Here is a 55376-nt window from a genome sequence, read left to right as displayed (position 1 = left end):
GGTTGCTCTCGCGCAGGATCTGCTTGATCTCGTAGAAGCGGGTGGTCGGACTGCCGGCCTTGACGCGAATCCACTCGGGCTTCTTCAGCACCTCGCCCTGCACCACCTTGACGGGAATGCGCGACAGCTTGGCGGCGGCCTTCTGCTTGGCGAGCGGGTTGTAGGATTCCTGGCTCTGGGCCTCGCGAACGACTTCAGGGGTGCTCATGGTTCAGGGGGCCAGGAAGGTGACGAGCTTCTGGCCCAGTACCTGCGCAGCTTCTTCCCAAGTGGTTTGGACCCCGATTGTAGAAAGATCGACCGTTTTCAGCCCGGCATAACCGCAAGGGTTGATGCGGTCAAAGGGTTCCAGGTCCATCGCGACATTGAACGACACACCGTGGTATGTGCAATGCCGGCTGACCTTGATGCCCAGCGCCGCGATCTTGCCGAGGCCGCGGAAGGGGTCGCCCGGTGCGGTCGGCCCCGTCAGCGCCGCATGCGAGAAGGGATCGTCCAGCCGCACATAGATGCCCGGCGACCCGGCCACGCGATGGCCCGTCACCGCGAAATGCGCCAGCGTGCGGATCACCGCCTCTTCGATGCGGTAGACGTATTCCTTGACGTAGTAGCCGGCGCGCCTGAGGTCGATGAGCGGATAGGCCACGACCTGGCCGGGCCCGTGAAAAGTGACCTGCCCGCCGCGATCGGTCTGCACCACCGGAATGTCGCCCGGATTCAGCACATGATCGGCCTTGCCGGCGATGCCCTGCGTATAGACCGGCGCGTGCTCGCAGATCCACAAGGCGTCCGGCGCATCTCCCGCACGCTCCTGCGTGAATTGCCGCATGGCCGCCCAGGTGGGCTCGTAGTCGACTCGGCCCAGCCGCTCGATGGCGATCGAAGCAGGCTGCAAATGCGATTGCTGGGCTCGACTCATTTCCAGGAACACTGAGGAACCGGCGTGACCGGGCGGCCGGTGTTGCCTTCGGCAACGGATTGGAGGAGTGCACGGAGCGCGTGGATCCCGGGGGCGAACAACATCTCTAGAGAACCACCTTGACCATCGGATGCGAGGACAGCGCCCGATACAGATCGTCAAGCTGCTCCCGGCTGGTCGCCGTCACGGTCACGGTCACGCCGAGGTACTTGCCGGTCTTGCTGTCACGCAGTTCGATCGTCGCGGCGTCGAAGTCGGGGTCGAACTGCCTGGCGATCGCGGTGACCGCGTGCACGAAGCCGTCGGCGTTCTCGCCCATCACCTTGATCGGAAACTGCGAGGGATATTCGATCAGCGACTCCTGTCGCGTCTCGATCTTGTCATTGGTGGGAATGGTCATGAGGAAACTCCGTTGCGCCGCTTGGCCTGCTGGTAGGCCGCATACAAGGCGTGGTAGATGGGGCCGGGTGCGCCAGTTCCAATGGGCTTGCCATCCAGCAATGTCACCGGCAGCACCTCCTTGCTCGCGGAAGACAGAAGCAGTTCGCCAGCGTCGAACACCTCCTCATGCGTGATGCGGCGCAGCTCGAAGGGAATGCCACTGTCCCGGCAGAGGCGCTCCAGCAGTCCGTAGCGGATGCCCTTGAGCACCATCTCGTCGGGCACCGGCCCGGAGACGCGGCCATCCTTCACCACCCAGACATTGCTGGACGACGCTTCGCTCAAAGCCTCGCCGCGAAACATGATGGTCTCCGCTGCGCCGGCGTCGATGCTGATCTGCCGTGCCAGCACTGCGCCCAGCAGGCTGGTGCTCTTGATGTGCGCCTTCTGCCAGCGGAAGTCCTTCGCCGTCACGCACGCAACGCCCTTCACGCGGACGCTGTCGGGCACCGGCTTCATCGTGTTGACCATCGCGAAGACGGTGGGCCGGATGCCGCGCGTCATCGCATGGTCGCGAGGAGCAACACCGCGCGTGACTTGGAAGTACACGGCCAACGACGGGCCGTCCGCGGTGTCGACCAGTCGTTGCGCAATGGCGTGCCACTCTGTCTCCGTGTGCGGATCCTTGATCTGCAATTCGGCGAGCGACCGGCTCAGACGGGCGATGTGTTCGTCGAAGCAGAACAGGCGACCCTCGTAGGCCGGCACCACGTCGTAGACGCCATCGCCGAAAATGAAGCCGCGGTCCAGCACGCTGACTTTCGCGTCACGCAGTGGCGTGAACGCTCCATTGAGGTAGCAAAGCGTGTCGGGCAACGCGGAGGTGAATGGGTCCATCAATGAATTATGGGCGGACGTACTTTCACAGGGTCTCGTACAGGCATCTCAGTAGTGTTGCAACACCGTTGACCTGCATCGGAGTTTCGAAAAGTCAGGAAGGGCTGGGTTCTTACCTATAATCAATGGCTTTTTGAAAATTCTGGTTCGACATCCGGGCGCATGACATGACAAAAACAGCCCACGATGTCGGGTTTGAAGATAGTGAAGAAGAAGTATTCAGGCCGTTGACCGCCGAGGAGGCGCAGCGGCTTCGGGAAAAGAGCCCATCGATCTCGCCTTGGCGGGTGATCGCGGGCCAGTTGGTGGCAGGCTTGTTGGTGGCGTTGGCTGCCTGGGGCCTGAGTGGGAGGCAAAATCTGGGTTGGTCGGCCGGCTACGGCGCGCTTTCAGTGGTAGTTCCTGCTGCTGTCTTCGCACGTGGGTTGACGGGTCGCCTGTCCTCTCTGAATCCGGCCACGGCGATGCTCGGATTCTTTGTGTGGGAAATGGTCAAGATGGCTTTGACGCTGGCAATGTTGCTGGCGGCGCCGAGGCTGATAACGGCGCTGAGCTGGCCAGCAATGCTGGTCGGTTTGGCGGTGGCAATGCAAGCGTACTGGATGGCGTTGATGTTCGCCCCCAGACGCAAGAAACGAGAGAACGAGTAACAGAATGGCTGCTGAAAACGCTGCGGAACATGGTCAGACCGCTGGTGAATACATCATTCACCATCTGACGCACCTGCAAAACGTCAAGCCCAAGTCGGTCGTCGACTTTTCGGTTTTCAGTTTCGACTCCATCTTCTTCTCGGTGGTGCTCGGTGCGCTGGGTTGTTTCCTGTTGTGGCGTGCCGCGCGCAAGGCCACTTCGGGCGTGCCGGGCCGGTTCCAGGCCGCGGTCGAGTTCCTCGTCGAGATGGTCGACCAGCAGGCCAAGGGCATCGTCCACAACAAGGAAAGCCGCAAGATGGTCGCGCCGCTGGCGCTGGTCCTCTTTGTCTGGATCTTCTTGCTCAACGCGATGGACTTGCTGCCCGTCGATCTGCTGCCCTTCCTCTTCGGCAAGTTCTATCCCGGCGACCCGCACCATGCCTACCTGCGTGTCGTGCCCACGGCCGACCTCTCGGTGACCATGGGCCTGTCGGTCGGCGTGCTGCTGGTCTGCCTCTACTACAACGTCAAGATCAAGGGCCTGGGCGGCTGGGTGCATGAGTTGTTCACGGCTCCCTTCGGCAACCACTGGGCGCTGTACCCCTTCAACTTCGCGATGCAGATGATCGAGTTCGTCGCCAAGACTGTCTCGCACGGCATGCGGCTGTTCGGCAACATGTATGCCGGCGAACTGATCTTCCTGCTGATCGCCCTCATGGGTGGCGCCTTCACGCTGTCGGCCACCGGCATCGGCCTGGCCATCGGTCACATCATCGCGGGCACCGTCTGGTCGATCTTCCACATCCTGATCATCACGTTGCAAGCCTTCGTGTTCATGATGCTGGCGCTGGTCTACATCGGCCAGGCCCACGATCACCACTGATCCGTCTTTTCAGTTTCCGTTTTCCTTTTTCTCGTCAACCAAGTCCCCTTAGGAGTCATCATGGAAGTTATCAGCTTTGTTGCCCTGGCCGCCGGCCTCATCATCGGTCTCGGCGCATTCGGCGCTTGCGTCGGCATCGGCATCATGGGCAGCAAGTACCTCGAATCGGCTGCACGCCAGCCCGAGCTGATGGGTGAACTGCAAACCAAGATGTTCCTGCTGGTCGGCCTGATCGACGCATCGTTCATCATCGGTACCGGTGTGGCGCTGTGGTTCGCAACGGCCAACCCGTTCCTGGCGCAAATCGCCACCCTGGCCAAGTAAGTTTTTCTCCTCGGATCGAGTTGTCATTCCGCATGGAATGGCCGCCAGTTCCATTGCATAGAGAGGTGAAAAGTGAGCATTACCGGTACCTTAATCGTCCAGTTGATCGTGTTCCTGATCCTGGTCGCCTTCACGATGAAGTTCGTGTGGCCACCGATCGCGAAGGCGCTCGACGAGCGCGCCGCCAAGATCGCCGACGGTCTGGCCGCGGCAGACAAGGCCAAGAGCGAACTGGCTGCGGCCGACAAGAAAGTCGAATCCGCACTGGGCCAGGCCCGCAACGAATCCGCGCAGCGCCTGGCTGATGCGGAGCGTCGCGCGCAAGCCATCGTGGAAGAGGCCAAGGGCCGCGCCACGGAAGAGGGCAACAAGATCGTCGCCGCTGCACGTGCCGAGGCCGAGCAGCAAGCCGTCAAGGCCCGTGAAGCACTGCGCGAGCAGGTTGCCGCACTGGCCGTCAAGGGCGCCGAGCAGATCCTGCGCAAGGAAGTGAACCCCGCGGTTCACGCCGACTTGCTGGCCCGCCTGCAGACCGAACTCTGAAGCAGAAGGCGCATCGAGGAACAACATGGCAGAAATCGCCACCATTGCACGCCCCTACGCCGAGGCCTTGTTCAAGGCGGCAGCGTCTGACCATCAAGGTACGGGCGCCTGGCTGGAGCAAGTCGCCGCCATCGCGGCCGAGCCGCAGTTGCAGCAATTCGCCGACAACCCGAAGGCCACGCCCGAGCAAGTCCTCGGCGTGATCGCCAGCGTTGCCGGTGGTCCGCTGTCGGCACAGGCCAACAACTTCCTCGGCGCGTTGCTCGAGAACGGCCGCTTCGCTGCGCTGCCTGAAATCGCGCGCCAATACCGTGTCCTGGCCAATGCCCGCAACGGCTCGTCCGATGCCGTGGTGTACAGCGCCTTCCCGATCGACGACGGTGCGCTCGCGCAGTTGTCGGCGGCGCTCGAAAAGCGCTTCGGGCGCAAGCTGCAGGTCTCGGTCAAGCTCGACCCGTCGTTGATCGGCGGCGTGCGCGTGGCAGTGGGTGACGAGGTGCTCGACACCTCGGTCAAGGCCCGTCTAGAACAAATGAAAGTTGCGCTGGCGGCGTAAGCCTTCGGCCCCTCACACAGAAAGAAGGAACGAGTCATGCAACTCAATCCCGCAGAAATTTCCGAACTCATCAAGAGCCGCATCGAAGGTCTTGGTGTTTCCGCCAACATCCGCAACGAAGGTACCGTCGTCTCGGTGACCGACGGCATCGTGCGCGTGCACGGCCTGTCGGACGCCATGCAAGGCGAAATGCTGGAATTCCCGCCGAGCGCGGACGGCACGCCTTCGTTCGGACTGGCGCTGAACCTCGAGCGCGACTCTGTCGGCGCCGTGATCTTGGGTGAATACGAGCACATCTCCGAAGGCGACACGGTCAAGTGCACCGGCCGCATCCTGGAAGTGCCGGTCGGCCCTGAGCTGATTGGCCGCGTGGTGAATGCACTGGGCCAGCCGATCGACGGCAAGGGTCCTGTCAACGCCAAGATGACCGACGTGATCGAAAAGGTCGCACCTGGCGTGATCGCACGGAAGTCGGTGGACCAGCCGATGCAGACCGGCCTGAAGTCGATCGACTCGATGGTGCCGATCGGCCGTGGCCAGCGCGAGCTGATCATCGGTGACCGCCAGACCGGCAAGACGGCCGTGGCGATCGACGCGATCATCAACCAGAAGGGTCAGAACATGACCTGCGTCTACGTTGCGATCGGCCAGAAGGCTTCGTCGATCAAGAACGTGGTGCGCGCGCTGGAACAAGCCGGCGCGATGGAATACACCATCGTCGTGGCTGCTTCGGCATCCGAATCCGCTGCCATGCAGTACGTGTCGGCCTACTCGGGCTGCACGATGGGTGAATACTTCCGCGACCGCGGCCAGGACGCGCTGATCGTCTATGACGACCTGTCCAAGCAAGCCGTTGCGTACCGTCAGGTGTCGCTGCTGCTGCGCCGCCCGCCAGGTCGCGAAGCCTACCCCGGCGACGTGTTCTATCTCCACAGCCGTCTGCTCGAGCGCGCAGCCCGCGTGAACGCCGATTACGTCGAAGCCTTCACCAAGGGTGAAGTCAAGGGCAAGACCGGTTCGCTGACCGCACTGCCGATCATCGAAACGCAAGCCGGCGACGTGTCCGCTTTCGTGCCGACCAACGTGATCTCGATCACCGACGGCCAGATCTTCCTGGAAACCAACCTGTTCAACGCCGGTATCCGCCCCGCCATCAACGCCGGTATCTCGGTGTCGCGCGTGGGTTCGTCGGCGCAGACCAAGGTCATCAAGGGCCTGTCCGGCGGTATCCGTACCGACCTGGCGCAGTACCGTGAACTGGCTGCGTTCGCGCAGTTCGCTTCCGACCTGGACGAAGCGACCCGCAAGCAGCTCGACCGCGGCGCCCGCGTGACGGAACTGCTGAAGCAAACGCAATACAGCCCGCTGCCGATCTCGCTGATGGGCGCCACGCTGTTCGCGGTGAACAAGGGCTTCATGGACGACCTGGACATCAAGAAGGTGCTGCCGTTCGAACACGGTCTGCATCAGTTCCTGAAGTCCAGCCATGCCGCGCTGCTCGACAAGGTCGAGAAGACGAAGGCCTTGGACAAGGATGCCGAAGCCGAGCTGACGACTGCCATCACGTCGTTCAAGAAGTCGTTCGCCTGATCGACCGCACTGAACTGACAAGGAGCTCTCATGGCAGCTGGTAAGGAAATCCGCGGCAAGATCAAATCGGTGGAGAACACCAAGAAGATCACCAAGGCCATGGAGATGGTCTCGGTTTCCAAGATGCGCAAGGCGCAGGAACGCATGCGCGCGGCTCGCCCGTACAGCCAGAAGATCCGCAACATCGCGGCCAACCTCGGCAAGGCGAACCCGGAGTACACGCACGCGTTCATGAAGACGAACGAGGCGAAGGCCGTCGGGTTCATCGTGGTGACCAGCGACAAGGGCTTGTGCGGTGGTTTGAACACCAACTTGCTGCGGCTGGTCACGGCCAAGTTGCGCGAGGCGCAGGCTGCCGGCAAGACCGTCGATTCGGTCGCGATCGGCAACAAGGGCCTCGGCTTCCTGAACCGCATCGGCGGGCGCGTGGTGGCGCATGTCACGCATCTCGGCGATACGCCGCATCTGGAAAAGCTCATCGGCCCGGTCAAGACCCTGCTCGACGCTTATGCGGAAGGCAAGATCTCGGCGGTGTACCTGTGCTACACGCGCTTCATCAACACCATCAAGCAAGAGCCGATGGTCGAGCAACTTCTGCCGCTGGCGGCCGAATCGCTTCAAGTCGAAGCCGGCACGCCCTCGTGGGATTACATCTACGAGCCGGACGCGCAGAGCGTGATCGATGAACTGCTGGTTCGCTACGTCGAATCGCTGGTGTACCAGGCGGTCGCTGAAAACATGGCCTCCGAGCACTCCGCTCGCATGGTGGCGATGAAGGCGGCAACCGACAACGCCGGCAACGTGATCAACGAACTGAAGCTCGTCTACAACAAGACGCGCCAGGCCGGCATCACGAAGGAACTGTCCGAGATCGTGTCGGGCGCGGCTGCTGCGGCAGGGGTCTAGCACGGAGTCTTGAGTCTTGCGCAATGGGACGGGCCGCATTGCCGCCGCGATGACAGCAGTTCTGCTGGAGTCGCGTTTTCACAGGCCCGCAGTACAACAGGGATTGAAAAATGAAAAAGGTTCTCGCGTTGGTCGCAGTGGCGGCGGCGCTCACGGCTTGTTCGAAGAAGGAAGAAGCGCCTGCAGCGCCCCCAGCACCGGCACCCGCCGCGGCCCCGGCTGAAGCACCCGCGGCAGCGCCAGCGCCTGCTGCAGCGGCTCCGGCCGAAGCACCGGCGGCGGCACCTGCAGCAGGTGCGGCTCCTGCGGCTGCACCGGCCGAGGCTCCTGCCGCTGCGCCAGCTCCGGCTGCGGAACCGGCCAAGGCTGCCGAGGCGGAAAAGCCGGCAGAGAAGAAGTGAAGCGCTGAGCTTCGAATCGCGGGAATGCTGGCCACGGCCGGCGTTCTTGCAAAAGCGTCTGACAACAGGGTCCGGGCGCTTCTGCAAGAAGTTATTTACGCAGTTTTTTGTTGAAGTAAGTGCCCGGTGGGCCCTGAACACGGTTTGGCGAAAGCCAGTGCAAGTTTGAGATCTTGAAGGAATCGAAAAATGGCTGAAGTGCAAGGCAAGATTGTTCAATGTATCGGCGCCGTGGTCGACGTGGAGTTTCCGCGCGACCAGATGCCGAAGGTGTACGACGCCCTGAAGTTCGAAGGCAGCGCGCTGACGCTCGAAGTGCAGCAGCAGCTTGGCGACGGCGTGGTGCGTACCATTGCGTTGGGCTCGTCCGACGGCCTGCGCCGCGGTTTGATCGTGACCAACACCAAGGCGGCGATCACGGTGCCGGTGGGCAAGGGCACGCTGGGTCGCATCATGGACGTGCTCGGCGCGCCCATCGACGAACGTGGCCCGGTCGACCAGACGCTGACCGCGTCGATCCACCGCAAGGCTCCGGCGTATGACGAACTCTCGCCCTCGCAAGACCTGCTGGAAACCGGCATCAAGGTGATCGACCTGGTGTGCCCGTTCGCCAAGGGCGGCAAGGTGGGCCTGTTCGGTGGCGCCGGCGTGGGCAAGACCGTGAACATGATGGAACTCATCAACAACATCGCCAAGGCTCACTCGGGTCTGTCGGTGTTCGCTGGTGTGGGTGAACGTACCCGCGAAGGCAACGACTTCTATCACGAGATGGCCGACTCCGGCGTCGTGAACCTGGAGAACCTCGCCGAGTCGAAGGTGGCCATGGTCTACGGCCAGATGAACGAACCCCCGGGCAACCGTCTGCGCGTGGCGCTGACCGGACTGACCATCGCCGAGTCGTTCCGCGACGAAGGCCGTGACGTTCTGTTCTTCGTGGACAACATCTACCGCTACACGCTGGCCGGTACCGAAGTGTCGGCGCTGCTGGGTCGTATGCCTTCCGCCGTGGGCTACCAGCCGACGCTGGCCGAGGAAATGGGCCGCCTGCAAGAGCGGATCACGTCGACGAAGGTCGGCTCGATCACTTCGATCCAGGCCGTGTACGTCCCTGCGGATGACTTGACCGACCCATCGCCTGCCACGACCTTCGCTCACTTGGATTCCACCGTGGTGCTGTCGCGTGACATCGCTTCGCTGGGTATCTACCCCGCCGTGGACCCGCTGGACTCGACCTCGCGTCAGCTGGACCCGAACGTGGTCGGTGAAGAGCACTACAACGTGGCCCGCGCCGTGCAAGGCACGCTGCAGCGCTACAAGGAACTGCGCGACATCATCGCGATTCTGGGCATGGACGAGCTGGCGCCGGAAGACAAGCTGGCGGTGGCCCGCGCACGGAAGATCCAGCGCTTCCTGTCGCAGCCCTTCCACGTCGCTGAAGTGTTCACCGGCTCGCCTGGCAAGTACGTGCCGCTGGCCGAAACCATCCGCGGCTTCAAGATGATCGTGAACGGCGAAGCCGACCACCTGCCGGAACAAGCGTTCTACATGGTGGGTGGCATCGACGAAGCCTTCGAAAAGGCGAAGAAGGTCGCGTAAAGCGGCGCATTCGACCGCCTGGCTTCGTTGCCGTGCTCGCCGTACTGATGTACGGCTGTGCGCGGCGCCTCACCAGACGGCCGACTGCTTGCTTTCCGCACCCTTCTTCAGGATTGCAAAGGACAAGACATGGCAAACACCATTCATGTAGACGTGGTCAGCGCGGAAGAGTCGATCTTCTCGGGCGAAGCCAAGTTCGTCGCGCTGCCCGGTGAAGCCGGCGAGCTCGGCATCTTTCCGCGCCACACCCCGCTGATCACGCGCATCCGGCCCGGCGCCGTGCGCATCGAGACCGCTGAAGGCGGCGAAGAGTTCGTCTTCGTGGCTGGCGGCATCCTGGAAGTGCAGCCGAACGCCGTCACCGTGCTGTCCGACACCGCGATCCGCGGCAAGGACTTGGACGAAGAGAAGGCCGCCAAGGCCAAGGCTGTCGCCGAGGAAGCGTTGAAGAACGCGAAGAGCGATATCGACATCGCGATGGCGCAGTCGGAGCTGGCCGTGATGGCCGCGCAGATCGCTGCGTTGCGCAAGTACCGCCAAGCCAAGTAAGCGCGACTGCCGTGCTTGTTGATGAAGCCGCCTTCGGGCGGCTTTTTCGCGTCTGCAGTGCACTCTTGCCCCGACCTTCTTCCACTTTGAACTGAAATTAGCCAAAGATAGGCCTTGCCCGGCTGAAGCCAAGCTCCTAGCATCCGCCTTCGCCCGGCACGCAGATGCCGCGCAAGAACAACGACGGAGACAAGGTACGGATGCGCTGGAGTGGGGTCACTGCCGATGAAATGCAGCTGCTGGAGACGGCCTTCTGGTCGGCCGGCGGCTCGCGGCATGTCATGGCGGAACGGCTCGGCTTTTCCAAGAGCAAGGCCAACACGCTGATTGCCGGGCTGATCGATCAGGGCATGCTGGCCGAGTACGGAATGCAGCCTTCATCGGGCGGCCGTCGCGCTGAAAACCTCCAACTCAACGCGGGGCTCGGTGCGCTCATCGGCGTGGACATCGGTGCCACCAGCCTGGACGTCGCTATCCTTCGTCCCGATCTCACATTGCTGGCGCAGCATGGCGAAGCGGCCGATGTGAGGCAAGGTCCTGGTGTGGTGCTGGCCCGCGTCCGCACGCTGATGCGCGAGTTGCTGACGCAATCCGGGCTCTCCGCCAAGGACGTGCTGGGCGTCGGCATCGGCGTGCCGGGGCCGGTGAATTTCGCGATCGGGCAACTCGTCAGCCCGCCCCTCATGCCAGCCTGGGACAGCTTCTCGATCCGCGACTACCTGCGCGAGGAATACGCCGCGCCGGTGTTCGTCGACAACGACGTGAACCTGATGGCGCTCGGCGAACTGTGGCGGCTGCGTCGCTCGCTGAGCAACTTCCTGGTGATCAAGGTGGGTACCGGCATTGGTTGCGGCATCGTCTGCCATGGCGAGGTGTACCGCGGCGCTGCCGGTTCGGCCGGGGACGTGGGGCACATCTGCGTGGACCAGGAAGGGCCGCGTTGCCACTGCGGCAATGTGGGTTGCGTGGAAGCGATGGCTGCCGGGCCGGCCATCACGCGCATGGCCGTCGACGCGGCCAACGCGGGCGAGAGCGCGGCGCTGGCCGCCTGTCTGCGCGAGAAAGGCCGCATCGAGGCCACGGACGTCGGCGAGGCGAGCCGCGCAGGGGACGCCGCCGCGAACGGGATCATTCAGCGAGCCGGTAACCTGATCGGGCAGATGCTGGCCTCGGTCGTCAACTTCTTCAATCCATCACACGTGTTCATCGGCGGCGGCATCACCGGCATCGGGCCGCTGTTCTTGGCGGCCGTGCGGCAGAGCGTGTACCAGCGCTCGCTGGCGTTGTCGACGCGGCACCTCGAGATCCAGTACACGCCGTTGGGGATGCAGGGCGGGGTGATCGGGGCCGGGGTGCTGGCGTTGCACGAGACCTTGAAGGTTCGGGGAGTCGCGCCATGAATACCGTCGCCTCGGCAGTCACCGCCAAGCGCAGCGTCGCTGTCGAGTTCACCGACATCGTCAAGGCCTTCGGCCCGGTGCAAGTGCTGCATGGCGTGAGCTTCGCGCTGGCGCCGGGACGCGTGTACGGCCTGCTCGGCGAGAACGGCGCGGGCAAGTCCACGATGATGAAGATCCTCGCGGGTTACGAACAACCGACCGGCGGCAGCGTCAGCATCAACGGCTCGCCGCAGCACTTCGCGAACTCGCGCGATGCCGAAGCGCTGGGCATCGTGCTGATCCACCAGGAATTCAACCTGGCGGAAGACCTGAGCGTGGCGCAGAACATCTTCCTCGGCCACGAGAAGAAGAAGGGGTTCTGGCTAGACGATGCGGCGATGGAACGGGAGTCCTCGGCGGCGCTGGCGGAGGTCGGGCTGAAGATCGACCCGCGGACCAAGGTGCGTCGGCTCATCGTGGCGGAGAAGCAGCTGGTCGAGATCGCGAAGGCGATCGCCCGGCACGCGCGGCTGTTGATCATGGACGAGCCGACCGCGACGCTCACGCCGGGCGAGACCGAGCGGCTGTTCAAGCTCATCGCGCAGTTGCGCGCGGACGGCGTGACCATCGTCTACATCTCGCACAAGCTCGACGAAGTGGAGCGCGTGACGGACGAGGTGATCGTGATGCGCGACGGCCGCTTCGTGGCGCGGGCGCCGACGGCGGACCTCACACGGCAGCAGATGGCGAACCTGATGGTGGGGCGCGAGCTGGCCGATCTCTTCCCGCCACGCGACCTGGTGGCACACGACGATGCACCGGCGATGCAGGTGCGCGATTTCAGCGTGCCCGGGTGGGCGCGAGAGGCCAGCTTCGACGTGCGGCCGGGCGAGATCCTGGGCTTCGCCGGATTGGTGGGTGCGGGGCGCACGGAACTGTTCGAAGGGCTGATGGGCCTGCGCCCGTCGAGCGGCGACGTACAGATCCTCGGCAAGCCGGTGCGCCTGCGCAATCCGCGCGATGCGGCACGGCACGGCTTCACCTACCTCAGCGAAGACCGCAAGGGCAAGGGCCTGCATGTGGACTTCGGGCTGTGCCAGAACCTCACGTTGATGGCGCTGGAGCAATACACGCGACCCTGGCTGCGGCCGGACGCGGAACGCGCGGCGCTGGGCGCGGCGGTGAAGGACTATGGCATCCGCACCGGCACGCTGGAGGCGAAGGCGTCGTCGCTGTCGGGCGGCAACCAGCAGAAGCTCGCGCTGGCCAAGGTGCTGCAACCCAAGCCCAAGGTCGTGGTGCTGGACGAGCCGACGCGCGGCGTCGACGTCGGCGCCAAGCGCGACATCTATTTCCTGATCCAGCGACTGGCCCGCGAAGGGCTCGCCGTGATCGTCGTCTCGTCGGAGTTGATGGAACTGATCGGCCTGTGCCACCGCGTCGCGGTGATGCGGGCGGGCCGGATCGTCGCCACGCTGGACGCGGACCATCTGACAGAAGAGGAGCTGATCGCTCATGCCACCGGAACACGCTAAGCCCGCCCCCATTGCCTGCGCACTTCGCGCAGCCACTTGCGCGCGGTGAGGGCTCTCAACGATATGGCAACCCAACAAGAATCCGAAGGCGCCGCGCATCGCGCCGAAGCCAAGCCACGCTGGACCGAGCACCTGCGCGGCATTGGGCCAGTTGCCGGGCTGGTGCTGCTGTGCATCGCCGGCACGCTGCTCAACAGCGACTTCGCCACCGCCGACAACGTGATGAACGTGCTCACGCGCACGGCCTTCATCGGCATCATCGCGGTGGGCATGTGCTTCGTGATCATCTCGGGCGGCATCGACTTGTCGGTGGGCTCGATGGCGGCGCTGATCGCGGGCAGCGTGATCATGTTCATCAACTGGGCCGGGCCGGCGACGGGCTCGCCGCTGATGGCGGTGGTGCTGGGCGCGGGGCTGGCGGTGGTGCTGGGGGCCGTCTTCGGGCTGACACACGGACTGCTGATCACCAAAGGGCGCATCGAGCCCTTCATCGTGACGCTGGGCACGCTGGGGATCTTCCGGGCGTACCTCACCTACTTTGCGAACGGCGGCGCGCTGACGCTGGACAACGAGCCGGCCGACCTCTACGCGCCGGTCTATTACGCGAGCCTCGCGGGGATTCCGATTCCGGTGTGGGTGTTCGTGATCGTCGCGGTGGTGGGGGCGCTGATCCTCAACCGCACGGCCTATGGGCGCTACGTGCAGGCGATCGGGTCGAACGAGCAGGTTGCGCGCTATGCGGCGGTCGATGTCGACCGCGTGAAGATCCTGACCTATGTGCTGCTCGGCGTGTGCGTGGGTGTGGCAACGCTGTTGTACGTGCCGCGCCTGGGTTCCGCCTCGCCGACCACGGGCCTGCTGTGGGAGCTGGAAGCGATCGCGGCGGTGATCGTCGGCGGCACGGCGCTCAAGGGCGGCGCGGGCAGCATCACCGGCACGGTGGTCGGCGCGATCCTGCTCTCGGTTATCAGCAACATCCTGAACCTCACCAGCATCATCAGCGTGTACCTCAATGCGGCGGTGCAGGGCTTCGTGATCATCATCGTCGCGTTCCTCCAGCGCGGACGACGCTAGAGAAACATGCCCCCGGCTTTTCACTTCCGCTCCGCTGCGTGCAATTCCCCTCCCGAGGGGCTGAGGGCCGCGGCGCCAAGCCCGCCTACGCAGGCTTGGACGGCCAGAAGAGCAGCCGCCTCTGGCGACCGCCCGTCGGTGCGGCCCGCCTTGGCGCGGCCCGGCGGCGGCCGCATTCCTTCCCGTAGTCAGTTCCATCACCCTAGGAGACATCCCGCAATGACAACCATCACCCGTCGCATCGCACTCACGGCCGTCGCGGCCGCCGCGTTCGCCAGCTTGCCGGCGCTGGCCGCAGAGAAGGTCAACCTCGGCGTGTCGATCCCGGCCGCCACGCACAGCTTCATGGGCGGCATCAACTACTGGGCGAACCAGGCCAAGAAGGACCTGGAGAAGGCGCATCCGGACCTGAAGATCACGATCAAGACGGCCGCCAACGCGGGTGAGCAGGCGAACCAGTTGCAGGACCTGTCGACCGTGACCAAGATCAATGCACTGGTCGTGTTCCCCTTTGAATCCGCCGCGCTGACCAAGCCGGTGGCGCAGGTGAAGGCCAAGGGCGCGTATGTGACCGTGGTCGACCGCGGCCTGACCGACACCAGCGCGCAGGACGCCTACGTGGCCGGCGACAACACGGCCTTCGGCAAGATTCCGGCCGAGTACATCGTCAAGCAACTGGGCGGCAAGGGCAACGTGGTGGCGCTGCGCGGCATCGCGACGACGCTGGACAACGAGCGCATGGACGCCTTCAACGCGGTACTCAAGGGCAGCCCCGACGTGAAGCTGCTCGACGCCAAGTACGCCAACTGGAACCGCGACGACGCCTTCAAGGTGACGCAGGACTACCTGACGCGCTTCAAGAGCATCGACGCGATCTGGGCCGCCGACGACGACATGGCCGTGGGCGTGCTGAAGGCCATCGAGCAGGCCAAGCGCGACGACATCAAGATCATCTTCGGCGGCGCCGGTGCCAAGGGCATGGTCAAGACCATCATGGACGGCAAGGACAAGCGCATCACGGCCGACGTGAGCTACTCGCCCAAGTTCATCTACGACGCGATCAAGCTGACGGCCGAAGCGCGGCTGAAGGGCGAGAAGCTGCCGGCGACGACGATCATTCCGTCGGTGCTGATCACGAAGGACAACGCGAAGGACTTCTACCACCCGGACTCGCCGTTCTGAGGATTCGCTCCCTTCTCGGTATTGCTCCCTCTCCTTTTGGGAGAGGGCTGGGGTGAGGGCTCCGGGCCTCTGATCGAGGCTGGGCGGCTGGATGCGCCCATGCCCTCACCCTGACCCTCTCCCAGGGGGAGAGGGAAGAAGACCAACCCTCGAACGGGCTATTCATGAGCATTTCCATTCCCCAGCGCAAGCTGCGCTACGCCATGGTCGGAGGAGGGCGCGATGCCTTCATCGGCGCTGTTCACCGCCATGCGATCGCGCTGGACGGGCAGGCCGAGTTCGTGGCCGGCGCGCTGTCCTCCACGCCGGACAAGGCGCGCGCCTCGGGCCGCGACCTCCTGCTGGCCGACGACCGCAACCACGGCGACTGGCGATCATTGCTCGCCGACGAGTTGAAGCGCGCGGCCGACCAGCGCATCGACTTCGTGGCGATCGTCACGCCCAACCATGTGCACTACCCGGTGGCGCAGGCCTTCGTCGACGCCGGCTTCCACGTCGTGTGCGACAAGCCGCTCGTGCACACCATTGCGCAGGCCGATGCGCTCGTCGCCGCGGTGCAGCGACAGCGCACCATCTTCGGCGTCACCTACAACTACACCGGCTATCCGATGGTGCGCCAGGCCCGCGCCATGGTGCGCGCCGGCGAGATCGGCGAGGTGCGCAAGGTCGTCGTCGAATACAACCAGGGCTGGCTCGCGTCGCATCTGGAAGGCAGCGGCAACAAGCAGGCCGACTGGCGCACCGACCCGGCGCGCAGCGGCGCGGCGGGCGCCATCGGCGACATCGGCTCGCATGCCGAGAACCTGGTCGCGACGGTGACCGGGCTGGAGATCGAAAGCCTTTGCGCCGACCTCACCCGCTTCGTGCCGGGCCGTGCGCTCGACGACGACGGCAGCCTGCTGCTGCGCTTCCAGGGTGGCGCGCGCGGCGTGCTGATCGCCTCGCAGATCAACGCGGGGCTGGAGAACGACCTGCGCCTGCGCGTGTCGGGCACGCTCGGCACGCTCGAATGGCGGCAGGAGCAGCCGAGCCAGCTCGTGCATCTGCCACACGACGGGCCGAAGCGCATCTTCACGCGCGGCGCGCCCTGGCTGCACCCGTCGGCGCAGCGTGCGAGCCGCATTCCGGCAGGGCATCCGGAAGGCTTCATCGAAGCCTTTGCCAACGTGTACGGCGGCGTCATGGCCGACATTCGCGCGAAGCTGGATGGCAGCCAGGCCGACCCGCTGGTTGCCGACTATCCGCACGTCGAGGACGGTGCGCGCGGCGTGCGTTTCATCGAGCGCACGGTGGCCTCCGCGGCGAGCGAGGCCAAGTGGACGTCCTGGGCTGGCTGAACCAGGGCCATTGATGCTCGGGCAGGGCCGCGCGCGGTGCGGTCTTGTCAGGCGTATGTCGATTGCGCTATTTCGGTGCGCAGCGGAGCGCGGTACAAGCCGATGATGTCCCTGCCGTTCGCTCGCCGATCCATGAGGAAGCCGCTGGCTTCCGCCGCGCTGTGCCTGCTCTGCGGCCACGCGCTGGCCGCATCGCCCACCGACTATCCGCCGCGCAAGCCCGGCCTGTGGGAGATGACGCTGCAGACCGGGGCGTCGGGCGGCGCGAAGGCGCCTGCGGGCCACGTGACACAGCAATGCATCGACGCCGCGAGCGACAAGGCGATGCGCGAGATGGGCATGGGCATCGGCGACAAGATGTGCAGCAAGCAGGAAATGCGTGCCGAAGGCGCTACCTTCGTGGTCGATTCGGTCTGCCGCATCGACCTCGGCAGCGGCACCACCAGCACCGCGACCACCCACGGCGTGATCACGGGCGACTTCGGCTCGGCCTACAAGATGGTCATGCGCTCCACCTACGACCCGCCGATGATGGGCCGGACCCAGGGCGAGACCGTGATGGAAGCCAAATGGATCGGCCCCTGCAAGGCCGGCCAGAAGCCCGGCGACATGGTCATGCCGGGCGGGCAGACGATGAATGTGCTGGAGATGATGAAGAACCGGCCGAAGAAGTAGCAGCTCTTTTCCAGGCATGCGGGACTGAAGGCGTGAAGATTTCGTAGCGAGGGCACCGAGGTCGGGTCTGCAGCGCGGAACTGCACTCTCGTGCGGTGACAACGCAGTTGCGGCGAGGCTGACAATTGCGCGAAGCGCTTGTCATGCCGGAGCAACACGGCGGGCCCGGAACCGGTGGCCGCAGTAGAAAGATTGATGCCGTCAACTCATCAGGCTGACGTGCGCAGCAGCCACCCGCCACCCTTCAGGCATGCGCACCCAGGTCTGGCTCTGCCGCCCGATCCGATCGCTGCCGGCCCGCTTGAACTCGACGTTGGTCACGGCGAAGTGCTGGTCGAAGGTGGTGATCGACGTGGCGGTGATCTCGCGCTCGAGGTTCACGGCCGGCCGGGCCTTGCGGAATTCGCGGATCGCGTCGTAGCCGTAGAGGTTCTCGCCCGCGCCGTAGCGCAAGGTGTGGGGAGAGTCCCAGAACAGCAGGTCGAGCACGGCAACGTCGTTGCTCACCAGCGCCTGCTGGTATTGCGCGAAGACGGCTTCGACCTCGGCGAGGACGGCGGGAAGGTTGATGGCGGTCATGAAAGAAATAGGGTGCAAGTTGCATGCCGAACCGGCTTCGCACAGCGTGGAGCGAACGACGGTAGCGCTAACGTGTCGCTAGAATCTCGACCATGAGCAGTTCCGGCACCCCCACTCGACGTCCGCGGCGCGGCAGTGGCGCCGTCACCCTGCATGACGTGGCCAAGCTGGCCGGCGTGGCGCCGATCACCGCATCGCGGGCGCTGAGCAATCCCTCGCAGGTGTCCGCGGACGTGCTGCGCAAGGTGAGCGAGGCGGTGAGCCGCACCGGCTATGTGCGCAATGTGCTGGCGGGCGGCCTGGCCTCGGCGCGCAGCCGGCTGGTGGCGGCGGTGGTGCCGACCATCTCCGGGCCGGTGTTCCAGCAGACGGTGCAGGCCCTCACCGATGCGCTGGCGGCGCAGGGCTACCAACTCATGCTGGGCCAGAGCGGGTATGTCGATTCGCGCGAGGACGCGCTGCTCGACGCCATCGTCGGGCGCCGGCCGGACGGGATCGTGCTGACCGGCATCATGCATTCGGCCGAAGGGCGCAAGCGGCTGATGGCCGCGGGCATCCCGGTGGTGGAAACCTGGGACCTCACGCCCACGCCGCTCGACATGCTGGTGGGCTTCTCCCATGCCCAGGTGGGGCACGCAGTGGCCGACTTCCTGCGCGCCAAGGGGCGCAAGTCCCTCGCGATGGTGGCCGGTGACGACGAGCGCTCGATCCGGCGGCTGGTCGCCTTCCAGGAAACGGCGCAGGCCGCGGGCTTGGGCGAGGTGCCGGTGATCCGCGTGCCGGCGCCGACCACGCTCAAGAGCGGGCGCCGCGGGCTGGCCGAACTGCTGGCGCACAGCCACTCCGTCGATGCGGTGTTCTGCAGTTCCGACCTGCTCGCGCTCGGCGTGATGACCGAAGCGCAGGCACGCGGCATCGCGGTGCCCGGCCGCTTGGCCGTGGTCGGCTTCGGTGACCTGGAGTTCTCGGCCGATCTGCATCCCGCGCTGACCACCGTGCGCATCGACGGCACCGCGATCGGGCGCCAGGCCGCGCAGTTCATCGTCGACCGCGCCGAGGGGCGCGAAGTCGAGCAGCGCGTGGTCGACGTCGGTTTTTCCATCGTGGAGCGCGAAAGCGCCTGAACCCCTGAAAAATCGCGGGACGAGCCCTTGACGGCGGTTACGGTAGCGCTATCATTCGAACCTCCCATAGTTTGATAGCGCTACCGATTGTCCCGGGATGCGCATTTCAGGAGACATCGCCATGAAGAAGCTCATCACCGCGCTCGCCGTCGGCGTCGCGGCCACCACCACAGCCTTCGCCCAGGCCTGGCCCAGCAAGCCGGTGACCATCGTCGTGCCTTTCCCGGCCGGCGGTTCGACCGACATGGTGGCCCGTGCCATCGCGACCAAGTTGGGCGCAAAGTTCGGCCAATCATTCGTGGTCGACAACAAGGCTGGCGCCACCGGCACCATCGGCGCGACGCAAGTGAAGCGTGCGGCGCCGGACGGCTACACCTTTCTCGTGACCTCGCTCGGACCGCTGGTGATCGCGCCCCACCTGATCAAGGGCATGCAGTACGACGCGCTCAAGGACTTCGACCCGATCACCGTCGCCGTCCAGGCGCCCAACGTGCTCGTGGTGCCGGCCAACTCGGCGATGAACAGCGTGGCCGACGTGATCGCCAACGAGAAGAAGAACCCCGGCAAGATGACCTTCGCCTCGTCGGGCAACGGATCGAGCGACCACCTCACTGCGGCGCTGTTCTGGCAGCAGACCGGCACGACCGGCCTGCATGTGCCGTACAAGGGCGGCGCGCCGGCCATCACCGACCTGCTGGGCGGGCAGGTGGACGCGTCCTTCCCGAACGTGAATGCGGTCATCCAGAACATCAAGGCCGGCAAGCTCAAGGCGCTGGCCGTCACGGGCGACAAGCGCTCGCCGGTACTGCCCGACGTGCCAACGCTGGCCGAGGCGGGCGTGAAGGGTGTCGACGTCTATTCGTGGCAGGCGCTGGTCGCGCCGAAGGGACTGCCAGCCGACATCAAGACGAAGGTGCATGAGGCCACCGTCGCCGCGCTGAATGATCCGGCGGTGAAGAAGCAGTTCACCGAGATCGGCCTGGAGGTGGTGGGCAACACGCCGGCGCAGTTCGCTACCTTCCAGCAGGCGGAGTTCGCGCGCTGGAAGAAGGTGATCGAGACAGGGAACATCACCGCCGATTGAAGGTGTGAATCCTTCTACTGCGACCACCGATCCCAGGCCTGCGGTGTTGGCTTCGGCATGACAAGCGCTTCGCTCAGTTGTCAGCCTCGCCGCAACTTCGTTGTCACCGTACTGGGGTGCGGTTCCGCTCCTCAACCCAATCTCAGCGCCCTCGCTACGAAATCTTCACGCCTTCAATGCCCTCGCCAGGCGGGCCTTGCGGCTTCGTTGCTCCGGCGGTGCCCACGAATCTGATTGCACTTGTTTCACGCACCCATTACTGTCACACCCCCATTCATCATCATGACTACACCCACTTCCTCCTCCACCCCCGTCATCACCGAACTGCGCGTGATCCCCGTCGCGGGCCGCGACAGCATGCTGCTCAACCTGAGCGGCGCGCATGGCCCCTTCTTCACGCGCAACCTGCTGATCCTCACCGACAGCTCCGGCAACACCGGCGTCGGTGAAGTGCCGGGCGGCGAGAAGATCCGGCAGACGCTGGAGGATGCGCGCGAACTCATCGTGGGCCAGCCGCTCGGCTCGCAGCAGCGGCTGGTGCAGGAGGTGCAGCAGAAGTTCGCCGACCGCGACAGCGGCGGGCGCGGCTTGCAGACCTTCGACCTGCGCATCGCGATCCATGCGGTGACGGCCATCGAATCGGCGCTGCTCGACCTGCTGGGCAAGCACCTCAACGTGCCTGTCGCGGCCCTGCTCGGCGAAGGCCAGCAGCGCGAGGCGGTCGAGATGCTGGGCTACCTGTTCTACGTCGGCGACAAGGCGAAGACCGACTTGCCCTACGCCAGCGACCCCGGTGCTGACAACGATTGGTTCCGCGTACGCCATGAAAAGGCCATGACGCCCGAGGCCGTGGTGAAGCTGGCCGAGGCAGCCCATGCGCGCTACGGCTTCAACGACTTCAAGCTCAAGGGCGGCGCGCTGCGTGCCGAGGAAGAGATCGAGGCCATCGTCGCGCTGCACGAGCGCTTCCCGCAAGCCCGCGTCACGCTGGACCCGAACGGCGGCTGGCTGCTGAAGGACGCGATCCGCCTGATGCGCGACATGCGCGGCGTGGTCGCCTATGCGGAAGACCCGTGTGGCGCCGAGGACGGCTTCTCCGGCCGCGAGGTGATGGCCGAATTCCGCCGCGCCACCGGCCTGCCCACCGCCACCAACATGATCGCCACCGACTGGCGCCAACTGAGCCATGCGCTGGCGCTGCAATCGGTCGACATCCCGCTGGCCGACCCGCACTTCTGGACCATGGCCGGCTCCGTGCGCGTGGCGCAGACCTGTCGCGACTGGGGCCTGACCTGGGGCTCGCATTCGAACAACCATTTCGATGTGTCGCTGGCCATGTTCACCCACGTCGGGGCCGCGGCGCCGGGCCGCGTGACCGCGATCGACACGCACTGGATCTGGCAGGACGGCCAGCGCCTGACGAAAGACCCGCTGAAGATCGAAGGCGGCCTGGTGCAGGTGCCGAAGAAGCCGGGCCTGGGCGTTGAGCTCGACATGGTCGAGGTCGAGAAGGCGCACCAGTTGTACAAGCAGCACGGCCTCGGCGCGCGCGATGATGCGACGGCCATGCAGTACCTCGTGCCGGGCTGGAAGTTCGATCCGAAGCGCCCCGCACTCGACCGCTGACCCTACAACCCACAACACGAAGGACAAGGCCCGTCATGAGAGAAAACCGCCTGCGCACCCTCTGGAAATCCGGTGGTGCCGCCATCAACGGATGGCTGGCCATCCCCAACAGCTTCTCGGCCGAGACCATGGCCCACCAGGGCTGGGACTCGCTGACCATCGACCTGCAGCACGGCGTGGTCGACTACCAGGCCATGATCCCGATGCTGCAGGCGATCTCGACCACCAACACGGTGCCGGTGGTGCGCGTGCCCTGGCTGGACCCGAGCTCTCTCATGAAGACGCTGGACGCCGGCGCGATGGCGGTCATCTGCCCGATGATCAGCACGCGCGAAGAGGCGCAGAAGCTGGTTGCGTACACGCACTACGCGCCGCGCGGCACAAGAAGCTTCGGGCCGATCCGCGCGCTGCTCTACGGCGGTGCCGACTATGCGACGCATGCCAACGACACGATCGTGACCTTCGCGATGATCGAGACGGCGCAGGCGCTGGACAACCTCGACGCGATCATGTCGGTCGAAGGGCTGGACGCGGTCTACATCGGGCCGTCCGACCTGTCGCTGGCGCTCGGCTGCCGCCCGGTGTTCGACGACGTCGACCCGAAGGCGCAAGAAGCCATCGACCACATCCTCGAACGCGCCAAGGCCCACGGCCTGGTCGCCGGCATTCACAACGGCAACCCCGAGGGCGCGATGGCCCGCATCGCCAAGGGCTTCCAGTTCGTCACCGTCAGCTCCGACGCGCGGCTCATGGCGGCGGGCTCGCAGGCCGTGCTGTCGAAGATGCGCGCCGAGCCGGTCGTCGCCACGTCCTCCGGCTCCTCCACCTACTGAAATTTTGCTCGCCCCCAGGCTGCGCGCACTTCGTGTCACTTCGCCAACCCCCGTGCGGGGGCTACACCGGCGGCCCGGAGAAGCCGGTTCCGCGGTGTTCCTGGCATTGAGGCGCGCCGGTCTTGTGAACACCGCGCGGGGCGTCGAGCTGTCATCCAACCAAACCCAACCAGGAGATTTGAAATCATGAAGATCGGATTCATCGGCCTCGGCATCATGGGCGCGCCCATGGCCATGCACCTCGTCAACGCCGGCCACCAGCTCTACTACGTCAAGCGCAGCAAGGCGAATGCCGAGATCGCGGCGAGCAACGCGATCGCCTGCGCGTCGGCGAAGGAAGTTGCGCAACAGGCCGAGGTGATCATCACGATGGTCCCCGATACCCCCGACGTGCAAGGCGTGCTGTTCGGCGAGGGCGGCGTGGCGGAAGGCCTGTCGAAGGGCAAGACGGTGATCGACATGAGCAGCATCTCGCCGATCGAGACCAAGGCCTTCGCCAAGAAGATCGCCGACCTCGGCTGCGACTACCTCGACGCGCCGGTGTCGGGCGGCGAAGTGGGCGCCAAGGCCGCCAGCCTGACCATCATGGTCGGCGGCACCGAGGAAGCCTTTGCCAAGGCCAAGCCGCTGTTCGAGCTGATGGGCAAGAACATCACGCACGTCGGTGGTGTCGGCGACGGGCAGACCACCAAGGTCGCGAACCAGATCATCGTGGCGCTGAACATCGCCGCCGTCGGCGAGGCGCTGCTGTTCGCGAGCAAGGCCGGCGCCGATCCGGCCAAGGTGCGGCAGGCGCTGATGGGCGGCTTTGCTTCGTCGCGCATCCTGGAGGTGCATGGCGAACGCATGATCAAGCGGACCTTCAACCCGGGCTTCCGCATCGGCCTGCACCAGAAGGACCTGGGCCTGGCCCTGGCCGGCGCCAAGGCCATCGGTGTGTCGTTGCCGCAGACCGCATCGGCCGCGCAACTGATGGGCACCTGCGCCGCCAACGGCTGGGATCAGCTGGACCATTCGGCGCTGGTGAAGGCGCTGGAATTGATGGCCAACCACGAAGTCGCGCAGGGCTGAAGAAGGCGCGAATCTTTCGACTGCGGACGCCGATCTCGGGCCTGCGATGCTGGCTCTGGCACCACAAACGGTGCGCGCAATGGTCAGCCTTGCCGCAACTTCGTTGTCACCGTGCCGGAGTACGGTTCCGCTCCGCGAACCGACTCCCGGCGGGCGCCCTCGGTACGAAATCTGCACGCCCTCTCACGTACGCGCCGGCCGCGCTACCTCTGTGCCAACAACCAACAACAAGGCGGAGACAACAGACATGCAAGACGAACTTCCAGCGTCCCCCGAGGCACGCCGCGGCTTTCTGAAGACGGTCGCCGGCGCAGGCCTGGCGGCATTGAGCGGCATGGCCGGCGCGCAGTCCTTCGACTTCAAGCCGGCGCAGCGCTACCCCGATCCGGCGGTGCTGATCCTCGACCCGAGCTTTGCCAAGTACCGCATCTACAGCAGCACCGTCGAGCAGGTCGGCACCGGCATGCGCTGGGCCGAGGGGCCGGTGTACTTTCCCGAAGGCGGCTACCTGCTGTGCAGCGACATTCCGAACAACCGGCTCATGAAGTTCGACGAAAAGTCCGGCAAGTTCACGGTGCACAAGGAGAACGTCAACTATGCCAACGGCAACACGCGCGACCGGCAGGGCCGCCTCGTCACCTGCGAGCATTCGGTGACGCGCCGCGTGGTGCGCACCGAGAAGAATGGCCAGCTGACGGTGCTGGCCGACAAGTTCGAGGGCAAGCGCCTCAACGCGCCCAACGACGTCGTCGTGAAGTCCGACGACTCGATCTGGTTCACCGACCCGATCTTCGGCATCAATGGCGAATGGGAGGGCGCGCGCGCCACGCCCGAGCAGGCCACGACCAACGTCTACCGCATCGCCGCCGACGGGCAGATCGCCGCGGTGATCACCGACCTGGTCAACCCGAACGGCCTGGCCTTCTCGCCCGACGAAAAGAAGCTCTACGTGGTCGAGTGGAAGGGCACGCCCAACCGCAGCATCTGGAGCTACGACGTGGCCGCCGACGGCAGCCTGTCGGGCAAGACCAAGCTCATCGACGCCGACGGGCCGGGTTCGCTGGATGGCTTCCGTGTCGATCGCGACGGCAACCTGTGGTGCGGCTGGGGCTTCAGCGGCGCCTTTGCGCCCACCGCCACCGACGTGCCCGGCGGCATGAAGGCACACCTGCCGCTGGCCAAGTCGGAAGACATGGACGGCGTGAAGGTGTTCAACGCACAGGGCAAGCCGATCGGCTTCATTCGCCTGCCGGAGCGTTGCGCCAACCTGGAGTTCGGTGGGCCGAAGCGCAACCGGCTCTACATGGCGAGCAGCCATTCGCTGTACGCGCTGTACGTGGAGGCACACGGCGCGGTCTAGGATCTGTTGAGGCTCTGTGTGCGAGTACCTGGAGCGCATCCATTTCTTGGGGATACCCCAGCGCCGGGAATCCATTGGCGCTGTGTCGCGACTTCCCTCTCTGCCCCCATCAGGTCGAACTGACCCGCCAGCTTGACGCCGCCGCTGTCCACGGACATCACCAAGTCCAGGGGACCGATGCTCAGCGTGTCACGTCCCGCCGCCCGACGCGTCCAACGCGGTCCAGGTCCCGCTGCCGACGATGCCGTCCACCGGCTTCAGGCCGTGCTGCTTCTGGAACGCGGCAACGGCGACCTCGGTGCCGGCGCCGAAGTCGTTGTCGACGGCGACCATGAAGCCCAAGGCCTGAAGCCGCCGCTGCAGCTCGCCGACCGCGTCGCCCTTGGAGCCCCGGCGCAGCACCGGCCGGCCCCCGGTCGGCGGCGCGACGCCGCTGAGCACCAGGCCTTCCAGCCGCGCGATCGCCGTCTTCGCCCTCGAAGTCAGTGCGCGGCGGTCGTCCAGACCGTTGGTCCCGCCGTTGATGCGCCTTGTCACGCGCACGATGTCGTCGGCATCGCAGGCCGCGTTGATGCCATTCTTCTTCCAGAACTCACAGGCGATCGTCAGCGACAGCACCGGTTCGGCGGCGAGTTCCGGATGGTCCTCGAGCTTGATGTCGAGCTTCTTTCCCATGTCGGCGTAGTTGGCGCGGCCGGTCAGCTGCAGCAGGCCGCGGCCCTTGTAGCGCACGCCGTCGCCGGGGTGGACGTTGCCAAGGTCGCGGCGGCCCTCGTAAGCCTGGCCGCTGGCGAATTCCTCGGTGGTTCGGAAGCCGGCCGACTCGTGGCAGGTCTGGGCCAGGAAGTGGGCGATGCGCAGCCGGTTGTCGATCGCATAGGCTTGCAAGGTCTTGGCCAGCACCTCGCCGACGGCGGTGATGATGGCGTTCTGCCGCTGGCCATTGGCACCGCTGAATGTCGGCGCGATTTCGCGCATGGTTTGCGCATCAACTTCGATCATGGGCGTGGTCTCCTGTGGATTGGCGGGGCGCGGAACCGGCATGACAGTGTCGCGCTGTGTGAGCCATCGTTCATCCTCAAGTCTGTGGACTTTCGTACCGTCGTCGCTCACGGCAGCTCGAAGCTGTCCTCGAAGGGCTTGATGCCGGCCGCGGAGAACAACGCCGGCCCGAGTTCGGAACTCGCTTCCGCCGTGCAACTCAGGTTCGCCACTCGTTTGCCGGAGCGCTCGACGACGACGCCGGCCTTGCTGCCCCAGCCCTGGCCGACGGCGCTGTACACGACGTAGCGATAGGGGCGCTTCTCGAAGGCGATGAATGCGCCGCCACCGCCGGAGAACATCAGGGTGCCGCCGCGCGTCAGCGCGCGCCAGTCCGCAGTCTTCGGCGGATAAGCCATCTCGACCTTCGCGGGCCGGCCGAATCGGTACTGCAGCGTTCCAGTCGCCTCTGTCAGCGGGTCCGAGGCGCAGACAGCAACCTGCTTGGCACCAACGGGGCACGAGAAAACGGCCCGCTGCGGCTGCGGGCACATCGTGGACTCGGCATGTGCAGGCGGGTGCACCGACGCCGTGCCGAGGGCTGCGGCACACCAGGCTGCAAGGCGCAGCGCCCTTCCGGATATTTCCATGCCCGGCAGTGTCGGCCAACGGCGGGGCTTGCGCAATCGGCCGCGCGCATGCTGACGTCACTCACTGACGTCACTCACGCTGAGAGCTTCCGCGGGAGGATGGATTCAAGAGCAAATCGTGGTGCTCGTCGTGGCCGTCGACGAGGGTTGGCTTCGACGGATTGAAAACGGGCTTGGCACATGGAATCACCAACTTGAACCAGAAGCCAGACGTTGACCGGCGTTGGGGCAGGTACCCAAGGGGCATGCACATTGCGAGCTTGATGCCGTGCCGCCCAAATCCGTCGCATCGCGTTACATTTCACAGTCGTTGACGTTTAATGGTGAAGGAGTCGGTGTGAAGAAGTGGTTCGTGTCGGTGCTGCTGGCGAGCGCCGCGGCCGGTCCCAGCGCCGCGACGACCTGGTTCACTGTGGTGGGCGACCCGAGCGACCCGAAGGTCGACACGGTGGAAGTCGACCCGGTGGCCATCACGACTGCGGGTGGCGTCAAGAACATGTACATGCGCGTCAACCGGTCGAAGCAGCGCTTCAATTGGGACAAGCTGCCGTATCGCTCCTACGAGGCTCGCATCGCCTTCGACTGCAATGCGAAGAAGGGCGACTACATGGTCGCCACCTTCTATCCGGAGCCGCGCTGGACCGGCCTGCCGGTGATCACGACCGACTACACGAGCGCGCCCAAGCCGCTGGAACTGCGCGACATGGAGCCGAACCCGACCGAGCGCATCATCCGCGCCGCATGCCGGCCGGCGGGCAAGTGAAGGACCGATAGAGTCAGCCCTCTTCAAGTTCAACACCGCGCGCCCGACCCGCGCGCTCGTCCCCGGATGACTTCACGACCTCCCGCGAGCAATGCAGGCTACGGCGCCGAGGCGGCCACGCTGGCCGTCCGCTACGAAAGCATCGCGTTCGAAGACGTGCACCGCGACGTGCTGCACCTTTTTCCCGCGCGCGCCGCCGATGTGCTGGACGTGGGGGCGGGCACCGGGCGGGATGCCGCTGCGCTGGCGCGGCGTGGACATCGCGTGGTGGCCATCGAGCCGACAGCGGAACTGCGCGCGGAGGGCTTGCGCCTGCATGGCGCATGGCCGATCGAATGGGTGGACGATGCCCTGCCGTCGCTTGCACGGCTGCGGCAAGCCGATCGTCGCTTTGCCCTGATCCTGGTGACGGCCGTGTGGATGCACCTCGACGAGCCCGAACGGCGCGCCGGCATGGCCGCCTTGTCCGGACTGCTTGCCGACGGCGGGCAACTCGTGATGTCGCTGCGCCATGGCCCGGTGCCCCAGGGGCGCCGCATGTTCGACGTGTCGGCCGCGGAAACCGTCGGGTTGGCGGGGCAGCTCGGCCTGCAGTGCAACCACCGCGGTGAACGAACGGACACGCAAGGCAGGCCCGACGTGCGCTGGAGCGTGGTGGGCTTCATCCGGCCCCCAGGCGCTTCGTAGGCCGCAGCCCACACGGCTTCGGGTCGCGGTTGGCGCGCACGGTTCGCCGCGCCCGCCTACGATGGCGGGCCATGCCCGAGCCATCGCCCCACAGTCCAGCCTCTCGCCCCGGCGACCTGGTGATTGCGCGGCCCGAAGGTCTTTATTGCCCGCCCGGCGATTTCTACATCGACCCCTGGCGCCCGGTGGCTCGCGCCGTCATCACGCATGCGCACTCGGACCATGCCCGCGTCGGCCACGGCCACTACCTCGCGCAGACCGACAGCGAAGGCATCCTGCGCACGCGCCTCGGCGTCGACATCAACCTGCAGACGCTGCGCTATGGCGAGGCGATCGAGCATCACGGCGTGCGCGTGTCGCTGCATCCGGCCGGCCATGTGCTCGGCTCGGCGCAGGTGCGCCTGGAACATGGTGGGCGCGTGTGGGTGGCCTCGGGCGACTACAAGACCGAGCCCGACGGCACCTGCCCGCCCTTCGAACCTGTGCCTTGCGACACCTTCATCACCGAGTCGACCTTCGGCCTGCCGATCTACCGCTGGCCCACGCAACCGGTGCTGTTCGCTGAGATCAATGACTGGTGGCGGCGCAATGTGGAGGAGGGCCGCGCGTCGGTGCTGTTCTGCTATGCGTTCGGCAAGGCCCAGCGCATCCTGCATGGCGTCGATGCGTCGATCGGGCCGATCGTCGTGCATGGCGCGGTGGAGCCGCTGAATGCGGTGTACCGCGAGGCGGGCGTGGCGTTGCCGCCGACCGTGCGCGTGACCGATCCGGGCGTCGATGCGCAAATGCTCAAGCGCTCGCTGGTGCTGGCACCGCCGTCGGCGCAGGGCACGCCGTGGATGCGGCGCTTCGGCAGCTACGCCGATGCGTTTGCCAGCGGCTGGATGCAACTGCGCGGCACGCGGCGCCGGCGCGGGGTGGACCGTGGCTTCGTGATGAGCGACCACGCGGATTGGCCCGGCCTGCAGCAGGCCATTGCCGGAACGGGTGCAGAACGCGTGCTGGTGACGCATGGCAGCGTGGCGGTGATGGTGCGCTGGCTGGCGGAAAACGGACTGGACGCGCAGGGCTTCAAGACCGAGTACGGCGACGACGATGTGTCGGATCGGGCCGAGGTGGTGAGCGACCCGTCTGCGGTCTCTGCTGTCGCTGCTGTCGCTGCGGGCGCTGCAGACGACGCGGACGGTGCCGACGACTCGGGCCATTCAGACACCGCGGACAACGCAGGCGATCCCGCCGCCGCCTGATCGCGACATGCAAGCTTTTGCTGCCCTCTACCGCGAACTCGATGCCACCACGTCGAGCCTTGGCAAGCAGTCCGCACTGCAACGCTACCTTCGCGAGGCTCCGCCGCAAGACGCCGCCTGGGCCGTCTACTTCCTCGCGGGCGGCAAGCCGCGTCAACTGGTGCCGGTCAAACTGCTGCGCCTGCTCGCGCAAGAGGCGGCCGGCCTGCCCGAATGGCTCTTCGATGAAAGCTACGAAGCGGTGGGCGACCTCGCCGAAACCATTGCGCTGCTGCTGCCGCCACCGACCGGGCAGCATGAGCTCGGCCTGGCCGCGTGGGTCGAAGAGCACCTGCTGCCGCTGCGCAAGACCGCACCCGAACACCTCGCCGACGCACTGCGCGCGCAATGGCGACAACTCGCGCCCGACGAGCGGTTGGTGTACTTCAAGCTCATCACCGGCGCCTTCCGCGTCGGCGTGTCGAAGCTGCAGGTGACGCAGGCGCTCGCGGCTGTCGGCGGCGTCGATGCCAAGCGCGTGGCGCAGCGCCTGATGGGCTACACGCACATCGGGGGGCAGCCGACGGCAACGGACTATGCCGCGCTGATCGCACCCGAGAGCGATGGCGAGCAGAACCAGAAGACCAGCGGCCAGCCCTATCCCTTCTTCCTCGCGCATCCGTTCAACGTCGGGGTCGAACAGTTCGATGCGCTGCTCGGCCCGCCGACGGATTGGATCGTGGAGTGGAAGTGGGACGGCATCCGTGCGCAACTCGTCAAGCGCGCCGGCGCTGTGTGGCTGTGGTCGCGTGGCGAGGAACTGGTCACTGACCGCTTCCCCGAACTCGCGACGATGGGCGAGGCGCTGCCCGATGGCACCGTGCTCGACGGCGAGATCGTGGTCTGGCGCAAGGATGAGACCTCGCCTGAAGGCCAAGGCAAGGTGCAACCCTTCGCCGAACTCCAGCGCCGCATCGGCCGCAAGACGCTGGGGCCGAAGCTGCTGCGCGAGATCCCGGTGGTGCTGCTCGCCTACGACTTGCTCGAATGGCAAGGCCGCGATCTGCGCACGCTGCCGCAGGACGAACGCCGCGCGCTGCTCGACGAACTGATCGCCGAAGTGCGGCATCCGCAACTCATCGCGAGCCCGATGCTGGCCGGTGCGCGCTGGGCCGACCTCGCACGCCAACGCGAAGCCGCCCGCGCCATGGGCGTCGAAGGGATGATGCTGAAGCAGCGCCGCGCGCCCTATGGCGTCGGACGCACCAAGGATGTCGGCACCTGGTGGAAGTGGAAGATCGATCCGCTCAGCGTCGACGCGGTGTTGATCTATGCGCAGCGCGGCCATGGGCGGCGCGCGAGCCTCTACAGCGACTACACCTTTGCGGTGTGGGACGGGCCGCCGGGGCAGGCGGATCGCAAGCTGGTGCCTTTTGCGAAGGCCTATTCGGGCCTGACCGATGCGGAGATGGCACGCGTCGATGCGGTGATCCGCAAGACCACGATCGAGAGCTTCGGGCCGGTGCGCAGCGTGCGGCCGACGCTGGTGTTCGAGCTGGGCTTCGAAGGGATTGCGCGCAGCACGCGGCACAAGAGCGGGATCGCGGTGCGCTTTCCGCGGATGCTGCGGTGGCGGGAGGACAAGGCGGTCGAGGAGGCGGATACGCTGGAGACCCTGGCGGCGTTGCTGCCGGGGGGTGATGGGGACAGCCCTCGTCCCGGCCTTCTTCCGGCAGGTGAGGGAGCGGGGGACGGCCCTCGTCCCAACCTGTTCCCGGAGGGAGAAGGGGCGAAGACATGAAGACGGGGGATCTTGTTGCATGGTTCGCTTCGCGCGGCTGGAAGCCCTTCGCCTTCCAGCGCGAGGTGTGGCAGGCCATCGCCGAGGGGCGCTCGGGGCTGCTGCATGCAACGACCGGCGCGGGCAAGACCTATGCGGTGTGGCTTGGTGCGGTGAAGGCTTTCGGCGGCGTGCCCAAGGCCGCCGCGAAGCCCACGGCAAAGAAGCTCGCGCCGCCGCTCACCGTGCTCTGGATCACCCCGATGCGCGCACTCGCCGCCGACACGCTGCGTGCCTTGCAGCAACCGCTCGAAGTGCTGCAACCCGACTGGAGTTCCGGCGCGCGCAGCGGCGATACATCGTCCGGCGAGCGCAGCGCGCAGAACGCGCGCCTGCCGACGGTGCTGGTCACCACGCCCGAGAGCCTGTCGGTGATGCTCTCGCGTGCCGACGCGAAGGAGGTGCTCGATTCGGTCAAGCTCGTCGTCGTCGACGAGTGGCACGAACTCCTCGGCAACAAGCGCGGCGTGCAGGTGCAACTGGCCTTGGCGCGCTTGCGACGATGGAACCCGGCGCTCTGCGTTTGGGGCATGTCCGCCACGCTCGGCAATCTGCCCGAGGCGATGCACACATTGCTCGGCAACCACGACGGCGTGATGGTGCAGGGCCAGGTGCCGAAGCAACTCGTCATCGACTCGCTATTGCCAGGACGCGCCGAACGCTTCCCATGGGGCGGCCACCTGGGCCTGACGATGCTGCCGCAGGTCATCGACGAGATCGCCCACAGCAGCACCACGCTGGTCTTCACCAACACGCGCTCGCAGTCGGAGATCTGGTACCAGGCGATGCTGGAAGCGAAGCCCGAGTGGGCCGGCGTGATCGCGCTGCACCACGGCTCGCTCGACCGCGGCGTGCGCGAGTGGGTCGAGGCCGGGCTGAAGAAGGGCGAGTTGCGCGCCGTGGTCTGCACGTCGAGCCTGGACCTCGGCGTGGACTTCCTGCCGGTGGAGCGCGTCCTGCAGATCGGCTCGCCCAAGGGCGTCGCGCGCCTGCTGCAGCGCGCAGGCCGCTCGGGCCACGCGCCGGGCCGGCCCTCGCGCATCACCCTGGTGCCGACGCACAGCATCGAGATCGTCGAGGGCGCCGCCGCGCGCGATGCCATCGCGGCAGGCCACATCGAGGCACGCAGCACGCCCATGCAGCCGCTCGACGTGCTGGTGCAGCACCTCGTCACCGTGGCGCTCGGCGGTGGCTTCCGGCCCGACGATCTCCATGACGAAGTGCGCGAGACGGCGGCGTACAGGCACCTCACGCGCGAGAGCTGGGACTGGTGCCTGTCCTTCGTCGCGCAAGGCGGCCCGTCGCTCGCCGCCTACCCCGATTACCACCGCGCGGTGCCCGATGCGGAAGGCGTGTGGCGCGTGCCCGATGCGCGGTTGGCGCGACGGCACCGCATGAACATCGGCACCATCGTCAGCGACGCGAGCATGGCCGTGCAGTACGTCGGCGGCGCGAAGTTGGGCAGCGTGGAGGAGAGCTTCGTCGCGCGCATGAAGCCCGGCGACTGCTTCCTGTTCGGCGGGCGCATGCTGGAACTGGTGCGCATCCGCGAGATGACGGCATGGGTGCGGCGCGCGAGTGGCAACCGGGCCGCGGTGCCGCGCTGGAACGGCGGGCGCTTTCCGCTGACGACCACGCTGGCCGACGCGGTGGTGCAGCAACTCGCGCTGGCAGGCGAGGGCCGTTATGACTCGCCCGAGCTGCAATGCGTGCGCCCGCTGCTCGAACTGCAGCAGCAATGGTCCGCGCTCCCAACGCCCGAGACGCTGCTCGCCGAGACGCTGGCGACGCGCGAAGGTTGGCACCTGTTCCTCTACCCTTTCGCCGGCCGGCAGGTGCACCTGGGCCTGGCCAACCTCATCGCCTGGCGCGTCGCGCAACATGCGCCGCGCACCTTCTCGATTGCGGTCAACGACTACGGCTTCGAACTGCTCTGCGCCACGGATGTCGACTGGCCTGCGTTGCTGCCGCAGGTGCTTGCGCCGACCGAAGAAGCGACCCTGCTGCACGAAGTGCTGGAGAGCCTCAATGCCAGCGAACTCGCACGACGGCGCTTTCGCGAGATCGCGCGCGTGTCAGGCCTGATCTTCCAGGGCTACCCCGGCGAGAAGCGCAGCAACAAGCAACTGCAGGCCTCGTCCTCGCTGTTCTGGGAGGTGTTCCGCAAGTACGACCCGGAGAACCGCCTGCTGCTGCAGGCCGAGCAGGAACTGCTGGCGCAGGAACTGGAGATCACCCGCCTGCGCACCAGCCTCGCGCGCATCGCCACGCAGCAACTCGTGCTGAAGGCGCTGGCACGGCCCACGCCCTTCGCGTTCCCGTTGATGGTCGAACTGTTCCGCGAAAAGCTCAGCAACGAGAGCGTTGCCGACCGCATCGCACGCATGGTCGAGCAATTGGAGAAGGCCGCGGGTGGGGCGGTGCCGACGGGGGATGTGGAACGGGTGAAGAAGACATTGGCGTTCGGGCAGGAGAACGCCGCGGGGCGGGGTGGCGAGCGGACGGGGAGGGTGCGTCGGGAGCGCAAGGTTTCGCGGCCCTTGCCGCCTTTGTGAGGAAGAACCGGCCAGCCGCCCGCACGGGCCCGCCACTGCGCGGCGCCCTGCTTCGACACCGCCGCATCGAGGGTGAGGCAGCTGTGCGAAAAGCGCAGCTCGATGGAAAACCCGTCGTCGAGCGAGGCGATACACGGTATTGCGAAGACGCCACCGGACGCGCTTGCCAGCACGTGAGAAAGCCGTCGCGAGACGCGCACCTTGCCGGGCATTTACGTCTGCGCGACGAGTGAAGAAACTACAACCATCGAATGAATCTGCGCCCGGGCGCGGTCAAACGCATTCTTTCGTTGCCGTTGCCCTCATCAACGCGCAAGGCGTATAAACAGTTCATGGAAGACATCCTCGATTTCCACCAAGAAGTCACCAAATTCTTTGACGCATTCGTTGTTGCGTTCAGCACCTTCGACGGCCGCCAGGTGGCGCGGCTCTATCGCGCGCCGTACCTTGCCGTGCAGCGGGATGGCAGCGCCGTCGCCTTCAACACGCAAGCGGAGGTCGAGTCGTACTTCCAGATGATGGTCGAGGACTACAGCGGCAAGGGCTGCCATTCGGGCCGCTTCGCCGACCTGGAAATCACGCCGTTGGGCAGCCAGGCCGTGGTGGCCAGCGTCACCTGGTACATCGGCGGCGCGAAAGGCGAAACGCTCGCCACCTGGCGCCAGTCGTACAACCTGGTGCGGCTGGATGGCTTGCTGTACGTGGTCGCTTCCGTCGATCACGCGAGGTAGCCAGGACGCCGCATGCCGGCTGGAAGCACTGCGGCCGCGGAACTGATCCACCGAAAACCTGACACGCCGATTCGCCCTTGCACCAGGGCGACGCGCGACAACGGCTGACGCGAGCAATCACTGCCGGCTGCAACCATCGGCGCTTGAACACTCTTTCAAGCCCTTTGGAGAAGACCCCCATGAACAAGAAGATCCTGCTCGCGCTCGCCACTTCCCTGACCGTCCTCGGCGCTGGCGCGCAAGTGGGCAAGGCCGCATCCGAGGCCACCGACTCGGCCCAGCACAAGATCGACCAGAAGCGCGCGGACACCGAAGCGAAGAAGAGCGGCCCGGTCGGCAAGGCCGTCAACAACGTGAAGTCCGGCTACCACCAGAACCGCTCGAAGAACTCCGCCGACAAGGCGAAGAACTCGTTGAAGAACGCGCTGTAGCCGCAGACGGCCCATGAGTTTGGGCCTCATGCGACTTTGCAATCGATCGCGGAACAAGGCGGAGGGCCGCAGACAGTGCTTTGGCACGGCAAGGCGATCCAACGCGCCAACGCGGTTCTGCGCTTGATCGCAAAGTCGTATCACCGCCCCTGATTCGCCTTCACCCAGCGCACGATGTCCGCCGCGCCCATCGCCCCGGCTTGCCGCGCGACCTCGCGCCCACCCCGAAAGAGGGCCAGCGTGGGGATGCTGCGGATGTTGAATCGCGCACCCAGGTTCGGCACCGCCTCGGTGTCGACCTTGGCCACGCGCACATGCGGCTCCAGTTGCGCCGCGGCCTGTTCGTAGGCCGGCGCCATCTGCCGGCAGGGCCCGCACCACGGCGCCCAGAAGTCGACCAGCACCGGGATCTCGTTGCGTGCGATGTGGCGGTCGAAGGCCGCTTCATCGAGCGCGGCCGAATGCGCCGTGAACAGCGGCTTGTGGCAGTTGCCGCAATCCGGCGCGCTGCCCAGTTGCGCCTCACGCACGCGGTTGGTGGTATGGCAGTGCGGACACACGATGTGGAGCGGTGGGGATTCGGTCATGGGCCGGAACTGGGGGCGGGCTGGCCCATTGCAAGGTTTCAAGGTTTGCAGGGCCTGCAGCGCTTGCAAGCCTCAAGCCTCAAGCCTCAAGCCTCAAGCCTCAAGCCTCAAGCCGCGCCGCGCGGAATCGCGTACGTGCCGACCACATGCGCGACCGGATCCTCCAGCCCCTCGGAATACAGGCTCACCTCGCCCACCGCCAGCGTGCGCCCCAGCTTGATGAGCTTGCACTCGCCGATGATGGCCCGGTCGGCCGAAGGCTTGCGCAGGAAGTTGATGTTGAGGCTGGTCGTGACCGCCAGCGGGACGATGCCGATCTCCCCCAGCAGGGCCACGTACAACGCCACGTCGGCGACGGTCATGAGCACCGGGCCGGAGACCGTGCCGCCGGGCCGCAGCTCGGCGTGGCCGACTTCGTGCCGGATGGTGGCGGCCTTGTCGCCCACGGCGAGCACGGTGCACCTGGATTGCGGAAACTCGGCGGCCAGGAAGCTGGCGATCTCGGACACGGACGGCATGAAGTTCCTTCGGAATTCGCTGCCATCCTAACCAGCGGCTGGACGCAGGCGACGCGTAGCGCTACGCCTTGCCAGTGTCGTCAGGCGGTGCGCCGAACTGCGCGAGCACCTGCGCCTCCGTGAGCAGGGGCGTCTGGTTGGCGAAGTCGTAGTACGCCGGCTTCTTGTCGATGTAGATCTGGCTGGCCAGTTGGAAGTCGGCCGACTCGAAAACACCCGCGGGGACGAAGTACTCGCCCGTCGGCAGGAGCTTGTAGTAAAGGTGCGTTCCGCATCGCTTGCAGAAGGCCCGCTCGGCCCAGTCCGACGAGGCGAAGACCGTGATCTGGTCCGTGCCGGTGAAGGTCACATCAGGCCCGCAGTGCACCGCCAGCATGGGACCGCCGCCCCAGCGGCGGCAGAAGCCGCAATGGCAGGCGCCGATGTCCGTAGCATCCGGCGAATCGATCGTGACCGCGCCGCAAAGGCATTGACCGTGCATCGTCATCGCTCCATCAGGTGCCGGTGTCTTTCGGCGGATTGTTGGTGAACCATTCGGCAATGCCCGGCATCATGGGCTCGAAGGGGCCGGGCGCCGAGAAGTTGAGGACGCCGGCACGGACACTGCCCCGGTTCTCGAAGTCATGCGTGGTGCCGCCGGGCACGAGAACGAAGGCGCCCTTCGGGCATTCGAACCATTCCTCGCCCACGCGCAGGCTCATCACGCCTTCGATGACGTAGAACAGATCGTCCTCGTCGTGCGAGTGGGCGCCGGGGCCCTGCGTGGTCGGCTCCAGCCACCATTCGGAGACCGAGTAGCGCGAATCCGTTTCCGCTTCGTCGGCCTTGAACACGGCCGAGATCCGGCCCATCGGGTAGGCGCGGCCCTCGCCCGGGGCCAGGACGACAGGCTTGCGTGGTGATGCGGTTGGAAGGCTCATGGGGTTCCTCTCACGCGGTTGGACTTCAGGCGGCGGATGCTGAACTGCCCCGCGGATTTACCGCCCGGGGAGGTGCACTGTCAAGCTTCCGGACCCAATCTGCGTGCGGCCTTTCGGGGCCGCTTCACCGTTGGCGTTGCCGCGCAAGCGTCGTCAGGCGCGGGGCCGCTTCCTGCTCCTCAGCGCCCCGAGGACAACTCCCGCCACGAAAAGCGCAAGCGCCAGATACGCTTGAACGTAGTACGCCGATCCTTGCTCGTTGTAGAGGTACGGGCCGACGTCCGCGGAGTGGATTTCCAACAGGAGGCTCACGAACCAAACAGCCGGCATGATTGCAAGCACAAGTCCGAACCATCGCCGCCAGCAGCCGACGAGAAAGCAAGCCACGCAAGCAGCGATCCCGAAGCCCCAGATGTGCACAAGTTCGATCTTGAGCAGCTCGGCAAACTTGTCGATGTGCACCGTGAGATTGATGCATCCGGCACGCCCGGGAACTGTGCCGCCGTGAATGAAGAAGCCGCCGCGCTGGTGCGTCTGCGTGCCGGGATACGGGTGAATCGTCAGCCGAAAATTTCCCCAGGCAGCGCGGGGGAACGGGTGACGCTCTTGAGACGATGTGGCTTTGCCATCTCGACTCAATCCCCCGCGGGGGGCGGGCTGGGCATGGCCCGGCCCTGGGGGCTCCTGAGCCAATTGTTTTCCCACAATCGCCGCTTGCGATGGCGGTCCGGCGCTATGCAGCAGCGGCCTGGTGAATCGCCGCCCGAATTCGGGAGTAGGTACCGCAACGGCAGATGTTCCCGCTCATGGCCTGGTCGATTTGCGGGTCGGTCGGCCGGGGCGTCTTGCGCAGCAGGGCACAGGCGCTCATGAGCTGGCCGCTCTGGCAGTAGCCGCACTGCACCACGTCGACCTGGGTCCATGCGGCGCGCAAGGCGTCGGCTTCCGGGCCGGCCAGTCCCTCGATGGTCGTGACCTGCTTGCCCTCGGCGGCCGAGAGCGGCGTGACGCAACTGCGCACGGCCTCCCCGTCGAGGTGCACGGTGCAGGCGCCGCACAGCGCCATGCCGCAGCCGAACTTGGTGCCGTTCAGGCCGAGTTCGCCGCGCAGCAGCCACAGCAGCGGCGTGTCGGCCTCGGCCTTCACGTCGACGTTCTTGCCATTGATGTTCAGGGTGGTGGACATGGTCAGTTCTTCAGGCCAGTTTGAGTGGCAGCGTGCGCAGGCGCTGCCCGGTGAGGGTGAAAAGCGCGTTGGCCACGGCCGGCGCGATCGGCGGCGTGCCGGGCTCGCCGATGCCTTCGGGGTGCGCGCTGCTCGGCAGGATCTCGGTCTCGATCACGGGCGCGTCCTGCATGCGCAACACCGGGTAGTCGTGGAAATTGCTCTGCACGACGCGGCCCTGCTCGATCGTGATCTCACCCTGCAGCGCCGCAGAGAGTCCGTACACGATGCTGCTTTCCATCTGCTGCCGGATCAGGTTCGGGTTGACCGGAAAGCCGCAGTCGATCGCGCACACCACGCGGTGGACGCGGATCGCCTTGTCGGGCCCGACCGAGACCTCGGCGACCTGCGCCACGATGCTGCCGAAGCTGCGATGCAGGGCCAGGCCGCGCGCCTTCTTCGCGCCGTCGGCCGCAGGGGCGAGCGGCCCGCCCCAGCCGGCCTTGTCGGCCACGCGCTGCAACACCCGCAGGTGGCCCGGTTGCCCGCCCAGCAGGTCGAGGCGGAAGGCGAGCGGGTCCTTGCCTGCGGCGGCGGCGGCCTCGTCGATGAAGCTTTCGGTGAAGAAGGCCTGGTGCGAATGCCCGACCGAGCGCCAGAAACCCACGGGCACCGGGCTGCGCACCAGATGGTGCGCGACGCGCACGTTCGGGAACGCATAGGCGGTGTCGAAACTGCCTTCGGACATGGTCTTGTCCGGCCCCATGCCGGGGATGCCGATCGCGCGCTCCACGATCTGGTGCATGACCGACTGGCCAGCAGACCGCGCATGCCATGCGTCGAGTCGGCCCTGCGCGTCGAACCCCGCCTCGAACCGGGCCACGCAGGCCGGGCGGTAGAAGTCGTGGCGCATGTCTTCCTCGCGCAGCCAGAAAGTCTGCACTGGCGCGCCATCGGTTTCCCTCGCAATGGCCGCGGCCAGCGCCACGAAATCCGATTCCGTGCGCCGGCCGAAGCCGCCGCCCAGGAGGGTGACGTTGACCTGCACCTTGTCGCTGTCGATGCCGAGCGCGCGGGCGGCGGCCATGCGCGCCATGCCGGGTACCTGCGTCGGTACCCACACCGTGCCGGCGCCCTCCTTGAACTGCACCGTGCAGTTCATCGGTTCCATGGTCGCGTGGGCAAGGTAGGGCACGCGGTACTCGGCGCGGATGCGCTTGCTGGCCGACGCAAGCGCCGCGACGGCGTTGCCACGCTCCTGGTAGGCGCTGCCCTGTTCGCTGTCGAGCGCCTGGGCCAGGCGGTCGATGTCCTCGCGGGTGGAGAGCCCCACGAGGTTGCCTTCATCCCATTCGAGCTGCACCGCGCGCAGCGCCTTGATGGCATGCCAGGGCGTGTCGGCGATCACCGCCACCGCGGAGGGCATGCCCATGGTGCCGCCGGCCACCGACACCACCTTGCGCACGCCGGGCAGCGCATTCGCCGCTGCAGGATCGAAACGCGCCAGCGTGCCGCCGATGACAGGGCACAGCGCCACCGTCGCGTAGAGCATGCCGGGCAGCTTCACGTCGAGGCCGAAGACGGCGCTGCCGTCGAGCTTGGACGCGTTCTCGAAGCGGTGGACGGGTTGGCCGATCAGCTTGAAGCGCGACGGATCCTTCAGCGCGACCTTGTCGGGCAGCGGCATGCGTGCTGCGTGCGCGGCCAGTTCGCCGTAGCTGGCGGTCTTGCCGGATGAATGGACGATGCGGCCGGCCTCGGCGCGGCATTCGGCGGCGGGCAGCTTCCAGGTGTCGGCCGCGGCGGCGATGAGCAGGGCGCGTGCCGACGCGCCGGCCTCGCGCATCGGCAGCCACTGGTCCTTGATGCTGGAGGAGCCGCCGGTGAAGATGCCGATCGGCAACTTGCGGGCCACCTTCGCGACGATCCACTCGGCCGCATGCCGGGTGCGGCTGTCGTCGTCGGGATGAAAGGGCAGGCCGTCGACGATGGCGGCGGCGTTGTTGTAGATCTTGTCGGCAGTCGCGGCGCCCAGGCGGATCTGCGACCAGTCGGCATCGATCTCCTCGGCCAGCAGCATGGCCAGTCCGGTGTGGATGCCCTGTCCCATCTCGGCCTGGGTCATCGTCACGGTAATGGTGTTGTCGGTGCCGATGCGGACCCAGCCATTGAGGGCGACCTGGCCCTCGGCCACCGGCAGCGGCGTGGCGGGCATCAAGCGCGGGTCCGGCGGCTGGACCGCCCAGCCCACCGCGAGTGCGCCGGCCGCGGCAGTGCCGCCCAGCAGGAAATAGCGTCTCTTCATCGTGTTGTCCCTCTCCCGGCACCGGTGACAGCAACGGTCCCGTCCATGCGGGCCGCTTCAGCGCCAGCTCTGGATTCTGCTTGAAGGACGCGGTGGGTTCAGCGGGAGAGGGCGCAACCGTCGACGAATACCTTGAGTTCGCCGCTGGCGAATGGCGTCCAGGTCTCGTTGGTGGTCAGCGGCGTGGTCACGACGACGGCGACCCGGTCGGTCGGCGTGGTGTGCCGGGCGAAGTCGATCGACATGTCCTCGTCGGCCAGGTGCGCCTGGTTGAAGGGATGCTTGCGCTCGATGTAACAGAGGTGGGTCGAGGCATGCGCCCACAGCGCCTGGCCGTTGGACAGCATGAAATTGAAGGTGCCGTGCCGGGCGATCTGCGGTGCCAGCTCGCGCAGCGTGAGGGTCAGTTCCTCGATGCTCGGCACGCCGGCATGCGACTTGGCCAGCTCCTGCATGATCCAGCAGAAGGCGTGCTCGCTGTCGGTGTCGCCGACCGGATGGAAGTTGCCGTGCAGGCGCGGGCGGAAATCCTTCAGGTCGCCGTTGTGCGCGAACACCCAGTAACGGCCCCAGAGCTCACGCACGAAGGGATGGCAGTTCTGCAGGTTGACCTGGCCCTGCGTCGCCTTGCGGATGTGCGAGATGACGTGCTGGCTCTTGATCGGGTAGCGCCGGATCAGCTCGGCCACCGGCGACTCGCAGGCCGGCTGGTGATCGACGAAGTGGCGCAGGCCGCGGTCCTCGAAGAAGGCGATGCCCCAGCCGTCGGCATGGTGGTCGGTGCGGCCGCCGCGCTGGGCGAAGCCGGCAAAGCTGAAGGTCACGTCCGTGGGCGTGTTGCAGTTCATCCCTAGCAGTTGGCACATGGCTTGATTAAACCTAGAAAAAGCAGTTGACCGCGCTCAACCTTTGGAAAAGCAACATGGAGCCTGAAACTTCTGCCTTCGATCACGTTCGCCGCCGAGGTGAAAGCGCTATGCACCCGATTGCACCGCGCTCGACGCGCCATGCGGCGTTGCTCGGCCTTGCGGGCATGAGCCCGCCGCGTTCTCCCCCTTGCAGGGCGCGGCTCAGCCTGAGGCTGAGCCCGTTCACGCTGTCCGATGGCCCTCAAGGGCCATCGGAGCCGCAGCGCTCACCCTTGCCTGGCACGCCGATCACGGCGCACTCGGGCGCATCCAACTGCTTTTTCTAGGTTAAGCGCCTTTTCAGGGCGTCCTTTTCTCCCGCAACTGCCAGGCCGCGCAAATCGCCAGCGCGCAAAGGCCGGCAAGCATCACGAACACTTCGTTGAAGGCCTCCAGCCGGGCGGCGCTGGTCAGTGAACTGGCGAGCGAATCGCCATGTGCGGCCAGTCGCCACTCCAGCACGATGGCGCACAGGCTGACACCCGCCGCACCGCCCAGCATGCGCACGAAACTGATCGCGCTGGCGCCCTGCGGGATCAGCGGCTTGGCCAGCGGCCGCATAGAACCGAGATTGAGCGACGGCAGGATGAAGCCGAGCCCGATGCGCCCGATGATCGCGAACACCACCAGCGGCCAGATCGGGCTGCGCAGGTGCAGCACGGTCATGAGCGCGAAGGACACGGCCAGCAGCAACAGCCCGATGCTCACCAATATCCACGTCGGCTGGCGGTCGGCCAGGCGTCCCACGCCGGCAATGGTGAAGGCCAGCACGATGCCGGCGGGCAGCATGATCGTGCCGACATGCGAAGCCGACAGGTGCAGCGCCACCTGCATGTAGACGGGCAGGAGGTAGGTCGAGCCGAACAGCGCCGTGCCGTAGATGAAGGCGACCACGCTGCCCATCGCGAACTGCCGATAGCCGAACAGCGCCATGTTCATCAAGGGCTCGCCGCCGGCGGCGGCCAGGCGCTTCTGCCACCAGATGAACACCGCCAGCGAGGCGGCTGCGCCGGCCAGCAGCAGCGCGGCCTCCAGCGGCGCATTGCCGCGCAGCTCGACCAGGCCGTTCAGGAGGCACAGCGTGCCCACGGTGCCGAGCAGCAACCCGCGCCAGTCGATCCCACCCTGCCTTGCCGCCGCCACACCGCCTGGCGCCGTGGTCGGCACGAACTTGTAGGCCAGCCACAACGACGCCAGGCAGAAGGGCACCACCATGAAGAAGATCGAGCGCCAGCCGAACAGGTCGACCAGCACACCGCCGATGCTCGGCCCGATGGCCGGCGCCAGCACCACGCCCATGCCGAAGATGCCGCTGGCGCGCCCCTGCTCATGCGGCTCGAAGGCCCGAAGGATGATGATGGCCGGGATCGGCTGCACCACGCCGGCCGCCAGCCCCTCGGCCACACGCGCCACCAGCACCAGCCAGAACACACTCGACAGCCCGCCGAGCACGCCACCCACCAGCAGCAGCACCATCGTGCCCACATAGGTGCGCCGATAGCCGTAGCGCGACAGCAGCCAGGGCGTGGTGAGCATCGACACCGTCATCGCGACCATGAAGCCCGAACTCACCCACTGCGCCCGCTCCTGGCCCAGCGCAAAGTGGCGGCTCATGTCGGGGATCGCCACGTTGACGATGGTCGAGGACATGATCGAGGCCATCGTTCCGACCATCACCGACAACAGCAGCAACCAGCGGTAGCGATCGCCGTAGCGCTCGCGCAGCGTGTTCATCGAGGGGGGTGATGCGGCGGCTGCGGGTGGGGAAGGATCGGTCATTGAGCGCAGAGAGCTTGCGGGGACGGGCAAACCGTCCTACAAGGATATCGGTGTTTGCAGCGATTGGGGCGCGGCGATGCACACCCACAATCACTTCGCTGTCGCTGGCCCAGCATCAGTTCCACAGAACAACACCACACCATGGACATTCAACCGGAATCAGCAACCCAGCCCGACTCGGCCCCCCATTCGCTGGCGGCGGAACTGAGCGCGCCGACCGTCACGCGCGCGTACCAGTGCCAGTGCGGCCGTCCGATCTTCCTGGGCAACAGCGAATGCCTGGCCTGCCACACGCCGCTGGGCTTTGTCATCGAAAGCCTTGGCGTGGTGCCGCTTGCGCCGGTCGCGCACAACGCCTCGACGACACACGCTGACGGCAACGGCAACGGCAACGGCAACGGCAACGGCAACGATGGCAATGGCGCCGGGCCCGTCGACCCTGCCGGCGTCACCGACCCCGCGCTCGACACCTACACGGTCTTTGGCGACGGCAACGGCCGGCGGTACCACCGCTGCGCCAACTTCACCACGGCGGCGGGCTGCAACTGGATGGTGCCCCTGGTCGGTGAAAGCGATGCGCCCGACAACCTGGGCCTCACGCCCGGCTACTGCCTGTGCTGCAGCGCCACGCGCACCATTCCGGACCTCTCCGTGCCCGCCAATGGGGAACTGTGGCGCAGGCTGGAGCAGGCCAAGCGCCGCCTGATGTCGCAACTATTGGCGCTCGGCTTGCCCGTGGTCACGCGCCATGCGGATGCGGTGCATGGCCTGGCTTTCGACTTCCTCGGCAACGTGCCGGGCGGACCGCACGTGCTCACCGGCCATGACACCGGCGTGATCACGCTCAACGCCGAAGAGGCCGAGGATGCCGTGCGCGAGCGCATCCGCGCCGAGATGCGCGAGCCCTATCGCACGCTGGTCGGCCACTTCCGCCATGAGATCGGACACTACTACTGGGACCTGCTGGTGTTCCCGACGCCGTGGATCGATGACTTCCGCGCGCTCTTCGGCGACGAGCGGCTGGACTACGCGGGCGCGCTGCGCACCCACTACGAACTGGGCCCGCCGGCCGATTGGGCGGTGCGCTTCGTCACCAGCTATGCCAGCTCGCATCCTTGGGAGGACTGGGCCGAGACCTGGGCCCACTACCTGCACATGGCAGACACGGCGGACACGGCCTTGAGTTTCGGTGTCGACGCCACGCGCGTCGAACTCGCGAGCGACCTGTTCGAGCCCGCCGACCTGTGGCAGCCCGACCATCCGGATGCGATGAAGTTCCTCGACTTCCTCAACGGCTGGGTGCGCCTGACCAACGTGCTGAACGAGTTGTCGCGCAGCATGGGCCAGCCCGACTACTACCCCTTCGTGCTGCCGCGCGCGGCGGTCGGCAAGCTGCAGTTCGTGCACCAGGTGATCACGCAGCAGCGCCAGCAGCAGCCGGCGCCGCTGGCGACCGGGCCCGCGACAGTTTCGGACGACGCGCCCCAGCCTGTGCAAGCGTCGATGCAGCAGCAGGAGCAACAACAGCAGCAGCAACAGGTGTCCCCACTTCAACCATGCGCGCTGCCCGCGATGGCGCCAGCGTTTCAGGCAGAGCCCGTCACGCGGTGCGTGGCGAACCGCTTCAGGCCGATGCGAAAGCCGGCAACTTCCTTGCCACCGCTTCGTTTTTCAACGTGACATACACCGGCAGGCCGTTGCGGTAGGCCGGGTAGTCCTCGCCCTCGATCAGCGGGGCGAGATAGCGGCGGCACTTGTCGGTGATGCCGAAGCCGTCTTCCGAGATGAAATCGCGCGGCATCATCTTCTCGACATTGGCCACGGTGTCGAGCGTGGCCACGCCGATGCGGTATTCATAGGGCACGTCGCTGATGCGGTCGATCGTCGGCATCACCGAGTTGCGGCCTTCGAGCGCGAGTTCCACGGCACGCGCGCCGAGTTCGTAAGCCTGCTTCACGTCGGTGGCCGAGGCCACGTGCCGTGCGGCGCGTTGCAGGTAGTCGGCCACGGCCCAGTGGAACTTGTGACCCAGCGCGGTCTTGATCATGTTCGCCACCACCGGCGCCGCGCCGCCGAGTTGCGCATGGCCGAACGCATCGCGCGTGCCCTGCTCGGCGAGGAAGGTGCCATCGGGGTGATGACAGCCCTCCGAGACGACGACGCTGCAGTAGCCGTGCTGCTTCACCATCGCATCGACGCGCGCCAGGAACTTCGCCTGGTCGAACTCGATTTCGGGGAACAGGATCACGACCGGGATGCCGTGCTCCTCCACCAGCCCGCCGGCCGCGGCGATCCAGCCGGCATGGCGGCCCATCACCTCGATCACGAACACCTTGGTCGAGGTGGCGGCCATCGAGCGCACGTCGAGCGAGGCTTCCAGCGTCGACAAGGCCACGTACTTCGCGACCGAGCCGAAGCCGGGGCAGCAGTCGGTGATCGGCAAATCGTTGTCGATGGTCTTGGGCACGTGGATGGCCTGCAACGGATAGCCCATCGATTGCGAGAGCTGGCTGACCTTGAAGCAGGTGTCGGCCGAATCGCCACCGCCGTTGTAGAAGAAGTAGCCGATGCCGTGGGCCTTGAAGACTTCGATGAGCCGCTCGTACTCGCGGCGGTTCTTCTCGAGCGACTTGAGCTTGTAGCGGCACGAGCCAAAGGCGCCCGAGGGCGTGGAGCGCAGGGCCGAAATGGCCTCGGCCGATTCAAGCGAGGTGTCGATCAGGTCCTCGGCCAGCGCGCCGAGGATGCCGTTGCGCCCGGCATAGACGGTGCCGATGCGGTCGGGGTGCTTCCGCGCGGTCTCGATGACGCCGCAGGCCGATGCGTTGATGACGGCGGTGACGCCGCCGGACTGGGCGTAGAAGGCGTTGGTGCGGGCTTGGCTCATGGGGTTGGTGTGGTGATCTCGGTGAGTGATGAGGCTGACGAGGCGGTTGCGGCCCTGGCGGCGCAGGCGGCGCAGATGCAGGCCGTGCCGCGCGCCGGTGCGGGCACGCTGTCGATCAGCGCTGCGGTGAAGGTGGCCGACATGCACCAGCACGGCGGCTGTGCGACGCCGGTCTCGCGCGCCACTTCCATCGCGCAGGCGTTGGCTGCGCCGCAGAGCGGGCAGCGGGTAGGGTCGACGGAGGCCGGGGCGGTCATGGCTGCATTCTGCGGCAGCCACCGGTCGCCAACAAACGCCGTGGCGCGTGTTGTCGATATTCGCTTGTCGCTCTTGCCGCGCCCGCATGTCGCCCCAAGATCCGGACGACAGTCACTCGTTGCATGAGGAATCCCGCATGTCCGATCCCACTTCCAGACTGGCAGCAGTGAACCAGCAGATCCTGGCCGATGGCGAGCGACTGCCTGCCGTCATGCTGAAGGACGGCACCAGGGTGCAGACCGGCACCGTCGCCACGATGCTGCACAACGTGGCGCGCTACAACAGCGGTGAGCGCGGGCGGGTCGAGGTCGAACTGGAGACGTCGGTGCCCACGCTCATCAAGGTGGGACTGTTCGAGCTCTTCCCCGTCGAGGACTGGATCGCGGGGACGAATCCGGGTCGGCGCTTCGTCGGCCTGGCGGCTCGCAAGCTCCTGGAATCTCGATAGCCGGCTTCACGTATACGCCAACGGGGCGGCGCGATTCCGGTGCCGCATCACGGCGTGGCACCGTCCAACGACCGCTCGCCGTCAGGCTTTCCTTGCCGTCTCCAGCGCCCGGAATGCTGCCTCGCCGGCATCCGTCACTTCGACCCACTTCCTGTCGGGCGCGGCTTTTTCCGCCTCGTAGTTGTCGTGCCAGTTCCACCACTTGTAGGTCGGCGTCTGCGGATAGCCCTCGGGCGAGTCTTCCCAGAGCTCCTGCCGGCCGAGCGGCGTGAGGTCGAGGTAGTTCCAGGTGCCACCCACCTGCTCGTCGCCGCGGTTGTTGACGAAGTAGGTGCGGAAGACGCGATCGCCGTCGCGGAAGAACACATTGGTGCCGTGCCACTCGTCCACGCCGAAGTCCGCGTCGAAGCTGTCGGTGACGGTGAACCACGGGATCGCCTGCCAGCCCATGCGCGCCTTCAGCCGCGCGATGTCCGCCTGCGGCGCGCGCGAGATGAAGGCCAGGCTGGTGTCGCGTGCGTTCAGGTGGGCGATGTGGGCGACCTGGTCGGCCACCAGCGAGCAGCCGCGGCAGGCATGGTCGGGCCAGCCGAAGACGCCCGGCTCGAAGAAGGCGCGGTAGACGATCAACTGGCGCCGGCCTTCGAACAGGTCGGGCAGGCTGGCCGTGCCGGCCGGGCCTTCGAAGGTGTACGACTTCTCAACGGCCATCCAGGGCATGCGCCGACGCTCGGCGGCCAGGGCGTCGCGGGCGCGGGTCTGGGCCTTTTCTTTCACGAGCAATTCCTGGCGGGCCGCCTCCCAGGCCTTCGGGGACACGACCGGGGGCGTGTGCATGGCGGGCTTTGCGGCTGCGGTCGATTCAGGCCGGGTGGATGTCGTCATGGCGGGACTCTCCTGGTGGGGCGAACGGCACGACACGATCTGTTCGCTGCGCAGCGCTCGCGGTTGGCTTGTGAACTCGCAGGGACAGTCCGGGCTCGGTCTGTCCCCTCGGGTGATCAAGTCGAGTTGGCAAAGAGCCGCGTCGACTTGAGAGCCAGTCTGCACCGGTGAGGCGAGGCGCGGGAGTAACAAGTCTGGCGGGATTCCATGGGGCGGATCTGCGCGCCCTCAGCCCGCCGTGTTCAGCCTCGGCGCGCCGCGTCGATCGCCGCGACGTCGATCTTCCGCATGGTCATCATCGCGTTGAATGCGCGCTTGGCCTCTGCGCGATCCGCGCTCAACATCGCCTCGGTGAGCGTGCGCGGGGTGATCTGCCATGACACGCCCCACTTGTCCTTGCACCAGCCGCATTCGCTCTCCTGGCCGCCATTGCCGACGATGGCGTTCCACAGGCGGTCGGTCTCTGCCTGATCGTCGGTCGCGATCTGGAACGAGAAGGCCTCGGTCTGCTTGAAATGCGGGCCGCCGTTCAGTCCGACGCAAGGGATGCCGGCGACGGTGAACTCGACCGTCAGGACATTGCCTTCCTTGCCATCCGGATAGTCGCCCGGCGCACGCATGATCGCGCCGACGGAGCTGTCGGGGAAGGTCTTGGCATAGAAGTTCGCGGCATCGACGGCGTCCTTGTCGTACCACACGCAGATCGTGTTCTTGGGGATCATCGGTGTCTCCTGAAACGGGCGAGCATCCGACATCCGACAGGCTGAAGCAACGCCACTCGTCCGCTTCTCCAGCAGGCCGGGGTCCTTCGAATGGATCCTCGTCGGACAGCAGCCATGCCAGCGGCCGACGCGGGCGAGCCGCCCTCACCGCCCCTCGAACACCGCCACCCGCTTCTCCAGGAACGCGTTCACGCCTTCCCTGAAGCTCGGCTTCATCAGCAACTCCCGCTGCCGTTCGCTCTCATAGTGCAGTTGCTCCTCCAGCGTATGCCGTTCGCTCGCCGCAAAGGCCTTGCGCGCTTCCAGGATCGCGTGCGCGGGCAGTTTCGCCAGGCGCTGCGCCGTCTTCTGCGCTTCGAGCAGCAGCAGGTCGTCTTCCACGCAAGCCCAGATCAGCCCCCATTGCGCGGCCTTCTCGGCGCTCAGGCGCTCGTCGAGCAGCGCCATGCCCAGCGCGCGGGCCGGCCCCACCAGGCGCGGCAGGAACCAGGTGCAGCCGAGGTCCGGCACGATGCCGAGCTTGGGCAGGAAGGAGAGATAGAAATACGCGCTGCGCCCGGCCAGCACCACGTCGCCCGCCAGCGCCAGGCCGACGCCCGCGCCGGCCGCCGGACCGTTGACCGCGCAGACCACCGGCACTTCCAGTTGGCGCAGGCCGCTGATGATCGGGTTGCTCAGCGACTGCATCCACTCGGCGGTCTGGTCGCCCAGCGTCTTGCCTTCCTCCGGCGGGTTCATCGCGCTCAGGTCGGCGCCGACGCAGAAGGCCTTGCCGGCACCGGTCAGCACCACGGCGCGCACGCCCTTGTCCGCGTTCACGCGGGCCAAGGCATCGCGCAATTCATGCTGCAAGTCCCGCGCGATCGGGTTGAGCTTGGAGGGCAGGTTCAGCGTGATCGTCGCAACGCCGTTCTCGACTTCATACAAAACGAATGACATGGTTCAGGGTCTTTCCACAAGGGTCACGTTGGCCATGCCGCCACCTGCGCACATGGTCTGCAGGCCATGGCGCTTGGCGCGCTGGCCGAGGGCGTCGACGCGCGTCGTCATGCGCTGGTGCCGGATGCACCGAGCGGATGACCGAGCGCGACGGCGCCGCCTTTGATCTTGGGCGGCGCCGGGGCGAGGTCAATTCGGTATCAACCCGCGTCGCAGGGGTGACATGGCGGCGTCCAGGCAATCGGCCGAGGCGTGCGATATGTGTGCATTGCGCGCGGGGGAAGGCCATGCCGTTGCAGTCCGTCACCGGCGGCCCCGGCGGCGCTGGTAATCTGCGGCTGGAGAGCCCCCCAGGGCCGGGCTGTGCCCAAGCCGCCCCCCGCAGGGGATTGAGTCGAGATGGCAAGGCCAGATGGACTCAAGAACCTGCCGGGCGCCCACTGCGATGCAGGCGGGCGTGCCGGGAAGGCTGCCATTGCAAAAGAAGAACCAGTGAGGGAGACACCACCATGCATTCATGCAAAGCGACGGCCGTCATGCTGGCCAGCGGCTTGCTCGTCGGGGCGGCCGGGGCCACCGGCGCAGCAGAGCCAGTTGCCTTGGCCACCTCAGCCACGGCATCCACCCCGTCCGCCCGCGCCGGCACGTCGGCATGCGCGAGCATCGCCGGCGAGGCCAACAACGCCCACGATGCGACCGGCGACACGCCACTGTCGCGCGCGGTGGCGGCGCGGGACTTCTGGCAAGTCCAGACGATGATCCGCTGCGGCGCGGACCCGCAACTGAAAACCATCGACGGCTGGACCCCGATTCACACCGCCGTCAACACTGGCTCGTCGGCCATGGTCGAATTGCTGGCACGGCAAGGCGCCAACCCCAATGCACGTGGCGACTACCTCGGCTGGACGCCGCTGCACGTCGCTGTGCAGGACAAGGCCAATACCGAGGTCGTGAAGGTGCTGTTGGCGAGCGGCGCCGACCCCGCCATCGCGGACACCCGCGGCGAGACGCCCTATGACCTGGCCAGGGCCGCGGGCCGAGCCGACATCGCCGCGCTGCTCAAGCGGCGCTGAGCTGTCGCGCCCTTGCCTGCATCAGGCAGGCAGGAAATCCCGCAAGTGCAATGCGGGGGTGCGATAGGGCGTGGCCTGCATCGCGACCTTGCGCTCCGCCGCCGGAGCGACCGCGATGCAGGATGCTTCCAACGCCGACACCAGTGCGCGCCGGTGCAACGGCGTCGTGAACTGCTCGCCGGGTTCCAGCACGGTGTCCACGGGATCGTCGTCAAGCGTGATCCACACGGAGCCGCTGCGGCAAGTGATGCGCACCTCGGAAGCATCGCCCACGCTGTAGACCGCGTGGGCGGGCAATCCCATCTGGAACGCCGAAGACACCGTGGCGCTGAGGTTGGCGGAATGGTTGTTCATGAGGAGCCCTTTCACATTCGTAGTGAGAATGAATATAGTGGGCGTGTCCCTTGATTGCACACGATGAATAGGAACTCGTTGCATGCCTCTTGAGAATGCGAAAACCACCCGGAAGCTCGATGACCTGCCCCCGCTGGAGCTGTTGCGCAGCTTCGAGGCCGCGGCACGCCGATTGAGCTTCACCGAGGCCGCCGCGGAGGTGGCGCTGACGCAATCGGCCGTCAGCCGGCAGGTGCAGCAGCTCGAAGGCAGCCTGGGCGTGCTGCTGTTCGAGCGCCGGCACCGCGCGCTGGCGCTGACCGAGGCGGGTGCCGTGCTGCAGCGCGCCGTGGTCGACAGCCTGGAGCGCCTGCGCGACGCCACGGCCCGTGTGCGTGCCGCGCTCGTGGCGCGCGAGGTGGGCATCACCTGCACGCCGGGCTTTGCGTCGCTCTGGCTGATCCCGCGGCTGTCGCATTTCACGGCGGCGCATCCGCAGGTCGACGTGCGCGTGTCGGCCACGCTCGACGTGCTGGACCTGGACCGCAGCCGCCTCGACCTGGCCGTGCGTTTCGTGCCGATCGCGCGCGGGAATGGTGCGGCGTTGTTCGAGGAGTCGGTGATGCCGGTCTGCGCGCCGTCGCTGGCGGCCACGCTGCGCACGCCGGCCGACCTCGACAACCAGACCCTGCTGACCATCGACGCACCCAACCACCACGAGGCGCCCACGGTCGACTGGGAGCCCTGGCTGCAGGTGATGGGCCTGGCCGGCTTGCGCATGAAAAGCGTGCTGCGCTTCTCGCACTACACCGACGCGGTGGCCGCCGCCGTGGCGGGGCAGGGCGTGGTGATCGGCCGCATGCCGTTGCTGCGCGAACTGCTTCAGGACGGCCGCCTGGTCGCTCCCTTCGGCGAGGGCACGGCGACGCGGCGCGGCTACTTCATCGATACATCGATGCGTGCGGCGGGCAATCGGGATGCGCAGGATTTCGTGCGATGGTTGCGGGCCGAGGCGGAGGCGGGAACGGCCTGATGCCGCTCCTGCGCTCCGCCGTTCGCCCATCCGCCCGCCCTCGCGCCACACAGGGGAGTCATGTCGCCGGCATCGGCAGCAGCCGGCGCGCGTCCTGGAAGCCAAGATATGAAGAAGGGTATTTGCCTGTTGGTGCTGCCGCTCCTGTGTTCAGTGAGCGCGGCGGAGTCCACTGTCCAGGCGCGCACGAGCGCAGCGGCACAGCTCGATTTCAGGATCGTGGTGCCGCCAGTGTTCCGGGTGCTGGGTGTGAAGCGCCTGCAAGCGCATGACGAATACCGCGTCTGGACCAACATGCCTTCCGTCGCGTTCAACGGCGTGCAGTACCGCTTCCAGCACACGGGCGAGAACGTACTGCGCGTGCCGCGGACGGACCGCGGCGAGGCTTGGGTCGTGCATGGGTTGTAGCGGGTCGAGGACGCTCCAGCGGGCGGCACCGCCCGGCGCGCACTGCCTTGAGCACCCGCACCACGGAACGCGGGCGCCCCGCTGTCAATGCCATGCCGAAGCGCTTTGCAGATGCGCAACTCGTCGCGCTTGTGCCCGAACAGCCTGGCCAGGCAAGCGACGATGTGGGTGGACCCTGCAGGCGGTTCACGGCCAGGCTCCAGCCACTGTTCCCGCCGCTGGCAAGCGCCCGCTCGCACATGAAATGAGCGAGGCGACGAACGCCCTGCCTTCACTCGCAGTCGAACAGCTTGTGCGCCATCGCTACACCGCAATCCCGATCGTCCCCGTCGCCGCATAGCCACCCGCCACGCTGCCCGTGACCGTCGGCGTCATCGCCGCGATCTGCGCGGCGGAGTTGTCGCTGAACACCATGTCGCTGGACAGCGAGACAGAGGCGAAATTGGCCACGCTCCGGCTGTACGCTGACGCACCATTGAACACCGTACTGCAGGCCGCCGCCGGCATCGCCAGTTGCGAGGTCAGCGATGCGTTCCTGCCGGTGGTGGCCGCGGCGACCGTCTTGAAGACCTCGAAGTGGATGTGCGGCCAGCGCCCCGAATAGCACGCCGGAAAGATCGTCGTGAAGTTGACCTGGCCCGCGCCGTCCGTGACTTGCACGCCGCGCAGGTAGCTCTCGGCGGCGGCCGAACCGTACAGGGAGTAGTTCCCCGCGGCATCGCAATGCCAGATGTAGATGGCGTAACCGGCCAGCGGTGTGCAGCTTGAGTTGGTGTCGACCAGTGTGAGCTGGAGCGTCATCGGCACGCCCTGCGCGATCGTGGCGGAAGTGATGAAGCTCGGCCGGATGTCGCTGCGCACGACGCCGCTGGCGGTGAGCACATCGGAAGTGGCGCCGGCGGAGGTGTTGGTTCCGTCGGCGGGGAAGGGGCCTGCGGTTTCCTGCGGGTCCGCCGTGCATGCGGCGGATGATGTGGTGCTGGTGCTCGTGCTGGTCGAAGCGGTGGTGTCGGTGCTCGCCGCCGCGGCGACCGTCTCCGTCGAACTGCCCAGGGCCGACAGCACGCTGCCGGTGGACGAGCTTTCGCCGCCGCCACAGGCCGCGAGCAGCGCAGCACCGGCCGTCGAGCCGAGCCAGGCCAATGCGCGGCGGCGTTCGAGCTGTGCCGCGATCAGGGGCAGGTCGTCGCGGAGATGGTGGCCGTGGGCCGGTTCGATCGGGAGTGGATTGCGTTTCACGGAGGTCTTCTGTGGTGAAGGAAGACCGGAGAATCCGCCGCCCACGTTGCCCGCAGATTTCGCAACCTTGCGGGCTTGTTGCGGCCCATTGCGGGACAGCTACCCGCGTGTGACGGCCGGCATGAACATGTAGCCTTCGTTGCGCACCGTGCGTATCAACGGAACGTGCTCCGCGCCGAAACTGAGCTTGCGCCGCAGCCGGCTGATCTGCACGTCGATCGCGCGGTCGTACGCCTCGCTGCCGGCACCAAGCGCCAGGTCGAGCAGTCGGTCGCGTGGCAGCACGCGTCGCGGGTGTTCGGCGAAGGTGCGCAACAACCTGAACTCGCCATCCGACAGCGCAACCGTCGCGCCCGACGGGTCCAGCAAGGTGCGCGCCACGATGTCGAGGCGCCAGCCGTCGAAAAGCAGCGTCTCCGAGGGCGTGGCCTGCAACTCGTTCGACGGCGTGGACGCAGGCCGCGGCCCGGCCGCGCGGCGCAGCACGGTGCGGATGCGCGCCAGCAACTCGCGCGGATTGCAGGGCTTGGCCAGGTAGTCCTCGGCGCCGATCTCGAGGCCGACGATCCGGTCGACGTCGGTGCCGACCGCGGACAGCATGATCACCGGCGGACCGCCTGCACGCTGGAGCTCGCGCAACGCGGACAGGCCGTCTTCACCCGGCATCATCACGTCGAGCACGATCAGGTCCGCGCCGTTCGCGGCAAGGCTGGCGCGCATGCCGGCCACGTCCGCCGCGGTGTCGACCTGGAAGCCATGCTTCGACAGGAAGGACGCCACCAGCTCGCGGATGCCGGCGTCGTCGTCGACGATGAGGATGCGGGTGGTGAGGTTCAAGGGAGGCGCCTGGGCATGGCCGGATCATAGGGCGCTGCAACACGGTGAAATGCGGGCGCAACACGACGCGCCGATGATCGCGGCCTCGTGCCCACTCCCTTCGACGCGCCGCCCCCTGCCTCGCTGCATTCGCTCGCAAGATCCGCATGCGCATGGGGCTGCGTGACATCGCCTGGCGCTCATGCCAGCATCGGCGGATGAACACCGATGGAGCCACGCGCCGCTGGTCCGGGCCGCCGCTGGCCTGGCAGATCACCGGGCTGCTGCTGGCCTGCCTGGTGGTCGCCCAGTTGGTGACGCTTGCGCTCACGATGCTGCTGCCCCCCGAACCGCAGCGGCAGTACGAACTCGACGACATCGCCAGGGTGCTGACCGGCACCGACGCCGATGGGCGCAGCGCGCGCATGCTGACCCGCACGATGCAGAGCGGTCCGCCGGAGCCGAGCGGGCCTGGCTGGCTGACCTCCGAGCGTTCACGGCGTGACCTGGCGCAATTGCTGGGGCGCAGCGAATCGGAGGTGCGGCTGTTCTTCTTCACGCCGCTGCCTTTTGCCGGCACGGCGGGTATTGCACCGACGCGGCCGGTCTCCAGCGACGCCGCGCCGATGCGCGATGAGCGTGCGACGCGACGCGTCGGCACCATGGCGGGCGGCGGCTTCCTGCGAGTCGATTTCCAGGTGGCGCAGGGCGGGCCGCCGGGCGGCTTTGGGGGCGGGGGCGCTTTCGGGCCGCCGGGTGGAGCCCCCGGTGGCCCCGGTGGATTTGGCGCCCCGGGCGGTGGCTTGGGGCCGTTGCCTTCGCGCGGGCCGGGCAGTCCGAATGGGGCGCCGCAGTCGCAGCCGATGGAGCGAAACGCGTTGCCGCCATCGGGTGCTCCCGGCGCCGCTACGCCGCCTTCCTCGACTTCGCAGGCGTCGCCGTTGGGGACGAGGGCTGAAGCCTCTCCGACGTCACCCTCCGCAGCGGGCGGACCCATGATTCCGGGGAATGGCTCGGGGGCGCTTGGTGGGCCGAATGCCGTCAATGCAGCGCCTGCCCCGAGTGGACTCGGTGGGTCTGGGGCACCCGCTGCACTCGGTGCAGCCGGCCCAGCCGGTCCAGCCGGTGCAGCCGGTCCAGCCGGTCCAGCCAGTCCAGCCAGTCCAGCCAGTCCAGCCAGTCCAGCCAGTCCAGCCAGTCCAGCCAGTCCAGCCAGTCCAGCCAGTCCCGCCAGTCCAGCCAGTCCCGCCAGT

The 55376-nt window shown here is 66.6% G+C and carries 58 protein-coding genes and 2 pseudogenes (2 of these 60 cut by a window edge); 34 read left to right on the top strand and 26 right to left on the bottom strand.

Features of this window, described 5'->3' with window-relative positions; genetic code table 11:
• From lipA to WKW82_RS22620, 4 genes are all read right to left on the bottom strand, one after another.
• Positions 1-208, bottom strand: partial view of a lipoyl synthase gene (lipA, locus tag WKW82_RS22635; protein ID WP_340344590.1) — the 5' end (the start) only. Its footprint begins 773 nt before the window's first position; only the first 208 of its 981 coding nucleotides appear in the window; it begins with the start codon at positions 206-208; its stop codon lies off the left edge, out of view.
• 3 nt (positions 209-211) lie between these two features.
• Positions 212-919, bottom strand: a complete 708-nt coding sequence (gene lipB / locus WKW82_RS22630; RefSeq protein WP_340344589.1) for a lipoyl(octanoyl) transferase LipB — start codon at positions 917-919, stop codon at positions 212-214.
• A gap of 106 nt (positions 920-1025) precedes the next feature.
• On the bottom strand, positions 1026-1319 hold the full coding sequence (locus WKW82_RS22625) for an HP0495 family protein (RefSeq protein WP_340344588.1): 294 nt from the start codon (positions 1317-1319) through the stop codon (positions 1026-1028).
• On the bottom strand, positions 1316-2197 hold the full coding sequence (locus WKW82_RS22620) for a D-amino acid aminotransferase (RefSeq protein ID WP_340344587.1): 882 nt from the start codon (positions 2195-2197) through the stop codon (positions 1316-1318). Before WKW82_RS22620 ends, WKW82_RS22625 begins: the two co-directional genes overlap by 4 nt.
• A gap of 167 nt (positions 2198-2364) precedes the next feature.
• Here WKW82_RS22620 and WKW82_RS22615 point away from each other — a divergent pair, with 167 nt between their 5' ends.
• The 16 genes from WKW82_RS22615 (at position 2365) to WKW82_RS22540 (ending at position 17359) form a co-directional block, all read left to right on the top strand.
• Positions 2365-2847 (top strand): ATP synthase subunit I, encoded by a 483-nt coding sequence (locus WKW82_RS22615; RefSeq protein WP_340344586.1) that lies wholly within the window; start codon positions 2365-2367, stop codon positions 2845-2847.
• Between the two features lie 4 nt (positions 2848-2851).
• Positions 2852-3712: a F0F1 ATP synthase subunit A gene (atpB, locus tag WKW82_RS22610; protein WP_340344585.1), complete on the top strand. Its 861-nt coding sequence runs from the start codon at positions 2852-2854 to the stop codon at positions 3710-3712.
• 60 nt (positions 3713-3772) lie between these two features.
• Entirely contained in the window at positions 3773-4036 is a 264-nt protein-coding gene (gene atpE / locus WKW82_RS22605) for a F0F1 ATP synthase subunit C (RefSeq protein WP_165908898.1), read from the top strand.
• Between the two features lie 72 nt (positions 4037-4108).
• Entirely contained in the window at positions 4109-4579 is a 471-nt protein-coding gene (locus WKW82_RS22600; RefSeq protein ID WP_340344584.1) for a F0F1 ATP synthase subunit B, read from the top strand.
• A gap of 25 nt (positions 4580-4604) precedes the next feature.
• Entirely contained in the window at positions 4605-5135 is a 531-nt protein-coding gene (locus WKW82_RS22595; protein WP_340344583.1) for a F0F1 ATP synthase subunit delta, read from the top strand.
• Between the two features lie 36 nt (positions 5136-5171).
• A complete protein-coding gene (atpA, locus tag WKW82_RS22590; RefSeq protein WP_340344582.1) occupies positions 5172-6725 on the top strand; it encodes a F0F1 ATP synthase subunit alpha in 1554 nt (517 codons plus the stop codon).
• 30 nt (positions 6726-6755) lie between these two features.
• Positions 6756-7631: a F0F1 ATP synthase subunit gamma gene (gene atpG, locus WKW82_RS22585; RefSeq protein ID WP_340344581.1), complete on the top strand. Its 876-nt coding sequence runs from the start codon at positions 6756-6758 to the stop codon at positions 7629-7631.
• Positions 7632-7741: 110 nt separating this feature from the next.
• Positions 7742-8032 (top strand): hypothetical protein, encoded by a 291-nt coding sequence (locus WKW82_RS22580; protein WP_340344580.1) that lies wholly within the window; start codon positions 7742-7744, stop codon positions 8030-8032.
• A 189-nt stretch (positions 8033-8221) separates the two neighbouring features.
• The gene (gene atpD / locus WKW82_RS22575; RefSeq protein WP_340344579.1) at positions 8222-9628 is read left to right on the top strand and encodes a F0F1 ATP synthase subunit beta; all 1407 of its coding nucleotides are present in this window, start codon (positions 8222-8224) and stop codon (positions 9626-9628) included.
• Positions 9629-9757: 129 nt separating this feature from the next.
• Positions 9758-10177: a F0F1 ATP synthase subunit epsilon gene (locus WKW82_RS22570; RefSeq protein WP_340344578.1), complete on the top strand. Its 420-nt coding sequence runs from the start codon at positions 9758-9760 to the stop codon at positions 10175-10177.
• Between the two features lie 230 nt (positions 10178-10407).
• Entirely contained in the window at positions 10408-11577 is a 1170-nt protein-coding gene (locus WKW82_RS22565; RefSeq protein ID WP_340344633.1) for an ROK family protein, read from the top strand.
• A complete protein-coding gene (locus tag WKW82_RS22560) occupies positions 11574-13091 on the top strand; it encodes a sugar ABC transporter ATP-binding protein (RefSeq protein ID WP_340344577.1) in 1518 nt (505 codons plus the stop codon). Before WKW82_RS22565 ends, WKW82_RS22560 begins: the two co-directional genes overlap by 4 nt.
• 63 nt (positions 13092-13154) lie before the next feature.
• Positions 13155-14165 carry an ABC transporter permease gene (locus WKW82_RS22555; RefSeq protein WP_340344576.1) on the top strand — a complete coding sequence of 337 codons (1011 nt, stop codon included), beginning with the start codon at positions 13155-13157 and terminating at the stop codon, positions 14163-14165.
• Positions 14166-14384: 219 nt separating this feature from the next.
• Positions 14385-15347, top strand: coding sequence for a substrate-binding domain-containing protein (locus WKW82_RS22550; protein WP_340344575.1), 963 nt, complete (start codon positions 14385-14387; stop codon positions 15345-15347).
• A 164-nt stretch (positions 15348-15511) separates the two neighbouring features.
• Positions 15512-16684 carry a Gfo/Idh/MocA family protein gene (locus tag WKW82_RS22545; RefSeq protein ID WP_340344574.1) on the top strand — a complete coding sequence of 391 codons (1173 nt, stop codon included), beginning with the start codon at positions 15512-15514 and terminating at the stop codon, positions 16682-16684.
• 132 nt (positions 16685-16816) lie between these two features.
• Positions 16817-17359: a DUF3617 domain-containing protein gene (locus WKW82_RS22540; protein WP_340344573.1), complete on the top strand. Its 543-nt coding sequence runs from the start codon at positions 16817-16819 to the stop codon at positions 17357-17359.
• 201 nt (positions 17360-17560) lie between these two features.
• Here the strand turns inward: WKW82_RS22540 and hpxZ are convergent, their stop codons facing one another.
• Positions 17561-17938, bottom strand: a complete 378-nt coding sequence (gene hpxZ / locus WKW82_RS22535; protein WP_340344572.1) for an oxalurate catabolism protein HpxZ — start codon at positions 17936-17938, stop codon at positions 17561-17563.
• A gap of 92 nt (positions 17939-18030) precedes the next feature.
• On the opposite strand from hpxZ, the gene WKW82_RS22530 reads away from it, so the two are divergent.
• From WKW82_RS22530 to WKW82_RS22505, 6 genes are all read left to right on the top strand, one after another.
• Positions 18031-19062 carry a LacI family DNA-binding transcriptional regulator gene (locus tag WKW82_RS22530; RefSeq protein ID WP_340344571.1) on the top strand — a complete coding sequence of 344 codons (1032 nt, stop codon included), beginning with the start codon at positions 18031-18033 and terminating at the stop codon, positions 19060-19062.
• 121 nt (positions 19063-19183) lie between these two features.
• Entirely contained in the window at positions 19184-20146 is a 963-nt protein-coding gene (locus WKW82_RS22525) for a Bug family tripartite tricarboxylate transporter substrate binding protein (protein ID WP_340344570.1), read from the top strand.
• Positions 20147-20428: 282 nt separating this feature from the next.
• Positions 20429-21772: a glucarate dehydratase gene (gene gudD / locus WKW82_RS22520; protein ID WP_340344569.1), complete on the top strand. Its 1344-nt coding sequence runs from the start codon at positions 20429-20431 to the stop codon at positions 21770-21772.
• A 35-nt stretch (positions 21773-21807) separates the two neighbouring features.
• Positions 21808-22605 carry an HpcH/HpaI aldolase family protein gene (locus WKW82_RS22515; protein ID WP_340344568.1) on the top strand — a complete coding sequence of 266 codons (798 nt, stop codon included), beginning with the start codon at positions 21808-21810 and terminating at the stop codon, positions 22603-22605.
• Positions 22606-22758: 153 nt separating this feature from the next.
• Complete coding sequence (locus WKW82_RS22510; protein ID WP_340344632.1) at positions 22759-23676, top strand: 2-hydroxy-3-oxopropionate reductase; 918 nt, start codon at positions 22759-22761, stop codon at positions 23674-23676.
• A gap of 247 nt (positions 23677-23923) precedes the next feature.
• Complete coding sequence (locus WKW82_RS22505; RefSeq protein WP_340344567.1) at positions 23924-25036, top strand: SMP-30/gluconolactonase/LRE family protein; 1113 nt, start codon at positions 23924-23926, stop codon at positions 25034-25036.
• 189 nt (positions 25037-25225) lie between these two features.
• Here the strand turns inward: WKW82_RS22505 and WKW82_RS22500 are convergent, their stop codons facing one another.
• Both WKW82_RS22500 and WKW82_RS22495 read right to left on the bottom strand, forming a co-directional pair.
• A complete protein-coding gene (locus WKW82_RS22500; RefSeq protein WP_340344566.1) occupies positions 25226-26038 on the bottom strand; it encodes a peptidoglycan-binding protein in 813 nt (270 codons plus the stop codon).
• A 107-nt stretch (positions 26039-26145) separates the two neighbouring features.
• Positions 26146-26667: a hypothetical protein gene (locus tag WKW82_RS22495; protein WP_340344565.1), complete on the bottom strand. Its 522-nt coding sequence runs from the start codon at positions 26665-26667 to the stop codon at positions 26146-26148.
• Positions 26668-27004: 337 nt separating this feature from the next.
• Here WKW82_RS22495 and WKW82_RS22490 point away from each other — a divergent pair, with 337 nt between their 5' ends.
• The 7 genes and pseudogenes from WKW82_RS22490 (at position 27005) to WKW82_RS22460 (ending at position 34900) form a co-directional block, all read left to right on the top strand.
• Positions 27005-27430: a surface-adhesin E family protein gene (locus tag WKW82_RS22490; RefSeq protein ID WP_340344564.1), complete on the top strand. Its 426-nt coding sequence runs from the start codon at positions 27005-27007 to the stop codon at positions 27428-27430.
• A gap of 66 nt (positions 27431-27496) precedes the next feature.
• Positions 27497-28117: a class I SAM-dependent methyltransferase gene (locus WKW82_RS22485; protein WP_340344563.1), complete on the top strand. Its 621-nt coding sequence runs from the start codon at positions 27497-27499 to the stop codon at positions 28115-28117.
• 71 nt (positions 28118-28188) lie between these two features.
• Positions 28189-29364, top strand: a complete 1176-nt coding sequence (locus tag WKW82_RS22480) for a ligase-associated DNA damage response exonuclease (RefSeq protein WP_340344562.1) — start codon at positions 28189-28191, stop codon at positions 29362-29364.
• Between the two features lie 7 nt (positions 29365-29371).
• Positions 29372-31045 (top strand): annotated as a pseudogene (locus tag WKW82_RS22475) (ATP-dependent DNA ligase); the annotation flags it as partial.
• 95 nt (positions 31046-31140) lie between these two features.
• Entirely contained in the window at positions 31141-33738 is a 2598-nt protein-coding gene (locus WKW82_RS22470) for a ligase-associated DNA damage response DEXH box helicase (protein WP_340344561.1), read from the top strand.
• A gap of 251 nt (positions 33739-33989) precedes the next feature.
• Complete coding sequence (locus WKW82_RS22465; RefSeq protein WP_340344560.1) at positions 33990-34469, top strand: hypothetical protein; 480 nt, start codon at positions 33990-33992, stop codon at positions 34467-34469.
• Between the two features lie 179 nt (positions 34470-34648).
• Positions 34649-34900 (top strand): hypothetical protein, encoded by a 252-nt coding sequence (locus WKW82_RS22460; RefSeq protein ID WP_340344559.1) that lies wholly within the window; start codon positions 34649-34651, stop codon positions 34898-34900.
• Positions 34901-35040: 140 nt separating this feature from the next.
• Here the strand turns inward: WKW82_RS22460 and trxC are convergent, their stop codons facing one another.
• The 9 genes from trxC to WKW82_RS22415 all read right to left on the bottom strand — a co-directional run bounded on the left by trxC (position 35041) and on the right by WKW82_RS22415 (position 43082).
• Positions 35041-35487: a thioredoxin TrxC gene (gene trxC / locus WKW82_RS22455; protein ID WP_340344558.1), complete on the bottom strand. Its 447-nt coding sequence runs from the start codon at positions 35485-35487 to the stop codon at positions 35041-35043.
• A 107-nt stretch (positions 35488-35594) separates the two neighbouring features.
• Positions 35595-36005: a PaaI family thioesterase gene (locus WKW82_RS22450; RefSeq protein WP_340344557.1), complete on the bottom strand. Its 411-nt coding sequence runs from the start codon at positions 36003-36005 to the stop codon at positions 35595-35597.
• A 61-nt stretch (positions 36006-36066) separates the two neighbouring features.
• The gene (locus WKW82_RS22445; RefSeq protein WP_340344556.1) at positions 36067-36486 is read right to left on the bottom strand and encodes a GFA family protein; all 420 of its coding nucleotides are present in this window, start codon (positions 36484-36486) and stop codon (positions 36067-36069) included.
• Positions 36487-36499: 13 nt separating this feature from the next.
• A complete protein-coding gene (locus WKW82_RS22440) occupies positions 36500-36925 on the bottom strand; it encodes a cupin domain-containing protein (protein WP_340344555.1) in 426 nt (141 codons plus the stop codon).
• Between the two features lie 153 nt (positions 36926-37078).
• The gene (locus WKW82_RS22435; RefSeq protein WP_340344554.1) at positions 37079-37387 is read right to left on the bottom strand and encodes a hypothetical protein; all 309 of its coding nucleotides are present in this window, start codon (positions 37385-37387) and stop codon (positions 37079-37081) included.
• A 271-nt stretch (positions 37388-37658) separates the two neighbouring features.
• Complete coding sequence (locus tag WKW82_RS22430; protein WP_340344553.1) at positions 37659-38111, bottom strand: (2Fe-2S)-binding protein; 453 nt, start codon at positions 38109-38111, stop codon at positions 37659-37661.
• Between the two features lie 10 nt (positions 38112-38121).
• The gene (locus tag WKW82_RS22425) at positions 38122-40395 is read right to left on the bottom strand and encodes a xanthine dehydrogenase family protein molybdopterin-binding subunit (RefSeq protein ID WP_340344552.1); all 2274 of its coding nucleotides are present in this window, start codon (positions 40393-40395) and stop codon (positions 38122-38124) included.
• A 98-nt stretch (positions 40396-40493) separates the two neighbouring features.
• A complete protein-coding gene (locus WKW82_RS22420; protein ID WP_340344551.1) occupies positions 40494-41261 on the bottom strand; it encodes a class II glutamine amidotransferase in 768 nt (255 codons plus the stop codon).
• 342 nt (positions 41262-41603) lie between these two features.
• Entirely contained in the window at positions 41604-43082 is a 1479-nt protein-coding gene (locus WKW82_RS22415; RefSeq protein ID WP_340344550.1) for an MFS transporter, read from the bottom strand.
• A 141-nt stretch (positions 43083-43223) separates the two neighbouring features.
• Between WKW82_RS22415 and WKW82_RS22410 the strand changes: the two genes are divergently transcribed.
• Positions 43224-44762, top strand: coding sequence for a zinc-binding metallopeptidase family protein (locus WKW82_RS22410; protein WP_340344549.1), 1539 nt, complete (start codon positions 43224-43226; stop codon positions 44760-44762).
• Here WKW82_RS22410 and WKW82_RS22405 read toward each other — a convergent pair.
• Together WKW82_RS22405 and WKW82_RS22400 are read right to left on the bottom strand one after the other, a co-directional pair.
• Positions 44707-45969, bottom strand: a complete 1263-nt coding sequence (locus WKW82_RS22405; protein ID WP_340344548.1) for a 6-phosphofructokinase — start codon at positions 45967-45969, stop codon at positions 44707-44709. The two genes, WKW82_RS22410 and WKW82_RS22405, sit on opposite strands and share 56 nt — an antisense overlap.
• Complete coding sequence (locus WKW82_RS22400) at positions 45966-46226, bottom strand: cysteine-rich CWC family protein (RefSeq protein ID WP_340344547.1); 261 nt, start codon at positions 46224-46226, stop codon at positions 45966-45968. Before WKW82_RS22400 ends, WKW82_RS22405 begins: the two co-directional genes overlap by 4 nt.
• A gap of 137 nt (positions 46227-46363) precedes the next feature.
• Between WKW82_RS22400 and WKW82_RS22395 the strand changes: the two genes are divergently transcribed.
• The gene (locus WKW82_RS22395; RefSeq protein ID WP_340344546.1) at positions 46364-46675 is read left to right on the top strand and encodes a DUF7709 family protein; all 312 of its coding nucleotides are present in this window, start codon (positions 46364-46366) and stop codon (positions 46673-46675) included.
• Positions 46676-46756: 81 nt separating this feature from the next.
• Here the strand turns inward: WKW82_RS22395 and WKW82_RS22390 are convergent, their stop codons facing one another.
• The 4 genes and pseudogenes from WKW82_RS22390 to WKW82_RS22375 form a co-directional block, all read right to left on the bottom strand.
• On the bottom strand, positions 46757-47560 hold the full coding sequence (locus WKW82_RS22390; protein WP_340344545.1) for a DUF899 domain-containing protein: 804 nt from the start codon (positions 47558-47560) through the stop codon (positions 46757-46759).
• Between the two features lie 242 nt (positions 47561-47802).
• Positions 47803-48282, bottom strand: a complete 480-nt coding sequence (locus WKW82_RS22385) for a VOC family protein (protein WP_340344544.1) — start codon at positions 48280-48282, stop codon at positions 47803-47805.
• 144 nt (positions 48283-48426) lie between these two features.
• A complete protein-coding gene (locus WKW82_RS22380) occupies positions 48427-49221 on the bottom strand; it encodes an enoyl-CoA hydratase-related protein (RefSeq protein WP_340344543.1) in 795 nt (264 codons plus the stop codon).
• A 3-nt stretch (positions 49222-49224) separates the two neighbouring features.
• Positions 49225-49385 (bottom strand): annotated as a pseudogene (locus WKW82_RS22375) (acetyl-CoA C-acetyltransferase); the annotation flags it as partial.
• A 345-nt stretch (positions 49386-49730) separates the two neighbouring features.
• Here WKW82_RS22375 and WKW82_RS22370 point away from each other — a divergent pair.
• On the top strand, positions 49731-50294 hold the full coding sequence (locus tag WKW82_RS22370) for an ankyrin repeat domain-containing protein (RefSeq protein ID WP_340344542.1): 564 nt from the start codon (positions 49731-49733) through the stop codon (positions 50292-50294).
• Positions 50295-50315: 21 nt separating this feature from the next.
• Here the strand turns inward: WKW82_RS22370 and WKW82_RS22365 are convergent, their stop codons facing one another.
• Entirely contained in the window at positions 50316-50648 is a 333-nt protein-coding gene (locus WKW82_RS22365) for a DUF2917 domain-containing protein (protein WP_340344541.1), read from the bottom strand.
• Between the two features lie 82 nt (positions 50649-50730).
• On the opposite strand from WKW82_RS22365, the gene WKW82_RS22360 reads away from it, so the two are divergent.
• A complete protein-coding gene (locus tag WKW82_RS22360; RefSeq protein WP_340344540.1) occupies positions 50731-51660 on the top strand; it encodes a LysR substrate-binding domain-containing protein in 930 nt (309 codons plus the stop codon).
• A 108-nt stretch (positions 51661-51768) separates the two neighbouring features.
• Positions 51769-52068, top strand: a complete 300-nt coding sequence (locus WKW82_RS22355) for a hypothetical protein (RefSeq protein WP_340344539.1) — start codon at positions 51769-51771, stop codon at positions 52066-52068.
• A 303-nt stretch (positions 52069-52371) separates the two neighbouring features.
• Here the strand turns inward: WKW82_RS22355 and WKW82_RS22350 are convergent, their stop codons facing one another.
• The 3 genes from WKW82_RS22350 to WKW82_RS22340 form a co-directional block, all read right to left on the bottom strand.
• The gene (locus WKW82_RS22350; protein ID WP_340344538.1) at positions 52372-53307 is read right to left on the bottom strand and encodes an intradiol ring-cleavage dioxygenase; all 936 of its coding nucleotides are present in this window, start codon (positions 53305-53307) and stop codon (positions 52372-52374) included.
• A gap of 99 nt (positions 53308-53406) precedes the next feature.
• Positions 53407-54144 (bottom strand): response regulator, encoded by a 738-nt coding sequence (locus WKW82_RS22345; protein WP_340344537.1) that lies wholly within the window; start codon positions 54142-54144, stop codon positions 53407-53409.
• Positions 54145-55164: 1020 nt separating this feature from the next.
• Positions 55165-55376, bottom strand: the 3' end of a protein-coding gene (locus WKW82_RS22340) for a hypothetical protein (protein WP_340344536.1). 235 nt of this gene lie beyond the right edge of the window; 212 of the gene's 447 nt are visible here — the last part of the coding sequence; its start codon lies off the right edge, out of view — the gene reads right to left on this strand; its stop codon occupies positions 55165-55167.

Source organism: Variovorax rhizosphaerae (assembly GCF_037889975.1).
GTDB lineage: Bacteria > Pseudomonadota > Gammaproteobacteria > Burkholderiales > Burkholderiaceae_C > Variovorax > Variovorax rhizosphaerae.
This window is presented reverse-complemented; position numbering and strand designations above follow the sequence as displayed.

Coding starts and splice junctions, on each gene's coding strand:
- lipB (WP_340344589.1), bottom strand. CDS start 919: ATGAGTCGAGCCCAGCAATCGCATTTGCAGCCTGCTTCGATCGCCATC.
- WKW82_RS22625 (WP_340344588.1), bottom strand. CDS start 1,319: ATGACCATTCCCACCAATGACAAGATCGAGACGCGACAGGAGTCGCTG.
- WKW82_RS22620 (WP_340344587.1), bottom strand. CDS start 2,197: ATGGACCCATTCACCTCCGCGTTGCCCGACACGCTTTGCTACCTCAAT.
- WKW82_RS22615 (WP_340344586.1), top strand. CDS start 2,365: ATGACAAAAACAGCCCACGATGTCGGGTTTGAAGATAGTGAAGAAGAA.
- atpB (WP_340344585.1), top strand. CDS start 2,852: ATGGCTGCTGAAAACGCTGCGGAACATGGTCAGACCGCTGGTGAATAC.
- atpE (WP_165908898.1), top strand. CDS start 3,773: ATGGAAGTTATCAGCTTTGTTGCCCTGGCCGCCGGCCTCATCATCGGT.
- WKW82_RS22595 (WP_340344583.1), top strand. CDS start 4,605: ATGGCAGAAATCGCCACCATTGCACGCCCCTACGCCGAGGCCTTGTTC.
- atpA (WP_340344582.1), top strand. CDS start 5,172: ATGCAACTCAATCCCGCAGAAATTTCCGAACTCATCAAGAGCCGCATC.
- atpG (WP_340344581.1), top strand. CDS start 6,756: ATGGCAGCTGGTAAGGAAATCCGCGGCAAGATCAAATCGGTGGAGAAC.
- WKW82_RS22580 (WP_340344580.1), top strand. CDS start 7,742: ATGAAAAAGGTTCTCGCGTTGGTCGCAGTGGCGGCGGCGCTCACGGCT.
- atpD (WP_340344579.1), top strand. CDS start 8,222: ATGGCTGAAGTGCAAGGCAAGATTGTTCAATGTATCGGCGCCGTGGTC.
- WKW82_RS22570 (WP_340344578.1), top strand. CDS start 9,758: ATGGCAAACACCATTCATGTAGACGTGGTCAGCGCGGAAGAGTCGATC.
- WKW82_RS22565 (WP_340344633.1), top strand. CDS start 10,408: ATGCAGCTGCTGGAGACGGCCTTCTGGTCGGCCGGCGGCTCGCGGCAT.
- WKW82_RS22560 (WP_340344577.1), top strand. CDS start 11,574: ATGAATACCGTCGCCTCGGCAGTCACCGCCAAGCGCAGCGTCGCTGTC.
- WKW82_RS22555 (WP_340344576.1), top strand. CDS start 13,155: ATGGCAACCCAACAAGAATCCGAAGGCGCCGCGCATCGCGCCGAAGCC.
- WKW82_RS22550 (WP_340344575.1), top strand. CDS start 14,385: ATGACAACCATCACCCGTCGCATCGCACTCACGGCCGTCGCGGCCGCC.
- WKW82_RS22545 (WP_340344574.1), top strand. CDS start 15,512: ATGAGCATTTCCATTCCCCAGCGCAAGCTGCGCTACGCCATGGTCGGA.
- WKW82_RS22540 (WP_340344573.1), top strand. CDS start 16,817: ATGAGGAAGCCGCTGGCTTCCGCCGCGCTGTGCCTGCTCTGCGGCCAC.
- hpxZ (WP_340344572.1), bottom strand. CDS start 17,938: ATGACCGCCATCAACCTTCCCGCCGTCCTCGCCGAGGTCGAAGCCGTC.
- WKW82_RS22530 (WP_340344571.1), top strand. CDS start 18,031: ATGAGCAGTTCCGGCACCCCCACTCGACGTCCGCGGCGCGGCAGTGGC.
- WKW82_RS22525 (WP_340344570.1), top strand. CDS start 19,184: ATGAAGAAGCTCATCACCGCGCTCGCCGTCGGCGTCGCGGCCACCACC.
- gudD (WP_340344569.1), top strand. CDS start 20,429: ATGACTACACCCACTTCCTCCTCCACCCCCGTCATCACCGAACTGCGC.
- WKW82_RS22515 (WP_340344568.1), top strand. CDS start 21,808: ATGAGAGAAAACCGCCTGCGCACCCTCTGGAAATCCGGTGGTGCCGCC.
- WKW82_RS22505 (WP_340344567.1), top strand. CDS start 23,924: ATGCAAGACGAACTTCCAGCGTCCCCCGAGGCACGCCGCGGCTTTCTG.
- WKW82_RS22500 (WP_340344566.1), bottom strand. CDS start 26,038: ATGATCGAAGTTGATGCGCAAACCATGCGCGAAATCGCGCCGACATTC.
- WKW82_RS22495 (WP_340344565.1), bottom strand. CDS start 26,667: ATGGAAATATCCGGAAGGGCGCTGCGCCTTGCAGCCTGGTGTGCCGCA.
- WKW82_RS22485 (WP_340344563.1), top strand. CDS start 27,497: ATGACTTCACGACCTCCCGCGAGCAATGCAGGCTACGGCGCCGAGGCG.
- WKW82_RS22480 (WP_340344562.1), top strand. CDS start 28,189: ATGCCCGAGCCATCGCCCCACAGTCCAGCCTCTCGCCCCGGCGACCTG.
- WKW82_RS22470 (WP_340344561.1), top strand. CDS start 31,141: ATGAAGACGGGGGATCTTGTTGCATGGTTCGCTTCGCGCGGCTGGAAG.
- WKW82_RS22465 (WP_340344560.1), top strand. CDS start 33,990: ATGAATCTGCGCCCGGGCGCGGTCAAACGCATTCTTTCGTTGCCGTTG.
- WKW82_RS22460 (WP_340344559.1), top strand. CDS start 34,649: ATGAACAAGAAGATCCTGCTCGCGCTCGCCACTTCCCTGACCGTCCTC.
- trxC (WP_340344558.1), bottom strand. CDS start 35,487: ATGACCGAATCCCCACCGCTCCACATCGTGTGTCCGCACTGCCATACC.
- WKW82_RS22450 (WP_340344557.1), bottom strand. CDS start 36,005: ATGCCGTCCGTGTCCGAGATCGCCAGCTTCCTGGCCGCCGAGTTTCCG.
- WKW82_RS22445 (WP_340344556.1), bottom strand. CDS start 36,486: ATGCACGGTCAATGCCTTTGCGGCGCGGTCACGATCGATTCGCCGGAT.
- WKW82_RS22440 (WP_340344555.1), bottom strand. CDS start 36,925: ATGAGCCTTCCAACCGCATCACCACGCAAGCCTGTCGTCCTGGCCCCG.
- WKW82_RS22430 (WP_340344553.1), bottom strand. CDS start 38,111: ATGTCCACCACCCTGAACATCAATGGCAAGAACGTCGACGTGAAGGCC.
- WKW82_RS22425 (WP_340344552.1), bottom strand. CDS start 40,395: ATGAAGAGACGCTATTTCCTGCTGGGCGGCACTGCCGCGGCCGGCGCA.
- WKW82_RS22420 (WP_340344551.1), bottom strand. CDS start 41,261: ATGTGCCAACTGCTAGGGATGAACTGCAACACGCCCACGGACGTGACC.
- WKW82_RS22415 (WP_340344550.1), bottom strand. CDS start 43,082: ATGACCGATCCTTCCCCACCCGCAGCCGCCGCATCACCCCCCTCGATG.
- WKW82_RS22410 (WP_340344549.1), top strand. CDS start 43,224: ATGGACATTCAACCGGAATCAGCAACCCAGCCCGACTCGGCCCCCCAT.
- WKW82_RS22405 (WP_340344548.1), bottom strand. CDS start 45,969: ATGAGCCAAGCCCGCACCAACGCCTTCTACGCCCAGTCCGGCGGCGTC.
- WKW82_RS22400 (WP_340344547.1), bottom strand. CDS start 46,226: ATGACCGCCCCGGCCTCCGTCGACCCTACCCGCTGCCCGCTCTGCGGC.
- WKW82_RS22395 (WP_340344546.1), top strand. CDS start 46,364: ATGTCCGATCCCACTTCCAGACTGGCAGCAGTGAACCAGCAGATCCTG.
- WKW82_RS22390 (WP_340344545.1), bottom strand. CDS start 47,560: ATGACGACATCCACCCGGCCTGAATCGACCGCAGCCGCAAAGCCCGCC.
- WKW82_RS22385 (WP_340344544.1), bottom strand. CDS start 48,282: ATGATCCCCAAGAACACGATCTGCGTGTGGTACGACAAGGACGCCGTC.
- WKW82_RS22380 (WP_340344543.1), bottom strand. CDS start 49,221: ATGTCATTCGTTTTGTATGAAGTCGAGAACGGCGTTGCGACGATCACG.
- WKW82_RS22370 (WP_340344542.1), top strand. CDS start 49,731: ATGCATTCATGCAAAGCGACGGCCGTCATGCTGGCCAGCGGCTTGCTC.
- WKW82_RS22365 (WP_340344541.1), bottom strand. CDS start 50,648: ATGAACAACCATTCCGCCAACCTCAGCGCCACGGTGTCTTCGGCGTTC.
- WKW82_RS22360 (WP_340344540.1), top strand. CDS start 50,731: ATGCCTCTTGAGAATGCGAAAACCACCCGGAAGCTCGATGACCTGCCC.
- WKW82_RS22355 (WP_340344539.1), top strand. CDS start 51,769: ATGAAGAAGGGTATTTGCCTGTTGGTGCTGCCGCTCCTGTGTTCAGTG.